The organism is Saccharothrix sp. ALI-22-I (assembly GCF_001984175.1).
In the GTDB taxonomy this organism is placed as follows: Bacteria; Actinomycetota; Actinomycetes; order Mycobacteriales; family Pseudonocardiaceae; genus Actinosynnema.
On the sequence record NZ_MTQP01000054.1, the window covers coordinates 113984 to 171654 of the forward strand.

General features: G+C 70.4%; 45 protein-coding genes and 2 pseudogenes (2 of these 47 running past the window's edge). 22 read left to right on the forward strand and 25 right to left on the reverse strand.

The annotated features are described in order from the left end of the window. A protein-coding gene (locus tag ALI22I_RS13980) for a diguanylate cyclase (protein WP_238598346.1) crosses the window boundary here: on the reverse strand, positions 1-1989 show its 5' portion. It extends 78 nt beyond the left edge of the window; only the first 1989 of its 2067 coding nucleotides appear in the window; its start codon is at positions 1987-1989; its stop codon lies off the left edge, out of view. A gap of 304 nt (positions 1990-2293) precedes the next feature. Here ALI22I_RS13980 and ALI22I_RS13985 point away from each other — a divergent pair, with 304 nt between their 5' ends. Continuing rightward, complete coding sequence (locus tag ALI22I_RS13985) at positions 2294-2950, forward strand: transcriptional regulator (protein ID WP_077005914.1); 657 nt, start codon at positions 2294-2296, stop codon at positions 2948-2950. Positions 2951-3173: 223 nt separating this feature from the next. Here ALI22I_RS13985 and ALI22I_RS13990 read toward each other — a convergent pair whose 3' ends face one another. From ALI22I_RS13990 to ALI22I_RS14000, 3 genes are all read right to left on the reverse strand, one after another. Next, a complete protein-coding gene (locus tag ALI22I_RS13990; protein WP_143532191.1) occupies positions 3174-5315 on the reverse strand; it encodes a putative bifunctional diguanylate cyclase/phosphodiesterase in 2142 nt (713 codons plus the stop codon). Positions 5316-5620: 305 nt separating this feature from the next. Continuing rightward, positions 5621-5839 (reverse strand): hypothetical protein, encoded by a 219-nt coding sequence (locus tag ALI22I_RS13995; RefSeq protein WP_077005916.1) that lies wholly within the window; start codon positions 5837-5839, stop codon positions 5621-5623. Positions 5840-6055: 216 nt separating this feature from the next. Beyond that, a complete protein-coding gene (locus ALI22I_RS14000; protein ID WP_077005917.1) occupies positions 6056-6289 on the reverse strand; it encodes a hypothetical protein in 234 nt (77 codons plus the stop codon). Positions 6290-6395: 106 nt separating this feature from the next. Between ALI22I_RS14000 and ALI22I_RS14005 the strand changes: the two genes are divergently transcribed. Together ALI22I_RS14005 and ALI22I_RS14010 are read left to right on the forward strand one after the other, a co-directional pair. Further along, the gene (locus ALI22I_RS14005; RefSeq protein WP_077005918.1) at positions 6396-7568 is read left to right on the forward strand and encodes a metallophosphoesterase; all 1173 of its coding nucleotides are present in this window, start codon (positions 6396-6398) and stop codon (positions 7566-7568) included. Positions 7569-7641: 73 nt separating this feature from the next. Then, entirely contained in the window at positions 7642-8553 is a 912-nt protein-coding gene (locus tag ALI22I_RS14010; protein ID WP_077005919.1) for an NAD-dependent epimerase/dehydratase family protein, read from the forward strand. A 6-nt stretch (positions 8554-8559) separates the two neighbouring features. On the opposite strand, the gene ALI22I_RS14015 is transcribed toward ALI22I_RS14010, so the two are convergent. Together ALI22I_RS14015 and ALI22I_RS14020 are read right to left on the reverse strand one after the other, a co-directional pair. After that, entirely contained in the window at positions 8560-8814 is a 255-nt protein-coding gene (locus tag ALI22I_RS14015) for a hypothetical protein (RefSeq protein WP_143532192.1), read from the reverse strand. Between the two features lie 72 nt (positions 8815-8886). Continuing rightward, positions 8887-9378, reverse strand: coding sequence for a DUF4383 domain-containing protein (locus ALI22I_RS14020; protein WP_077005921.1), 492 nt, complete (start codon positions 9376-9378; stop codon positions 8887-8889). A gap of 100 nt (positions 9379-9478) precedes the next feature. Between ALI22I_RS14020 and ALI22I_RS14025 the strand changes: the two genes are divergently transcribed. The 5 genes from ALI22I_RS14025 (at position 9479) to ALI22I_RS14045 (ending at position 13637) form a co-directional block, all read left to right on the forward strand. Further along, positions 9479-9877: a TOBE domain-containing protein gene (locus ALI22I_RS14025; protein WP_077005922.1), complete on the forward strand. Its 399-nt coding sequence runs from the start codon at positions 9479-9481 to the stop codon at positions 9875-9877. Then, the gene (modA, locus tag ALI22I_RS14030; RefSeq protein ID WP_077005923.1) at positions 9877-10632 is read left to right on the forward strand and encodes a molybdate ABC transporter substrate-binding protein; all 756 of its coding nucleotides are present in this window, start codon (positions 9877-9879) and stop codon (positions 10630-10632) included. The genes ALI22I_RS14025 and modA overlap by 1 nt, the downstream gene beginning before the upstream one ends. Positions 10633-10661: 29 nt before the next feature. After that, on the forward strand, positions 10662-11435 hold the full coding sequence (modB, locus tag ALI22I_RS14035) for a molybdate ABC transporter permease subunit (RefSeq protein WP_077005976.1): 774 nt from the start codon (positions 10662-10664) through the stop codon (positions 11433-11435). Next, on the forward strand, positions 11432-12481 hold the full coding sequence (locus ALI22I_RS14040) for an ABC transporter ATP-binding protein (protein WP_077005924.1): 1050 nt from the start codon (positions 11432-11434) through the stop codon (positions 12479-12481). Before modB ends, ALI22I_RS14040 begins: the two co-directional genes overlap by 4 nt. A gap of 118 nt (positions 12482-12599) precedes the next feature. Further along, complete coding sequence (locus ALI22I_RS14045; protein WP_083751714.1) at positions 12600-13637, forward strand: medium chain dehydrogenase/reductase family protein; 1038 nt, start codon at positions 12600-12602, stop codon at positions 13635-13637. 46 nt (positions 13638-13683) lie between these two features. Here ALI22I_RS14045 and argS read toward each other — a convergent pair whose 3' ends face one another. Beyond that, a complete protein-coding gene (gene argS, locus ALI22I_RS14050; RefSeq protein ID WP_077005926.1) occupies positions 13684-15420 on the reverse strand; it encodes an arginine--tRNA ligase in 1737 nt (578 codons plus the stop codon). Positions 15421-15662: 242 nt separating this feature from the next. Next, positions 15663-16793, reverse strand: coding sequence for a DUF418 domain-containing protein (locus tag ALI22I_RS14055; RefSeq protein WP_238598347.1), 1131 nt, complete (start codon positions 16791-16793; stop codon positions 15663-15665). Between the two features lie 123 nt (positions 16794-16916). Here ALI22I_RS14055 and ALI22I_RS14060 point away from each other — a divergent pair, with 123 nt between their 5' ends. Then, complete coding sequence (locus ALI22I_RS14060; protein WP_077005927.1) at positions 16917-17525, forward strand: TetR/AcrR family transcriptional regulator; 609 nt, start codon at positions 16917-16919, stop codon at positions 17523-17525. A gap of 766 nt (positions 17526-18291) precedes the next feature. Then, a pseudogene (locus tag ALI22I_RS55580) lies at positions 18292-18417 on the forward strand (dihydrofolate reductase family protein); the annotation flags it as partial. Between the two features lie 258 nt (positions 18418-18675). Here ALI22I_RS55580 and ALI22I_RS53630 read toward each other — a convergent pair. After that, positions 18676-19203, reverse strand: a pseudogene (locus ALI22I_RS53630) (cation:proton antiporter domain-containing protein); the annotation flags it as partial. A gap of 20 nt (positions 19204-19223) precedes the next feature. On the opposite strand from ALI22I_RS53630, the gene ALI22I_RS14070 reads away from it, so the two are divergent. After that, positions 19224-19409 (forward strand): hypothetical protein, encoded by a 186-nt coding sequence (locus ALI22I_RS14070; RefSeq protein ID WP_077005929.1) that lies wholly within the window; start codon positions 19224-19226, stop codon positions 19407-19409. A 24-nt stretch (positions 19410-19433) separates the two neighbouring features. On the opposite strand, the gene ALI22I_RS14075 is transcribed toward ALI22I_RS14070, so the two are convergent. Then, complete coding sequence (locus ALI22I_RS14075; protein WP_077005930.1) at positions 19434-19865, reverse strand: DUF2000 domain-containing protein; 432 nt, start codon at positions 19863-19865, stop codon at positions 19434-19436. Between the two features lie 49 nt (positions 19866-19914). Here ALI22I_RS14075 and ALI22I_RS14080 point away from each other — a divergent pair, with 49 nt between their 5' ends. After that, positions 19915-20712, forward strand: coding sequence for an AraC family transcriptional regulator (locus ALI22I_RS14080; protein WP_202970960.1), 798 nt, complete (start codon positions 19915-19917; stop codon positions 20710-20712). 240 nt (positions 20713-20952) lie between these two features. Here the strand turns inward: ALI22I_RS14080 and ALI22I_RS14085 are convergent, their stop codons facing one another. From ALI22I_RS14085 to ALI22I_RS14110, 6 genes are all read right to left on the reverse strand, one after another. Further along, positions 20953-21249 (reverse strand): DUF3303 domain-containing protein, encoded by a 297-nt coding sequence (locus ALI22I_RS14085; protein WP_077005932.1) that lies wholly within the window; start codon positions 21247-21249, stop codon positions 20953-20955. A gap of 130 nt (positions 21250-21379) precedes the next feature. Then, entirely contained in the window at positions 21380-23014 is a 1635-nt protein-coding gene (locus ALI22I_RS14090; RefSeq protein WP_077005933.1) for a LuxR C-terminal-related transcriptional regulator, read from the reverse strand. Positions 23015-23129: 115 nt separating this feature from the next. Beyond that, positions 23130-23927, reverse strand: a complete 798-nt coding sequence (locus ALI22I_RS14095) for a hypothetical protein (RefSeq protein WP_077005934.1) — start codon at positions 23925-23927, stop codon at positions 23130-23132. 66 nt (positions 23928-23993) lie between these two features. Then, positions 23994-25427, reverse strand: coding sequence for an RICIN domain-containing protein (locus tag ALI22I_RS14100; RefSeq protein ID WP_077005935.1), 1434 nt, complete (start codon positions 25425-25427; stop codon positions 23994-23996). A 95-nt stretch (positions 25428-25522) separates the two neighbouring features. Beyond that, positions 25523-27250, reverse strand: a complete 1728-nt coding sequence (locus ALI22I_RS14105; RefSeq protein WP_077005936.1) for an alpha-glucosidase — start codon at positions 27248-27250, stop codon at positions 25523-25525. A gap of 85 nt (positions 27251-27335) precedes the next feature. Further along, positions 27336-30860 (reverse strand): NACHT domain-containing protein, encoded by a 3525-nt coding sequence (locus tag ALI22I_RS14110; RefSeq protein ID WP_077005937.1) that lies wholly within the window; start codon positions 30858-30860, stop codon positions 27336-27338. 265 nt (positions 30861-31125) lie between these two features. On the opposite strand from ALI22I_RS14110, the gene ALI22I_RS14115 reads away from it, so the two are divergent. Next, positions 31126-33459, forward strand: coding sequence for an ATP-binding protein (locus ALI22I_RS14115; protein ID WP_077005938.1), 2334 nt, complete (start codon positions 31126-31128; stop codon positions 33457-33459). Positions 33460-33466: 7 nt separating this feature from the next. Here the strand turns inward: ALI22I_RS14115 and ALI22I_RS14120 are convergent, their stop codons facing one another. Then, the gene (locus ALI22I_RS14120; RefSeq protein ID WP_077005939.1) at positions 33467-33847 is read right to left on the reverse strand and encodes a GNAT family N-acetyltransferase; all 381 of its coding nucleotides are present in this window, start codon (positions 33845-33847) and stop codon (positions 33467-33469) included. 187 nt (positions 33848-34034) lie between these two features. Here ALI22I_RS14120 and ALI22I_RS14125 point away from each other — a divergent pair, with 187 nt between their 5' ends. After that, on the forward strand, positions 34035-35252 hold the full coding sequence (locus tag ALI22I_RS14125) for an MFS transporter (protein ID WP_077005940.1): 1218 nt from the start codon (positions 34035-34037) through the stop codon (positions 35250-35252). Here ALI22I_RS14125 and ALI22I_RS14130 read toward each other — a convergent pair whose 3' ends face one another. Next, the gene (locus ALI22I_RS14130; protein ID WP_202970961.1) at positions 35253-36899 is read right to left on the reverse strand and encodes a TlrC/CarA/OleB/SrmB family ABC-F type ribosomal protection protein; all 1647 of its coding nucleotides are present in this window, start codon (positions 36897-36899) and stop codon (positions 35253-35255) included. Positions 36900-37084: 185 nt separating this feature from the next. Here ALI22I_RS14130 and ALI22I_RS14135 point away from each other — a divergent pair, with 185 nt between their 5' ends. The 6 genes from ALI22I_RS14135 to ALI22I_RS14160 all read left to right on the forward strand — a co-directional run bounded on the left by ALI22I_RS14135 (position 37085) and on the right by ALI22I_RS14160 (position 42879). Then, a complete protein-coding gene (locus tag ALI22I_RS14135) occupies positions 37085-38083 on the forward strand; it encodes a protein kinase family protein (protein ID WP_077005942.1) in 999 nt (332 codons plus the stop codon). A 2-nt stretch (positions 38084-38085) separates the two neighbouring features. Further along, on the forward strand, positions 38086-39066 hold the full coding sequence (locus tag ALI22I_RS14140) for a hypothetical protein (protein ID WP_077005943.1): 981 nt from the start codon (positions 38086-38088) through the stop codon (positions 39064-39066). Next, positions 39066-40319, forward strand: coding sequence for an adenylosuccinate synthetase (locus tag ALI22I_RS14145; RefSeq protein ID WP_077005944.1), 1254 nt, complete (start codon positions 39066-39068; stop codon positions 40317-40319). The genes ALI22I_RS14140 and ALI22I_RS14145 overlap by 1 nt, the downstream gene beginning before the upstream one ends. Before the next feature lie 19 nt (positions 40320-40338). Beyond that, positions 40339-40974 (forward strand): NUDIX domain-containing protein, encoded by a 636-nt coding sequence (locus ALI22I_RS14150; protein ID WP_077005978.1) that lies wholly within the window; start codon positions 40339-40341, stop codon positions 40972-40974. A 186-nt stretch (positions 40975-41160) separates the two neighbouring features. After that, entirely contained in the window at positions 41161-42225 is a 1065-nt protein-coding gene (locus ALI22I_RS14155) for a cobalamin-independent methionine synthase II family protein (protein ID WP_077005945.1), read from the forward strand. A gap of 72 nt (positions 42226-42297) precedes the next feature. After that, positions 42298-42879: a DUF5655 domain-containing protein gene (locus ALI22I_RS14160; protein ID WP_077005946.1), complete on the forward strand. Its 582-nt coding sequence runs from the start codon at positions 42298-42300 to the stop codon at positions 42877-42879. Positions 42880-42892: 13 nt separating this feature from the next. On the opposite strand, the gene ALI22I_RS14165 is transcribed toward ALI22I_RS14160, so the two are convergent. The 5 genes from ALI22I_RS14165 to ALI22I_RS14185 form a co-directional block, all read right to left on the reverse strand. Continuing rightward, positions 42893-44317: a tetratricopeptide repeat protein gene (locus ALI22I_RS14165; protein WP_077005947.1), complete on the reverse strand. Its 1425-nt coding sequence runs from the start codon at positions 44315-44317 to the stop codon at positions 42893-42895. A gap of 144 nt (positions 44318-44461) precedes the next feature. Next, complete coding sequence (locus ALI22I_RS14170; protein ID WP_077005979.1) at positions 44462-45313, reverse strand: alpha/beta fold hydrolase; 852 nt, start codon at positions 45311-45313, stop codon at positions 44462-44464. Positions 45314-45397: 84 nt separating this feature from the next. Further along, entirely contained in the window at positions 45398-46138 is a 741-nt protein-coding gene (locus ALI22I_RS14175) for a hypothetical protein (RefSeq protein ID WP_143532193.1), read from the reverse strand. Between the two features lie 199 nt (positions 46139-46337). Continuing rightward, positions 46338-50096 carry a glycoside hydrolase family 2 gene (locus tag ALI22I_RS14180; RefSeq protein WP_077005949.1) on the reverse strand — a complete coding sequence of 1253 codons (3759 nt, stop codon included), beginning with the start codon at positions 50094-50096 and terminating at the stop codon, positions 46338-46340. A gap of 285 nt (positions 50097-50381) precedes the next feature. Further along, a complete protein-coding gene (locus ALI22I_RS14185; protein ID WP_077005950.1) occupies positions 50382-51113 on the reverse strand; it encodes a maleylpyruvate isomerase family mycothiol-dependent enzyme in 732 nt (243 codons plus the stop codon). A 411-nt stretch (positions 51114-51524) separates the two neighbouring features. On the opposite strand from ALI22I_RS14185, the gene ALI22I_RS14190 reads away from it, so the two are divergent. Together ALI22I_RS14190 and ALI22I_RS14195 are read left to right on the forward strand one after the other, a co-directional pair. Further along, positions 51525-54329 carry a glycoside hydrolase family 2 gene (locus ALI22I_RS14190; protein ID WP_077005951.1) on the forward strand — a complete coding sequence of 935 codons (2805 nt, stop codon included), beginning with the start codon at positions 51525-51527 and terminating at the stop codon, positions 54327-54329. Positions 54330-54358: 29 nt separating this feature from the next. After that, a complete protein-coding gene (locus ALI22I_RS14195; protein WP_083751705.1) occupies positions 54359-55444 on the forward strand; it encodes a rhamnogalacturonan acetylesterase in 1086 nt (361 codons plus the stop codon). Between the two features lie 9 nt (positions 55445-55453). On the opposite strand, the gene ALI22I_RS14200 is transcribed toward ALI22I_RS14195, so the two are convergent. Both ALI22I_RS14200 and ALI22I_RS14205 read right to left on the reverse strand, forming a co-directional pair. Further along, positions 55454-56134: a DsbA family oxidoreductase gene (locus ALI22I_RS14200; RefSeq protein WP_202970962.1), complete on the reverse strand. Its 681-nt coding sequence runs from the start codon at positions 56132-56134 to the stop codon at positions 55454-55456. Further along, positions 56131-57671: the 3' end of an AfsR/SARP family transcriptional regulator gene (locus ALI22I_RS14205; RefSeq protein ID WP_179118228.1), read on the reverse strand. Its footprint extends 1606 nt past the window's final position; the window shows 1541 of its 3147 coding nt (coding positions 1607-3147); its start codon lies beyond the right edge, outside the window; it ends in the stop codon at positions 56131-56133. Before ALI22I_RS14205 ends, ALI22I_RS14200 begins: the two co-directional genes overlap by 4 nt.

Genomic DNA, 57671 nt, shown 5'->3' on the forward strand with positions numbered 1-57671 from the left:
CAACGTCAGGAACACGTCCACCAGATCGGGGTCGAACCGGGCGCCCCGCCCGGACCGCAGTTCGCGCACCGCGTGCTCGTGCGTCAACGCCCGCCGGTGCGGTCGGTCGGCCCGCATCGCCGCCCACGCGTCGCACACGGACAGGATTCGCGCCTCGATCCGGATGTCGTCCCTCATCAGACCGGCCGGGTAGCCGGCGCCGTCCCACCGCTCGTGGTGCTGACGGATCACCTCCGCCACCTCACCGTGGTCGGGCAGCACGCCGACCATCCGGGCGCCGCTGTCCGGGTGCTCCTGCAGGAGGTGCCACTGCTGGTCGGTGAGCGGGCCGGATTCGGCGAGCAGGTCGTCCGGCAGCACGATCATGCCGACGTCCAGCAGGCGTCCCGCGCGGTGCGCGGTGCGGATCTCGCCCGGGTCGCGCTTCAGGTGTTCGGCGACGGTGCGCGCCCACTCGGCGATGGCCAGGCTGCGCCCGGGACTCGCCACGCGCAGGTCGACCAGGTCCGCGACCTGGTTCAGGTAGTCCACCGCGACGTCCTCCCGGTGTTCGGTGAGCGATGTGCCACCGGCGACCGCGCGGTCACGACCAAGGTCCTTGGCCAGGTACAGCGCACGGTCAGCCGCGGACACCAGCGCGGACGCCGTGCCGTAGTGCGGCGCGAACGCGGCGGTGCCGGCCGAGAGCGTAACCGTCACCGAACGCCGACCGCTCACGGCGATCGGGTGGTGCGAGACACCGTGCCGCAGCCGTTCGGCCAACCGTTTCAGGTTCTCGACGTCGGCACCGGTCGCGATCAGCGCGAACTCCTCCCCGCCGTACCGGGCGAGCACCCGGTCGGACCCGGCGACGGCACGCAGCCGGGTGGCCACCTCCACCAACACCCGGTCACCAGCCGGGTGCCCGAACCGGTCGTTGATCGACTTGAACCGGTCGACGTCGAGGATCAGCACGCCCAACGGGCTGCCGGTGCGCTTGGCCCGCGCCACCTCGTCGGCCAGCCGTGCCTCGAAGTACCGGCGGCTGCCCAGCCGGGTGAGGCTGTCGGTGATGGCGAGGCTGCGCTGGTCCACCGCGAGGCCGGCGAGCCGGGTGGCGGTCAACGCGAACAGCACCGCGCAGCCGGCCGCGATCACCGGCACGTCCCGGCGCACGCCCTGGTAGTGCTGCACGAGCAGCACCAACGGCCCGATCAACGCGCCCGTGGACAGGATCGCCAGTCTTGGCCAGCTCAACCGTAACGCGGGCACGTCGACGGCCTGCGCCATGCGTGCCATCGACGGGTGCAGCGCGCACGCGCCGAGCGCTACGTTGCCGGTCAGCCAGATCGCGTCCAGGAAGTTGCCCGCCTCGTAGCTGAGGTCGAGGCGTTGCAGCACGTACACGGTGTCGGCGGTGAGGATCGCGGCCAGCCACAGGGCGAGCAGCACGAACGACGCGCCGCGCCAGCCGCCGCCGAACAGCAGCCGCAGTGAGACCAGCAGCAGCACCAGGTCCATCAGCGGGTAGGCCAGCGACACCATCTCGACCAGCAGCGGTGTGCCGAGGCGGGTCTGGGGGCCGATCACGAACACCCACGACAGCAGGCCCGCGACCACGGTGAGCGAGACCGAGTCGAGCAGGCCGGGCAGGTCGCGGTCCGAGCGGCGTTGCCGGATCAGCATGAGCAGGCCGGCCACGACGAGCGGGTAGTGGCCGAGGTAGAAGGCGTCGGCGACGGACGGGTAGCCGGTCTCGTTCAGCACGTAGTGCGAGCTGTAGAAGGTGGTGTCGGCCAGGGCGTACACCAGTTGGCCGGCCCCGAGCACGATCCACGGCGCGCGGGGTTCCGGTTTGTTGCGCCGCACCCCCCACCACACGGCGAGGGCGGCGGACGTGCTGACCGCGCAGTAGACGATCACGCGGAGCGGGATCGTGCCGACGAAGATCGGCAGTGCATAGTAGACCCCGACCGATGACAGGCCGAAAAGCAGGTAACCTATCCACACGTGGTGCTGCTTTTCGATCGGGATTCCGCGGTTTTCGACCGACGTGACTCCGGCGACGCGCAATCCCGGCTCTCCCCACTGCGGCAACGTTGACGTCCGACAAGTCCGACAAGGCGGAGCCATGAGACCGGCCAAGGGGAGTCCGCGTCAATCGTTGTTGCCGAGTCTTCATCCACACAACCGCGGTGCACGTGCATATGCACGGTGTCGGACGCGCCGATCACGGTGTCGGCCGCATCGATAGAGTGCCTATTGACCATGCCGCGGTCGACGGTGACGTGTGGCGTTCGGACAAGGGGGATGGATGACGAAAGACGCGAAAGACCTGCTGGAGCGGGTGCGCGAGGAGTTGACCGGTGAGGGTGGGACGAACCGGTTGGTGCCGCTGATCGCCCGTGGCGAGGCGCCACCGGGCACGTTGGCGGCGTTGGCGGCCGAGGAGCACCGCATCGTGCGGAGCGACTGGCGGGCGTTCCTCACTTTGGCCGCGCAGTCTCCCGAACCGGCGCAACGCGAGTTCTTCGCGGCGGTCGCGGGAGGTGAAGGGCTGGCGTTGGCCAAGCTGGCCGATTTCGCCGCCGCGTGTGGTCTGAGCCCGGACGACGTGACTGCCTATCGGCCGTTGCCGGGATGTCAGGCGTACCCGTCGTACGTGGCCAGGCTGGCGTTGGACGGCAATCCGCACGACGCTCTCCTCGCGATTCTGGCGAACTTCGCGGAATGGGGTGGCTATTGCGCGACGATCGCCGCGGCACTGCGTGAGCACTACGGTTTCGACGACGCCGGGTGTGCGTTCTTCGACTTCTTCGCCGAACCCGCGCCGGAGTTGGACGCACTGGGACTTCGCGCACTGGACCAGGTGCTCGCGACCGGCTGGAACCCCTCCACCGCGATTCCCTCCGCCCACCTCCTGCACGCCTACGAACTGATGTTCTGGAACACACTCACCGACCTCCCCTGAGCCCGCGTGTCCAACGTCCAGAACGCGCGTGTCCAACCTCCAGAACGCGCGTGTCCTACCTTCAGGACCACTGAGTTCTACGTTCAGGCACCGCTGACCGTTCAACCCCGGCGACCTGAGCGTTCAACTCGGGTGTTCTGAACGTTGGACACGCGTGTTCTGAGTGTTGGACACGCGCGACCGGAACGTTGGACACGCGCGTTCTGGAGGTTGGACACGCGGGTTAGCGGGGGGCTGAGGGTTGGGTGGCCCAGTTTTCGGGGAGGTCGGGGCGGCCGAAGAGGTAGCCCTGGGCGTAGGCGCAGCCGGCGTTGCGGAGCCAGTCGGCTTGGGCTTGTGTTTCGATGCCCTCGGCTACGGTGTGCGCGCCCAGTACCTCGGCCAGGTCGATGATGCAGCGGACGACGCCGGCGGTGCGGCCGGTTTCGGAGAGGGCGCCGGTGAACGACTTGTCGATCTTCACCACGTCGAACGGGTACCGCTGCAGGTAGCTGAGGGACGAGTAGCCGGTGCCGAAGTCGTCCAACGCGACCCGCACCCCGGTCTCCCGCACCTCCATCAGCCCGCGCATCGCCGCGCCGTCGGCCCACACCGACTCGGTGACCTCGATCGTCAGCCGCTCCGGCGGCAGGCCCGTCGTCTTCAACACCCGGTCCAACGACGGTAGGAACGCGGGCGCGGACAGCTGCCGCGTCGACACGTTCACCGTCATCCCTAACGACCGCCCCTGCTCACGCCACCGCATCGCCTGCTCGCACGCGCCCGCCAGCACCTTGTTGCCCAGCGGCACGATCAGCCCGGTCTCCTCCGCCAACCCGATGAACTCACCAGGCCCGAGCAGCCCGTACCCCGGCCGCTGCCACCGCACCAACGCCTCCGCACCCGTCGCCGCCGACGTCGCCAAGTCCACGATCGGCTGGTAGTGCAGCACCAACTGCCCGTCGAACACGGCCGTGCGCAGGTCGGCCTTGTCGCGCTGCCGGGCCAGCACCCGCTCCCCCATCTCCGCCCGGAACAGCCTGATCCGACTGCCGCCCTCCCGCTTCGCCGCGTACATCGCGGTGTCCGCGTCACGCAGCAGGTCCGCCGTGCCGGCACCGGGCGACGACACCGCGATGCCCACGCTGGCCCGGATCACCGTCTCGTGCCCCAGCCCGGTCAACGGCCGCGCCAGCTCGGACAGGATGCGGGTGGCCAGCCGCGCCGAGTCGCGCACGTCGTGACCGGGCGCGAGGACGGCGAACTCGTCGCCACCGAGCCGCGCGGCGGTGGCCACGGGTCCGACCGCACGGCTGACCCGCTCGGCCGCCGACACCAGGTACCAGTCGCCCGCCTCGTGCCCTTCGGCGTCGTTGACCTCCTTGAACCCGTCGAGGTCGATCACCAGCAGGCCGACCGTCTCACCGGCTGACAGCGCCTGGTCCACCAGGTGCAGGAAGTGCGTGCGGCCGGCGAGCCCGGTCAGTTCGTCCCGTTCGGCGCGGGTGCGCAGCGCGTCCTCCCACTCCCGGCGCTTGCTCACGTCCAGCGCGGTGACGACGGTGTGCCGTTCGGAGACGTGCTCGACCGGTACCGCGTGCACCGCCAGCACGCCGGTGGAGCCGTCCGCGCGAGTGACGCCGACCTCCACCGGGTCCTCGGCCGAACGGCAGCCGTGCTCGCAGCGCGTGATGTCCGGCCCGTGCGGGCACGGCACCCGCCCCGGCTCGCCCGCCGCCCACTCCAGCAACTCGCGGGCCCGCTCGTTGTGCAGCTGCGGCACGCCTTCGGCGTCGAGCAGCACGAGCCCGATCGGGCTGGCCCGCACCACCGCATCGACGGTGCGGCGGGCGTCCTCGACGAGCCGCGCCGAGCGCACCGTCTCGTGCAACGCCATCGTGCCGACCGCCAGGCCCATCAACGGCATCGCCACGGACACGACCAGCGGGCCGGTCACGGCGACGGGCGTGATCGTGATCCACACCCCGAACCCGAGCAGGTACCCCAGCAGCGCGGGCACCGCCTTGAACGGGAACCGTTCGCTGTCACCGTGCAGCGCGCGCCGCACGGTCACCGCGAACAGGAAGCCGATGACGGGCTGCGGGTTCGGCAACACGAACACCGCGCCGTGGGCCACGAGCCCTTCCACCAATGCGACGAGCCAGCTGTCCCGGTTGGGCCGCAGCCACCACGACGCGAGCACGACGGGCACCAGGGCGGCGAGCAGCAGGCGGACGTGCCCGGTGCCCAAGAACAGCAGTTGCAGGGTGAACGCGACACCGCTGAGCCAGGCGTAGGCCTCGGTCAGCCGGCTGATCAGGCGCAGCCCGGCCTGACCGGGTGCCGACAGCGCATCGTCCACCACGACGCGTGTTGGACGAGCCACGCTCGGTTACCCCCAAGTCAAGCGGCGATCGACTGAACATCCGTTGCGGAAGATCGAAACTATCCATACCGGTGTTCACCGTCGGCAACCGCCATTCGGGTGAGTCCATTGTGGACCGCACCACTCCGGACCTCGTCACGAAACGGTCGAGCGCGGGTGCGCGGTGCGCGCGATCACCACCAGCTCGAACTCCACCCGAACGTCCGGGCCGGCATGCGGGCCGGGAGCGGCCTGACCGCGCGCCGGACGCGGGGTCCGCGCAGCTGGAACACCGGGCCCGGGGCGCCCCGGGCCCGGTCGTCGTCTCAGGACTCGTCGCCGAAGGACAGGCCCCTGGCAGCGAGCTCCTCGCGCAGGATCTGGATGCCCTTCTTCCCCATCCCGTGGATCTTGAGCAGTTCCTTCGGGGTGGTCTTCGTCAACTGCTCGTACCGCGTGTAGCCCTCCAGTGCCAGCACCCGCTTGGCGGTCTTGCCGATCCGGTGCGGGAATTCGGTTTCCGGTTCCGATTCCCCGGCGGCCATGCTCCTCCTCGTCCGCCGGAACGCGGGACGACCGGCGCGTTCTTCCACACGGTCGGTGCCGCACAACGAGACGACCGGGTGAAGATCATCCGATCGTCCGGGACGATATCACCGCCGGCGGCCGAACACCGCCGACGCGGGAGAGCGAACTCCCCACACCTGGGTTCCGACCGGACAATCGCCGTCCAGGTAAGTCCACTGTGGACCGCTGCGGGGTCAGGAGCCGGGGGTGGAACTCTCCGGCGGCTCGCTGTCGGGCAGCGGGTCGGGCGTGGTCCGGGCGAGGTCCGCCGCGATCACCTTGGCCTCGTCGATCGTGTGCTGCGACTCGGCCAGCCGCTCGTCCTCCTCCGGTGTCTCGACCCGGAACGCCTCGGCGTCGGGCGTGTCGGGCGCAGCGGTGTCGGGCGCAGCGGTGTCGATCTCGCGTTCGTCATCCTGGTCGGCCATGTGACCAGGGTTTCCGCGCACTCGACCGGCAAACTTGGACACCGGGTCCGGGGCGGGTTACCGTCGATAAGAGCCCACTGGTTCGTAAAGCCGCCGAGGAGATCCGATGTCGAGCACGACGACCGCGCCACCCCGCCCGTCCGCGCGGCGGCGCGTCAGCTTCACGGCGGTGCTGCTGACGGTGACCGCACTGCTGTTCTGGGTGCCGTGGACGGGGTTGCTCGCGCCGAGCGCGGACTGGCCGTGGCCGGTGCAGGTCATCGGCACGGCCTTCTTCGTGGTGACGTCCGTGGCGTTCCCGCTGCTGCTGGTCCGCGCGCACGGCCGCAGGCACTCCGACCGGGCCGCCCGGATCGCGCACCTGATGCTGGGCGTGGCGTGGGTGTTCTTCGCCTGGACGCTCATCACGCACGTGCTGCGGCTCGTGCTGACGGTCGCGGGCGTGGACAACCCGTTCCGGTCCCGGTTCGTCGCGGTGGTGTTGCTGGTCGTCGGCCTGGCCCTGGTCGGGTACGGCATCCGCGAGGCGCGCCGGGTGCCGAGGATCAGGCGGACCGACGTGGTACTCCCCCGGCTGGACCGGGCGTTCGACGGCCTCACCATCGCGGTGCTCGCGGACACCCACTACGGCGCGATCGACCGCACCCGGTGGAACGAGGGCACGGTGGCGGCGGTCAACGAGCTCAATGCCGACGTCGTGGTGCACGTCGGCGACATCGCGGACGGCACGGTGGAGCAACGCCGCGGTCAAGCCGCCGCACTGGGTGACGTCCGGGCGCGGCACCGGTTCTACGTGTCCGGCAACCACGAGTACCTGAGCAATGCCCAGGCGTGGCTGGAACACATGACCGAGCTGGGTTGGACGAGCCTGCACAACCAGCACCGGGTGTTGGATCGCGGTGACGCGCGGCTGGTGTTCGCGGGCATCGACGACATCACCGCCGCGCACTCCGGCGAACCGGGCCACCGCGCCGACCTCGACGCCGCGATGGCCGGGGCCGACCCCGACGCGCCGGTGGTGCTGCTGGCCCACCAGCCGAGCGAGATCCCGAAAGCCGTGGCGGCCGGCGTCGACCTCCAGCTGTCCGGCCACACGCACGGCGGCCAGATCTGGCCGTTCCACCTGCTGGTGCGCCTCCAGCAGCCGGTGCTGTCCGGGTTGAGCCGCCACAGCGACCGCACCCAGCTCTACACCAGCCGCGGCGCCGGTTTCTGGGGCCCGCCGCTGCGCGTCTTCGCGCCCAGCGAGATCTCCCTCCTCACCCTGCGCGCGGCCTGACTCCCAGGATCGGCAGGAACCCGGGAGCGGCCCGCCTCGGCGAACGTCGCGAGTCGGGAGGCATGATCGCCCCATGAAGGTTCTGGTGGTGGGTGCGAGCGGGTTGGTCGGGCAGCAGGTCGTCGGGCGGTTGCGGGAACGCGGGCACGAGGTGACGTCCGTCGCGCGGACCGCACGCGACGGCGTCGACCACGCCGTGGACGCGACCACGGCCACCGATGCGGAGTTCCGCAGTTTGCTGGCGGGCCACGACGGCGTGGTGTTCGCGGCCGGCGCGGACGGCCGGGAGGTGCCGCGCAAGCCCGCGTACCCGGTGTTCCACCACGGCAACGTCGCCCCGGTCGTCCGGCTCCTCACCGCCGCGCGCGAAGCGGGCCTGAGCCGGGCCGTGGTGCTCGGGTCGTACTACACGCACTTCCACCGCCTGCACCCCGAGTGGCGGCTCGCCGAACGGCACCCGTACATCCGCAGCCGGGTCGAGCAGGCGCGGGCGGGCCGCGCGGCGGCGGGTCCGGACCTGCCGGTGGCGGTGCTGGAACTGCCGTTCGTACTCGGCCGGTCCGGCGATCGGCTGCCGAACTGGTCCGGCGGGCTGGACAAGTGGGTCCGGTCGCGGTCGCCACTGGTCGCGCCGCCCGGCGGCAGCGCCGTCACGACGGCCGCGCACGTGGCCGAGGCGGCGGTCGACGCGCTGGAGCGGGCGTCCGGCGAGGACATCCCGATGGCGGACGAGAACCTGACGTGGCCGGACATGATCGGCCGCATCGCGACCGCCGCCGGTCACCCGCGCGCGGTGCGCCGACTGCCGGGCGCGGTGGTGCGGGTGGCGTTGCTGGCTACCGGTCTCGTGCAGCGGGTGCGGGGCCTGCAGTCCGGAGTGGACCCGATGCACCTCGACGACCTGCTGCTGCGCGAACTGTTCGTCACACCCGCCCGACCGATGTCGCTGGACGCCGCAGTCGCCGAGACGTTCCCCCGGAGCTAGCGGCGGCTAGTACGTGCGGCGGCCGGGAGACTGCGGCGGCTCGTAGTCGTCGTAGTCGTCGTCGGGCACGTCGAACGGCAGCGGCCGGTTGGTCCAGGAGTCGATGAGCACCACGATCCCGGCGACGACGATGACGAGAACGCCGACCCAGGCCAGGCCACCCCACACCAGGACACCCGCGATCAGCACCAGCGGCAGGACCATGAACAGGCAGAACGGGTCCACTCGCCCGAAATGCCGTCGTCCTCCGGAACTCGCCATCTACGCCCTCCCAGTCAAGCGCCTCCCTGGGTGAACTTACGCGACGGGTTCCGCACGCCGATCAACCGGGCGTCACACACCGCGCTGTTCGCGGCCCGGGTACTGGCCGTGGGCGCGTTCGAAGGCCGTGCTGAGCACGGCCAGCAGGACCATGCCCGCGCCCAGTCCGAGGTGCAGGAGGTTGTCGGCGGGGTTGAACGGTGCGAAATTCGCCGCACCGCCGTCGTAGTCGACCGAGTGCACGACCGACCCGTAGACCCAGAGCAGCAGGTAGAGGAACCCGCCGGCACCCAGGAACAGGCGGGACGCGCCTCGCGTCCGGGCCGCCGCGATCCCGGCCGCGCCGAACAGCAGGTGCAGCACGTTGTGCAGCACCGACACCTGGAACACCCCGAACAGCATGGCTTCGGAGTGCGGTCCGGCGATGCCGATGCGGTCCAGGCCGTCGGTCGCGCCCGGCACGAACCCCAGCACTCCGACCAGCAGGAACACCACCCCGACGAGCAGCGCGAGGACCTGGACGGGGCGGCGGCGGGTGCCGACGCCTTCCGCTGAGGTGGCCATGGCTCTCCTCCGATCGACCGGCTGGGGTTGGCGTACCCGGAGCGGGTGGGGGGAAACGAAGATCACTTCATGCCGCAGGTGCGGAGTTACACTCTCTGGCGTGCCGAATCTGCGGATCAGCGAAGCCGCCTCCCTGCTGGGGGTGAGTGACGACACCGTGCGCCGGTGGATCGAGCAGGGCCGCTTGACCGAGGTGCAGCTCGACAGCGGGCGCAAGGGCGTGGCCGGCCGGGAGCTGGCCGAGTTCGCGCAGCGGCTGACCGAGGCGCCCGAGCCGGGGGTGACGGTGGCCGCGTCGGCGCGCAATCGGATGCGCGGGATCGTCACCCGGGTCGTCAAGGACGGCGTGATGGCGCAGGTCGAGATGCAGGCCGGGCCGTTCCGGGTGGTGTCGCTGATGAGCCGCGAGTCGGCCGATGAGCTGGGCCTGGAGGTCGGCAGCGTGGCGGTCGCCTCGATCAAGTCCACGCACGTCGTCGTCGAGATACCGGAGGGTTGATGCGCGCGCTCGCGCTGGTGGTGCTGCTTGTCGTGGCCGGTTGTGGTGCGGATTCCAGTGGTGCGGAAGTCGGCGGGGCGGTGGACGGGAGGGTGACCGTGTTCGCGGCGGCGTCGCTGACCGAGACGTTCACCCGGCTCGGCGAGGACTTCGAGGCCGCGCACCCGGGTGTGGAGGTCGTGTTCAACTTCGGCGGCAGTTCCGCGTTGGCCCAGCAGATCAACCAGGGTGCGCCGGCGGACGTGTTCGCCTCCGCCGCGCCAGCCAACATGACGCAGGTCGGCGACGCGGGCGGGATCTCCGGCGCGGCGGTCACGTTCGCCCGCAACCGGTTGGAGATCGCGGTGCCCAAGGGCAACCCGGCGGGCATCACCGGGCTGGCGGACTTCGGTGACGCCGACGCCAAGATCGCGTTGTGCGCGGAGCAGGTGCCGTGCGGGGCGGCGGCGAAGCGGGCGTTCGAGGCGGCCGGGGTCACGGCGAGGCCGGACACGTTGGAGCAGGACGTGAAGGCCGTGCTGACCAAGGTGCGGCTCGGCGAGGTGGACGCCGCCTTGGTGTACCGGACGGATGTGCGGTCCACGGGCGAGGTCGAGGGCATCGAGTTCCCCGAGGCCGACCGGACGGTCAACGACTACCCGATCGCGCCGCTGGCCAAGGCGCGCAACGCGGCCGGTGCCCGGGCGTTCATCGACCACGTCCGGTCCGACCGGGGCCGGGCCGTGCTCGCCGAAGCCGGGTTCGACACGCCGTGACGTCCGCCCGCCGTCGGACCCGGGGTCGACTGCCGGTGGTCCTGGTGCTGCCGGCCGTCGTCGGACTCGCGTTCCTGCTCGTCCCGCTGGTCGGGCTGCTGGTGCGCGCACCGTGGGACACGCTGCCCGAGCAGCTGTTCAGCTCTTCGGTCGGCGAGGCGCTGCGGTTGTCGCTGGTGTGCGCGAGTCTGGCGACGGTGGTGTGCCTGGTGCTGGGCGTGCCGTTGGCGTGGCTGTTGGCGCGCGGTGACGTGCCGGGGCGTGGTGTGCTGCGGGCGTTGGTGACGGTGCCGCTCGTGCTGCCGCCCGTGGTGGGCGGGGTGGCGTTGCTGTTCGTGTTGGGCCGGCGCGGGTTGGTCGGGCAGTACCTCGACGCGTGGTTCGGGATCTCGTTGCCGTTCACCACGGCGGGGGTGGTGTTGGCGGAGGCGTTCGTGGCCATGCCGTTCCTGGTCATCTCGGTGGAGGGCGCGTTGCGGGCCGCCGACCCGCGGTACGAGGAGGCCGCCGCGACCCTCGGCGCCTCGCGGTGGTTGGCGTTCCGGCGGGTCACGTTGCCGTCGATCCTGCCGGGCGTGGTGGCGGGCACGGTGTTGTGCTGGGCGCGGGCGTTGGGCGAGTTCGGGGCGACCATCACGTTCGCGGGCAACTTCCCCGGTGAGACGACCACCATGCCGCTGGCCGTGTACCTGGCCCTGGAGACCGATCCGGACGCGGCGATCGTGCTCAGTGTCGTGCTGCTGCTGGTGTCGGTCGGTGTGCTGGCCGCGTTGCGCGACCGTTGGATCAGTGGTCCGTCATGACGTTGCACGCGGATCTGCGGGTCGGTCGTGCCGGGTTCGTCCTGGCCGCGGAGGTGACCGTCGAGCCGGGCGAGGTCGTCGCGCTGCTCGGCCCGAACGGCGCGGGCAAGACCACGGCGCTGCGCGCGCTCGCCGGGCTGTTGCCGTTGAGCGGCGGGCACATCCGGGTGGGCGGGCAGACGTGGGACGCGCCACCGGAGGTGTTCCGGCCCGCCGAGCGGCGCCCGATCGGGGTGGTGTTCCAGGACTACCTGCTCTTCGCGCACCTGTCCGCCTTGGAGAACGTGGCGTTCGGGCTGCGTGCGCGCGGTACCGGGCGGGCGGCGGCGCGGGAGGAGGCGGCCCGGTGGCTGGACCGGGTCGGGTTGGCGGCGCACGCCAAGGCCAAGCCGCGTACGTTGTCCGGTGGGCAAGCGCAGCGCGTCGCCCTGGCCCGCGCGCTCGCGACCAGCCCGGAACTCCTGCTGCTCGACGAGCCGCTGGCCGCCCTGGACGCGGCGACCCGGTTGCACGTGCGCGCCGAACTCGGCCACCACCTGCGCGACTACCCCGGCCACACGCTGCTGGTCACGCACGACCCGTTGGACGCGATGGTGCTGGCCGACCGGCTGGTGGTGCTGGAGCACGGCCGGGTCGTGCAGGAGGGCACGCCGACCGAGGTGGCACGTCGTCCGCGGACCTCCTACGTCGCCGACCTGGTCGGCCTCAACCTCTACCGCGGCACCGCGCACGGGACGGCCGTCTCGCTGGACGCCGGTGGCACGTTGACCATCGCCACTCCGGCGTCCGGGCCGGTGCACGTCGTCTTCCCGCCCACCGCCGTGAGCCTGCACCCGGAGCACCCGACCGGCAGCCCGCGCAACGCGTGGCGGGTCACGGTGGCCGGGATCGAGCGGCACGCCCACACCACCCGCGTGCGGCTGGACGGCGTGCCGCCCGTGCTGGCCGACATCACCACCGCGACCGTCGCCGACCTGCGGCTCCAACCGGGTGACGAGCTGTGGGCTGCGGTCAAGGCCACCGAGGTGCACGCCTATCCGTCCTAGCTGTGACTGTCCAACCACCCTTTTGACCTCTCTGAGCTGCGCTGCTTGACAGTGCAGCTCAGTGGGTGTTCACTTCGCCAAGTAATGAGTGACTAACCACTCACAGATGGAGGAAGAGATGAGCGAGTCGTCCACCGAGCAGGTGCTGGAGATCGTGCTACCGGGCGCGGTCGAGCCCGACGGTCTGGAACTGCGCCACCGTGAACGTCCCGTCCCCGGTTCGGGGCAGGCGCTGGTGCGGGTGGAGGCGACCGGGGTGTCGTTCGCCGAGCAGCAGATGCGCCGGGCCAAGTACTACGACCAGCCCGCGTTCCCGTTCGTGCCCGGCTACGACCTGGTCGGCACGGTCGCGGCGGTCGGTGCCGGCGTGGACCCGGCGCTGGTCGGCCGGCGGTTCGCGGCGCTGACCAAGATCGGCGGCTGGACGAGCCACGCGCTGGTCGAGGCGGCCGACCTGGTGCCGGTGCCCGACGGCGTCGACCCGGCCGAGGCGGAGACGGTCGTGGTCAACGGCATCACGGCGTGGCAGATGCTGCACGGTATCGCGAAGGTCACCGCGGGTCAGACCGTGCTGGTGCACGGCGCGAACGGCGGCGTCGGCTCCACCCTGGTGCAGCTTGCCCGCCTGGCCGGAGCACGTGTCATCGGCACCGCCTCGCCCCGCAACCACGACACGGTCCGCACCCTGGGCGCCACCCCGATCGACTACCGTGCCGCCGACCTGCCCACCAAGGTGCGCGAACTGGCGCCCGATGGCGTGGACGCGGTGTTCGACCACGTCGGCGGCCCCGGCATCGTCGACTCCTACCGGTTGCTCGCGCCGCGCGGCACGCTCGTCGCCTACGGCACCGCCTCCACCCGTGATCAGGCGGGCTCGTCGCAGCTGCCGGTGCTGAAGCTGTTCGGCCGCCTGCTGTGGTGGAACGCGCTGCCCAACGGCCACACCGCCCGGTTCTACAACATCTGGGCCGGCAGGCGCGGCGCGGCGAAGTTCCGCGCCCGCCTGGCCGACGACCTGGGCGCGGTGTTCGCGCTGCTGGCCGAGGGCCGGCTGCGCCCGCAGGTCGCCGCCCGCGTGCCGCTGGAGCAGGTCGCCGACGCCGTACGGCTGGCCGAGTCGGGCACGGTCACCGGCAAAGTCGTCCTGGTTCCGTGATCCGCTCGCCCGCCGACGACGACGTCATGTGCTCCGGGTTCGGCGGTCAGAGTCGGTTCGGGGCTTGGATGCCCAGCAGGGTCAGGCCGAGGACCAGTACGCGGGACGTGAGCTGGGCCAGCGCCAGGCGCGACGTGCGGGTGCGGTCGTCCGGGGCGTCCACGACCCGGCACTTCTCGTAGAAGGTGGAGAACACGACCGCCGTCTCGTACAGGTAGGTGCACAGCTTGTGCGGCGCGTACTCCTCGGTCGCGACGGCCAGGGCGGCGGGCAGTTGGAGGATCTTCACCGCCAGCGCGCGTTCGGCGGCGTCGCCCAACGCCACCGGCGTGCCGGGCTCCGCCTCCCGTCCGACGCGGCGGACCACCGACAGCGCGCGGGCGTTGGCGTACTGGAGGTACACGGAGGTGTTGCCTTCCATGGCCAGCATCCGGTCCCAGGCGAAGACGTAGTCCTTCTCCCGGTCACCGGACAGGTCCGCGTACTTGACCGCGCCGATGCCGACCGCGCGCGCCACCTCCTCCTGCCACGCGGAGTCCTGTTTGGACCGTTCGGTCACCGCCTTGGCGGCCCGGTCCACCGCCTCGTGCAGCAGGTCGACCAGCTTCACCGACCCGCCCGCCCGGGTGCGCAGGACCTTGCCGTCCTCGCCGAGGATCGAGCCGAACCCGATGTGCACGGCCCGGTGCCCGTCGTCGAGCCAGCCGGCGGCGCGGGCGGTGGCGAACACCATCCGGAAGTGCTCCGCCTGCGGCGTCCCGACCACGTACAGCAGGTCGGTGGCGCCGCGCTCACGGGTCCAGTACCGGGCGGTGGCCAGGTCGGTGCTGGCGTAGCCGTACCCGCCGTCGCTCTTGCGCACGATCAGCGGCAGCGGTTCGCCCTCGCGGTTGGTGAACCCCGGCGGGAACACGCACAGCGCGCCACCGCTGACAGACGTGAGGCCCTTGGCCTCCAGTTCCTCCACGACATCGGCCAGGAACGGGTTGTAGAAGCTCTCGCCGTAGTAGTCGTCGGCGGTCAGCTTCACGCCCAGCATGTCGTACACCGCGGCGAAGTGCCGTTCGGACTCCGCGACCAGTCCCCGCCACAGCGCCAACGTGGTCTCGTCGCCGCTCTGCAACGCCACCACGCGCAGCCGGGCCCGGTCGGCGAACGCCGGGTCGGCGTCGAACTTCTTGCGCGCTTCCTGGTAGAAGCCGTTGAGGTCGCTGATCGTGTGGTCGGCGGACGTCCAACCCTGGTCGATCAGGTGCTCGATGAGCATGCCGAAGGGCGTGCCCCAGTCGCCGAGGTGGTTGTGCCGGACGACCTCGTGGCCCGCGTACTCCAGCAGCCGGACCACCGCGTCGCCAATGATGGAGGACCGCAGGTGGCCGACGTGCATCTCCTTGGCCACGTTGGGGCTGCCGTAGTCGATGGCGTACCGCTTGGGCTCGGCCGTCGGCACGCCCAGCCGCTCGTCGCCGAGCAGTCCGGAGATCCGCTCCTGCAGCCACTCCCGGCGCAGGGTGAATTCGACGAATCCGGGGCCGGCCACCTCGGGCGGCTCGACCATGTCGGCGGCGTGCAGGTGCTCGACGATCGCGGTCGCGACGTCACGGGGCGGGCGACCGAGTTTCCTGGCCAGGCTCATGGCCACGTTGCACTGGTAGTCCGCCCTTCGGCCGGGGGCGGAGGGTCGGATCAGCGCCTCGACCGGGGTGATGTCCACGTCGAGCGCCACTTTCAGCGCGTTGGCCACCCGTGCGCCGAGCTCCAGCCCGACATCCCCATCCAGCACCGATCACCCTCCGTTGCACTCTGTGACGTTCGGGTGATTGTGGAGCAGGACGCACGTCGGCGCGAACGAGTTTCGGTGGGCACGGTGAGCTGCCCCCACCAGTGACGAGCCCGCCGAGCCGCCACCGACGCCAACATCAACACCACCGCGCACAACCGTGTTCGAACGCCAAGGCCGCCCAGCGACGCACCGCCGAATCCACGAACCCGTCGACGACCTTGAGCGAGCCGGGGACGGAGAGACTATTGGCGGGTGACAACGGGCCATGCACCTGTGGTCACCGTGCGGAGGAGCCATTCCAGCGGTCCGTAGCGGTGACTGCGGAGCCACAGCGCGCTGAGTGCGAGCTGGACTGCGTAAATGCCGACGACGAGCCCGGCGACTGCGCTGTAGGACAGCGTGCCCACCAGGCCGAGCCCGTACGCGGTGAAGACAACGCCCAAGATGGCCGATTGCAGGATGTAGTTCGACAGCGCGACGCGGCCTGCCGGGGCGAACACGGCTGCGGCGCGGGTGTCGAACAGGCGCAGTAGCGCGGCGATGTACCCACCGGCGAGTAGTGGAGCGGTGAGGATGCTGACTCCGATCGCGAGGGTCTCGGCACCGCTCCCGGTGTGATTCACCGCGATGTGGGCGTAGAAACCGGCCCCGACGAGCCCGACGGGCAAGCCGGCACGCAGCAGCCACGACCACAGTGCCCGGTAACGCCAAGGTTCGGCGAGCACCTGCCGCTTGCCTGCCGCGAACCCGAGCAGAAACATCGCCAGGGTACTGGGAGCCTGCACGAACACGACGAGTTCGAGCGTGCCGGGCAGCTGTCGCAGGTGCTCAGCGACGACCGTCTCGGGGGTTCCCTGATAGGCGGCCACCGTTTCGGCGACCCGTGCGGACACCATGGTGGCGTCGATCGGGGTGCGGGTGAGCATGTCGAGGACGCCCAGCAGAGTCCACAGCGCGCCGCTGGCGAGAAGCAGGCTCACCGCCAGCCAGACCGCGCGCCTCGGGGAGATGCCGCGCAGCGCCAGCAGGACGAGGCCGAGCACGGCATAGGTGGTGAGGATGTCGCCGTGGAACAGCAGTACGGCGTGTGCGGCGCCGATCACCGCGAGCCCGATGTGCCGCCGCAGCATCCGCGGCCAGAAAGCGGCGCCCCTGCGTGCGGCGGCATCCATCTGCAGCGTGAAGCTGTAGCCGAAGAGGAAGGAGAACAGCAGGTAGAACTTGGTCTCGAAGAACATCGAGACGATCCACTGGATCGCCGGATCGCGTGCCGGGTCGGCGATGCCGGAGACGTAGTAACCGGTCGCGAACGCCCACACGTTGACAGCGAGGATGCCGAACAGTGCGAACCCGCGCAGCGCGTCCAACCGCACGAGGCGGGACTGAGTAGACAGGCGGGGCTGAGTAGACACAGACATGCCTTTCATATACCGAGTAGTCGGTCTAATATTGGGGACCGTGACCTCCGCCGTCAACCCCCTGGTTGAATCGGGCCCATGCGCACCGTTGACCCAGCCAAGCGCGAGGCGAAGCGACTCCAGATCCTGGAGGCCGCGGCGCGATGCTTCGCGCGCAAGGGGTTCGGCCAGACCCGCACCGCCGACATCTGCGCCGAGGCGGGGATGAGCCCGGGCAACCTGTTCTACTACTTCGGCAGCAAGCAGGACATCTTCGCCGCGGTCGTCGAACAGGACGGCGCCGACACCGAGGCACTGTTCGCCGACCTGTCAGCCGCCGAGCCATGGGACGCGCTGACAAAATTCTTCGACCTGGTGATCGCCCTGGCCGCGGACGCGGAATACGCCCGGCTCACCCTTGAGATCTCCGCCCAAGCCCACCGCGACGAACGGATCGCGGCACTGGTCGCGACCAATGACCAGTTGGTGCGGTCCGGCCTGGCCGACTTGGTCGACCGGGCGACCGAGGCAGGCCGGATCGACCCCGGGCTGGACCCGACCACGACCGCCACCTGGCTCGCCGCCCTGGTGGACGGCTTGTTCAACCGCGTCGCGGTGGACGCGAGTTTCGTACCGAAGCGCGAACGCGAGACACTGCAACTGGTCCTCACCCGACTTCTGCGCCATGCGGTCCAAGTCGAATCCTGACGTTCCAGTGGCAGTGGCCGCGTCCAGTACAGGTTGCCGACCGCCGCACCACCGGCAACGGCGAACAGCAACGTCACCCCGCGAGGATGGCCGGGGTGTCTGCGGTCATCGGGTGAGCCGGGGGAACAGGCGCTGTGCGTTGTCCGTCGTCAGCGACCGCCAAGTGGCGCCGTCGGCCGGCGGTGCGGCGGCGTCGACGGCGGCGGCGGCGGCGACCGGAACGCTTCCCCCATTCGTGGTCGTGGACGGCGCGGGTGTCGAGGTCGAGCCTGTGACCCGCTACCTGCGCGACTTGGCGTTGAGCGACATGAGTCCGCTGACCAGCCGCAGTTACGGCTATGACCTGCCGCGCTGGTTCCCTCAGCGGAAGCGGAAGCGGACGCGGGCAGGTGGGACACCGCCCGGAGTGGCGAACCTCCGCACGGGTAAGCCGGCGCCGGCCACGGGCTACGCTCCCCGCACGATCAACCACTGCCTCAGCGCCGTGTACGGCTTCTATGCCTTCCACGAGCACTTCGGCCGGGGGTCGGTGGTCAACCCGGTGCCGTCCTCCCGTGCCCGCAGGCTCGCGTTGGCGCACCGCAGCCCGATCGAGACGCAGCGGCAGTTCAAGCGGGCGCGTCTGCGGCAGCGGGTGGCGGACGCGACGCCCAGGGCCATCCCCGACGCGATGTGGGACGAGTTGTACGCGGCGATGACCTGCGACCGGGACCGGGCGTTGCCCTCGCGCGACTCGCCGCCCAACACCACGAGATCACTGGAACACCGCCTGGTCACCGGCGACGCGGTCGCCGAGATCACCCGGCTCAAGGCCGAGGACGGCGGCCCGATGGGCATCGGCGGCGCAACGCTCGCCGGGGCGGCCATGCAGGCCGGGCTGATCGACGAGTACCAGCAGGGCTTCCTCGGCGGCGCGGGTCTCGGCGAGGTGACGTTCGGTCTCGACGGCGGTGTCGCGGGGCAGCCGGGCCCATCGCACGACGCCGGGTAGCAACAGGCCCTGGAGCAGGGTGAGCACGATGACTCCGCCGGTCACGGACACGATCATGTCCCGGTTCGGGAACGGCGCGCCGGAGGCGAGTTGGTGGGGCACGGCCAGTGCGGCGGCCAGCGACACCGCCCCGCGGAAGCCGGCGAACGCGCTGACCAGAAGGAACGCGGTGAACGGGATCAGCATCATGGTGACCTGCCCGGTCAGCGGGTCGGTCTGGCGGCGGCGCACCTGCGCCGCGACCCTGCCGGTCACCGCCCCGGCCACGGCCCCGCCGACGTAGGCGAGCAGGAACAGCCAGCCCACGTGCGCCGCGCCCAGCTGCTCCTCGCCGACCGTGACGCCGACCGCCAACCCGTAGATCACCAGCGCGGTGCCGTCGTTGACCAGGCTCTCCGCGCGCAGCACGGTGACCTGGCCTCGGGGCAACAACCGGGCGACCACACCGACCGCGGTGGCGTCGGTCGGGGCGAGAGCCGCGCCGAGCACCCAGGCCGGCCCCAAGGGCAGGCCCAGCGTGTGCGCCACGACCGCGACGGCCGAGGCCGTCGCGATGACCAGGACGGTGCTCAGCAGGACGATGCCGCGCAGGTTGGCGCGGATCTCACGCAGTGAGGTGGTCAGGCTCTCCCAGTACAGCAGTGCCGGCAGGAACAGCAGCAGCACCAACTCCGGCGGCAGGTGCACGCCGCCCCACGCCGTTCACCATGTCGGCGGAGGGCGTGGTCCAGGCCAGCCTGACCGGCCTGCGCCTCGGCGAGACGATCTGCGTTCCCGGCCTGGAGGACCAGTCCGCCGTCCTGGACCTACTGGTCACCGCCGAAGCCGCCCTGATGTTCGGCGGCAACCAATCGACACCCGCAACCCGCTACCAGCAATCCGCGGACAGCTGACAATCGGTTGGTCGGTCGACACGGTCACGGGTGCATCCGCGCGCCCTTGACCACCTTGTCCACGGCGTTGCGCGGCCCGTGCAGGCCGATGCCCACCAGGTCCAGCGCGGCGCGGGAAACTGCCTGGACCGCGGCGCGATTGTCGTGGTCGTTGCCGGTGGCGAACAGGTCGGAGGTGAACACGGCGATCATCATGCCGCGTCCGAGCGCCCGCTCGTGGGCGCTGGTGAGGGTCTCCTTGCCGCCTTGCAGCACGAGCACCGGCTGGCCGAACATCGCGAGGTACTCGGTGTCGTCGGCGTCGCGGTACGGCTCGCCGATCAGGTCGGGCAGGGCTGCGGCGAGGCCGCTGACCAGGAATGACGTCACGTTCAGGCATTGCCACGGCAGCAGGTCGTCCCGCAGCAGGACGGCGATCTTGGTGTCGAAGCGGACACGGGTGTTCTGGGGTTCCACGAGCGGAAGTCTCGCCGTCGGCGCGACAGGGGTCTTGTACGTTCTTAACGTGGAACCGCCCGAGATCCGCGCGTGGAGCCCGCCGGTCGGCGGCATCCGCGAGGTGCTCCACGCCCGCTTCACCGACCACGCCTACCCGGCGCACACTCACGACGCCTGGACGCTGCTGATCGTCGACACCGGCGCCGTCCGGTACATGCTGGACAAGCACGAACACGGCACGTGGACCTCGCAGGTGACGCTGCTGCCACCACACGTGCCGCACGACGGCCGCGCCACGTCACCGGACGGTTTCCGCAAGCGCGTCCTCTACCTGGACAGCGACCTGCTCGCCCCGGCCGCGATCGGGGCGGCGGTGGACGCCCCCGGACTGCCGGATGCCCTGCTTCGCCGGCGGATCGACCAGCTGCACCGGGCGCTGACCCCGTTCACCGAGCACCTGGAGGCGCAGAGCAGGCTGGCGCTCATCCGGGAACGCCTCAAGGACCGGCTCACCCGCCGTGCCGCGCCCGTCGCCCGTCGCGATCCCGGTGTCGCCGCCCGGCTGCGGGAGCTGCTGGACGAGCGGACGGTCGAGGGAGTGGCGCTCGACGAGGCGGCGACCACGCTGCAAGCCCACCCCGCACACCTGGTGCGGGCGTTCACCAAGGCGTACGGCATCCCTCCCCACCGGTACCTGACGGGCCGTCGCGTCGACCTCGCCAGACGCCTGCTGCTCGCCGGCCGCTCCCCGGCCGAGGTGGCCCCGGAAGTCGGCTTCTACGACCAGGCCCACCTCGGCAGACACTTCAAACGCATGCTCGGCGTCGGCCCGGCGAATTACGCGGGCAGGCGGGGTGGACGATGATCCGGTGGCCGGTGGTAGGCGCGGTGAGCCGCCCCCCAGCGACCCGCCGCGCCCACCGGTTCCGCCGCGACCCCACTGCTGTCGCGGGCGTCCCCCTTTTCCTACCCCCGGTCCACGGACCCGCCCCCACGGGTCGCAGCGCCGAGTACCACTGTGCACGGTCGTCCGTGCAAGCCGATTGCGGATTTCTGCAATGCGCTGGTCGAAGGCGTGTGAGCGGGCCCTGGTCCGACTCGGGCTTCACACGCTGAGCGCCGGCCTGGAGGGCAGGCCCAGGGGACGTTCGGCGAACGCCTGCTCGTTGGCCACCGGGTAGCAGAGGTTCTCGCTGGAGTCGCCGAGGGTCGTGTCTACCCAGCGCTGGACCGACTCGACGGAGTCGGACTCCCAGAGGCAGACGACGTGGGCCAGGTCCTGGCTCGGGTAGAACTGGAGGACCTTGATCGTCTCCGGAGCGCCGTCGCCGGAGATGAGACGCCGTCCGCGGGCGAACGCGGTTTCGGGGTTCCTGATCTGGTGGTGGACCGCGACGTACATGGCGCGTTACCTCGTTCTTCGGGGTCGTCGGTGCACACGACGCTAGGCGGCACGCGTGTGGCCCCGCGTCCCCGAGGTTCACCAACTGCGGGCGGGAGCGGAGTGGTTGGTATTCACCATTGGTGCGGTGTCAGACGAGGTGGTGTTCGTAGGCGAAGGCACTCGCGGCGGTTCGCGACGAGACGTCGAGCTTGGCGAAGATGTTCTGGAGGTGCCTGGCGACGGTGTGCTCGCTGAGGACCAGCGTGGCGGCGATCTGCCGGTTGCTCTGCCCGCTCGCGACGAGTCGGAGGACCTCCTGTTCGCGAGGGCTGAGGCCGTGGCGGCGTTCGGCGTCGACCGAAGGTTCCAGCAGTTCGAGCACCTCGGGCTGGGCGCCCAGTTCGGTGAAGACCTGCCGGGCGGCCCGGAGTTCGAGACCGGCCGAGTCCTCGTCGCCCAGCAGGCGACAGGCCCGGCCGAGCAGGACACGGCTGCGGGCGGCCTCGTACGGCGCGTCCAGTTGTCGCCACGCCTCGCAGGCGCGGCGGCACGCGGCCAGGGCGGCCTGTGCGTCACCTTCGGCGAGCGCGAGGGCGCTCCGGGCGTGCCAACGCATCGCGTCGATGGCCTCGCTGCGCTGCTGCGCGGCGATCTCGTCGAGTTCGCGGCAGGCGACGGCGGCGGCGTCGACGTCCCCGACGGCCAGCATGATCCGGACGTACGCGGGCAGCAGGTCGACCCGGGGCAGCCCGCGGGTGGATTCGGACACGGCCCGGCGGATCGTCGCGGCGGCCGAATCGGCACTGCCCTGGGCCAGGCGGGTGAGCGCCAGGCCTGGTTGCGGCTCGCGCCCGAGGGCACTGGCCCTGCGGTAGGCGTCCTCCGCGAGTTCGAACCGGCCTTGCAGGCGGCGCACCTCGCCGTAGCGGTAGGCGGCCTCGCCGCTCGCCAACCGGTTCAGGGCGCCCAGGGTGAACTCCTCGCCGACCCGGTGCAGTTCGTCGAGCGCGTCGTCCCAGGCGCCGCCGAGGGTCATGATCTCGGCCCGGTGCACCAGGCAGAGGCCGTTGTGGGTCACCATCTGGGGCTGGCGCGCGCACCACCGGGTCAGGGCCGCGGTCCACTCCCGGACGCGGCGCAGCTGGTAGACGCCGCGGCAGAACGAGATCGTGTTGCAGTACACGATCCCGGTGACGATCGGCGAGAGCTCACCGGACGTGACGGCCACCATCGTCTCGTCGATCAGCCGCAGGCCGTCGTCGGCGTGGCCCGTCCTGACCAGCGCGTGCCCCTGTTCCATCCTGCCGATCGCGACCAGGTCGGGGTCACCGAACCGCTCTCCGATCGCGGTGATCTCCGCGGCAACGGCCAGGGCGCCCGCGGCATCACCCCTGACGAGGTGGCCCAGCAGGGCCCCTACCAGCACGTATCCACGTTCGGCGACGTCGCCCCGTTCCTGGTCGAGCAACCGCTCCGCCCGCGCGAACCACCCGGAGGCCGGTGCCGTCTGGCCGCGGAACAGCCGGCTGTGGCCGATCCAGAAGGCGCAGCGGACGGCGGGCATCGGCGCTCCGTCGTCCAAGTGGGCGTGGTGGGCGCGTTCCAAGGCGTTCACGTAGTCGTCGTCGCGGCCGAGCATGTACGCCGCCCGTCCGAGCAGTTCCAAGTCGCTCGCCGGCAACCGCGTCACGACGTCGGCCAAGGTCAACGCGTCGTAGGCCTCCCGCCACCGCGCCTGCGCGTACAGCCGACGCCCACGTTCCAGATCAGGGACCGACCCCATGGCCTCCTCCCCCCTCCGCAGACGACTCAAGTGTCCGCGCAGGTCGCGCAACGCGCCTTCGGAGACGGTCGGTCCGAGGCGTGCGTCATCCGGGCCGGCGCAACGAGCGAGACGGCTACCCGCCCGCCGGGGTGCCGTCGAAGTCCGGGGCGTCGGCCATGACGCCGAGCGGGTCGCTGATCGGGAACGGATCGGGCCGCCGCCACCGCGCGATCATCAACGCCCCCGCCGCCACGCTTCCCACGGCGGTCGGCACGACGCCGACCACGTAACCCACGACCATCCACGCCGGGAACACTTCGTTCGCGAATGGGAGGAACGCGACCAGAGCCACTACGCCGAGCAGCAGCCACAGGACTTGCGCGACCACTCCACCCGTACGCCGGAACGGTTGCAGGCCCGTGTTGCGGGGCTGTCGCTGTTCGCCGATCACCCGTTCCCACCACCGCTCGCGGTGCACGGGGACGATCTCCGGGCCGGTGCGGTCGACCCAGTCGAGCAGCCGCGCCTCGGCCCCGTACCCGATCAGTTCGAGGAAGTGCCGCAACCGGTCCAGGCCGCGCCCCTGCGCGCGGGCGAGGGCGGCGCGCACGTCGTCGACACCGAGCACCGAGGCCAGGGCGCGGACCACGTCGTCGGGCATGGTGCCGCCGACCTCGGCCTCCTGGACCCGGCCGGCGGCACGTACCAGCAGCCGGGCGGTGTCGTCGCTCCACGCGAAGCCGATCGCAGGCCGGTCGCCGGTGGTGGCCGCCTTCATCCCGGCACGCAGCACGCGCAGGTCCTCCGGTGCGGGTCCGAGCAGCAGCGTGCCGTACGGGGTGGGCACCAGCCGTCGGGGGCGCGCGGCCCGGTCGAGCAACAGGTCGCGCACCACGTCCGGCCGCTCCAGCACCCACACCACGATCCGCACGCCCGGCTCCTGTCCTCACGAAGTCGAGCGAAGGCTAATCGCCTGCCGGTGCGCTGTCAGGCCTGATTACACGCCGCGACGGGTCCACTGCTGGTTGGTGCCGCTGTTGCAGGTGTACTGCTTGATCACCGCGCCGTCCGCGCTGGACCCGCTGGTCACGTCCAGGCACTTGCCGCTGTGGCGGGCGACGAGCCGGTAGTGGCTGCCGGTGGCCTGCGCCTGCCACTGCTGGTTCTGGCCACCGTTGCACGGGTACTGCGCCACGGCCGCGCCGTCGGCGGTGGACGAGTCAGCCACGTCGAGGCACTTGCCGCTGTGCCGGGCGATCAGGCGGTAGTAGCCGCCGCCGGCGTCCTCCAGCTGCCACTGCTGGTTCTGGCCGCCGTTGCACGGGTACTGCTTGAGCGCGGTCCCGTCGGCGCGCGACGAGCTGGGGATGTCGGCGCACTTGCCGCTGTGCCGCGCCACGAACGTCTCGTAGGGAGTGCCGCTGCCGACCGGGTTCACCACGCCGGTCGTGGTGTCGATGCCGACCTGCGGTGACCAGCTCATCGACATGCTGGTGTCCGAGGGGAACCGCAGCGGCAGCCACACGTACCGGGATTCGTTGACCCGGCCGCCCCACGCACCCGCCCACCGGTCGCCCAGGTACAGGTACGACGTGGTCTGGGTGCCCTGCACCGGCACGACGTGCGCGGTCTGCGTGCCGTAGCTGGTGCCGTCGCCGATGTTGCTCAGCGCGCTCCACGACCCGGCGACGCTGCTCGCGGTGGCGTACTTCTGCTGGTTGGGGTTCCAGCCGGTGGCGCCGGAGGTGAGCAGGAAGTACACGCCGTTGCGCTTGAACATCGCGGGCGCCTCGCGCCACGACCCGGGCCACAGCGTGTGCACCAGGCTGCTCACGCCCAGGTAGTCCGGGGTGAGCCGGTAGACGTGCAGGTCGGCGTTCTCGCGGGCCGCGGAGATCATGTACCCGGTGCCGTCGTCGTCGCGGAACAGCGTGATGTCGCGGGACATGTGGCCCAACGGCCGGAAGCTGCCCCGGTAGGTGTAGTTGCCGTCGACCGTGGCCGAGGTCGCCACCGCCGCCCGCGCCTCGCCGTAGTCGGTGCCGTTCTCCTTGTGCATCCACATGACGAACTGGCCGGTGGAGCTGTTGTAGACCACCTTGGGCCGTTCGATGTTGGCCGATCCCAGCTCGGCCGCGGACGACTGGGTCAGCACGTTGTTGCGGAACTCCCACGTGCGCAGATCGGTCGACCGGTACACCGACACCGCGCGGAAGGTGTTGTCGGTGTTGCGGTTCTCGCCGAACCAGTAGTAGTACGAGCCGACTTTGAGCATGCCGCCACCGTGGGCGTGCACGACGGCCCCGGTGGTGTCGGTGAACTGGATGCCGTTGGTCACGGTCACCGGCGCGGCCTGAGCGGCGGGCGAGGCGGCGACGAGACCGAGCAAGAGGGCGGACACGACTCCGAGCGCGAAGCGTCGACGCGACATTGCGGACGCTCTCCTTCCACTGAAAGAGATCGCCTCGGCGGAAGGCTCGCTGCCGACCGTACTTACTTGACCGGTTCCGGGGAAGCCCGTGGCGGCTACCGCTGGAGCACCAACGCCTCCCACGGTTCGAGGTCGACGCGACCAGTCGAGACGCGCGCGTCCTCGGTGTTCGCCAGGATCACGTCGGCGGCGGACCACTCGGGGGTCAGTTCAGCGCTCTGCGGGGTGCCGCTGAGGTTTGCGATCACGAGCAGGCGGGCGTCGTCCAGGGTGCGTTCGTAGGCGTAGATGTGCGGGTGGTCGGCGAGCAGCATGCGGAAGTCGCCCAGGGCCACCACAGGGAGGGTGTGGCGCAGCTCGATCAGCCGCCGGTAGTGGTGGAAGATCGAACGGGGGTCGTCGTACTGGGCCTGGGCGTTGAGCCAGGTGTGGTTGGGGTTCACCGCGAGCCACGGCTCACCGGAGGTGAACCCGGCGTTGGGGGTCGCGTCCCACTGCACGGGTGTGCGGGCGTTGTCGCGGCCCATCGCGCGCAGGCCGCGCAGGATCGTGTCCGGCTCACCGCCCGCCGCGACGGACTCGCGGTAGTGGTTGAGCGATTCGAGGTCGCGCATCTCGTCCACGCCGCCGAACGGCGCGTTGGTCATGCCGAGTTCCTCGCCCTGGTAGACGTACGGGGTGCCGCGGTGCAGGTGCAGCACGGTCGCCAGCGCGGTCGCCGACTCGCGCCAGTGCTCGCCGTCGTCACCGAAGCGGGACACCACCCGGGGCTGGTCGTGGTTGTTCCAGTACAGGCTGTTCCAGCCGACGTCACCCAACGCGGTCTGCCACCGGCCCAGCGACGCCTTGAGGTCACGCAGGTCCAGCGGCTTGGGGTCGAACTTGCCGCCCGGACCCTGGTCCAGCGAGACGTGCTCGAACTGGAACACCATGTCCAACTCGCGCCGCGCCGGGTCGGTGAACAGCCGGGCCTGCTCCCACGTCACGCCCGGCATCTCCCCCACGGTCAGGTAATCGCCTTGCCGTCCCTCGAACACCTCGCGGTTCATCTCGCGCAGGAACTCGTGCACGCGGGGGCGGGTGGCGAAGTGCGGGAACCCGTCGCCCAGTCCTCCGGCGCCGGTCGTCGCGCCGTCGGGCAGCTCGGGGTCCTTGGAGATGAGGTTGATGACGTCCATCCGGAACCCGTCCACGCCCCGGTCCAGCCACCAGCGCATCATCGCGTAGACCGCCTGCCGGACCTCGGGGTTCTCCCAGTTCAGGTCGGGCTGCTTGCGGTCGAACAGGCGCAGGTAGTACTCCCCCGTCGCCTCGTCCAACGTCCACGCAGGACCGGAGAAGAACGACCCCCAGTTGGTCGGCTCCGCACCCGGTTGCCCCGCCTCGAAACCCTCGCGCGGCGGACGCCACCAGTACCAGTCGCGCTTCGGGTTGTCCTTGGACGAACGGGATTCCACGAACCACGGGTGCTCGTCGGACGTGTGGTTGACCACCAGGTCCATCACCAGCTTCATGCCCCGCGCGTGCACGTCGGCGAGCAGCCGGTCGAAGTCGTCCAACGTGCCGAACACCGGGTCGATCGCCTGGTAGTCGGAGATGTCGTAGCCGTTGTCGGCGTGCGGCGACGCGTACACCGGCGACAGCCAGACCACGTCCACGCCCAGCCGTTCCAGGTGGTCCAGCCGCGCGGCCAACCCGGCCAGATCACCGACCCCGTCGCCGTTCGAGTCGGCGAAACTGCGCGGGTACACCTGGTACACGACGGCCGAGGACCACCACGGGGCCGTGGTGGTGACGGTCGGGCGGGGCTGGTCGAGAGTCATCGGCATCCTCCACCGGTTCGTCGGACATCACCCCCAGTTGACCATCCCACGCCCGGCGCTGCGAGTGCTGAAGCAACCGCGCTGATCACGCGTCCGACTGGTGCCGCTCGTCCTGCTCGCCAGCCAGGCGTCGGAGCACGTCCGGTGCCGACGAAGTACCGCCAGCAGCGATGTCCACGCCTCGGTCGGCCAGGTAGGCGGTGATGAAGCCCTCGATACTCGCGTCGTCGGGTCGCGACTCGGCGGAGGAGTTGGCGAACCTCTCCACCACGTCGAGAAAGGTCCGTGGTTCGACTGCTCCCGCGACGGCGTGGGAGACTTCGTACAGAACCCTCAGCAGCGTCTCGCCGAACGGGGGCTCGACTGCGCGCTGATGGGCGAGGTAGTCGAAAGCCTCGACCGGCAGGTAGGCGGAATCGCCTACTCCCAAGTAGGGACGTGCGGCCTCGCCCACCTGCGCCGCGAACTCGTGGAAGGCGCCATCCACGCGTTGGTCGCCTGACGTCACGGTGAGCCACGTCAGCACAACGGCAGGCAACGCCGTGAGTGAGTGTCCCCGGAACAGGTGCGGCAGCAGTTCTGCGGGAAGGACCCCGAGGCCGACCAGGTCAGGATGGGAGCAGACCGCGGAAATCAGTTCGAACGGACGTATCTCCCTGTCGCGGCACTCCTCCGGAGTCTTGGGAATCAGGTGCCTGAGACCGCGTTCGACCACATCGCGGGGAAGCCTCTGCGCCTCCCTGGACAAGGCCGACGACATGCAGGCGCGGGCGCCGCGGTTCATCGGCGTCCCGGCGTCGAGGCGGCTGATGATGCCGTTGAGAGCATCGACGTCATAAGGGATGCCGCGTCGGCCGGTGGTGCCCGACGTGAGGACGATCCACCGCGCCAACTTTCGGAGTAGGAACTGCTCATCCGGTGCCGACGTGATGTCATCACTGACGAAGATCCGTCCGGTGTGCATCATCCCCTCCAGCGTCGCGTCGCCCAGCAGTTGAGCCTCTTTACCCGCTGCCCCCTCAAGGTCGACCTCCCTGCGGGTGATGTGCCACGAGCCGTCGTGGACGAGGGTCAGCTCGTCGACCAGACTCTGCCAGCCCTCCTTGTCGAGCCCGGACTGCCAGAGCCGAACGGTTGAGCGCCACGGGTCGAGGCTGTCCTCCTCGTGCCGGAACAGGCTCTGCACAGGGGTCGGCACATCCTTGTCCAGCAGGACGCGCAGGCAGACGAGGTTCGCCGAGTAGGTGGCGATGCGGGAAACGAGTGTCGTCCTCGCCGGGGCGTAGTCGGGGTGGGGGTCGCTTCGCGCGCGGTCGTGGAACGACCTGATCAGGTCATCCAGCACCGCGAGAACACCGGTCCGGGTGCCCTGGTCGAGGGCGGCGAACAAACCGGCGGCGAGCTCCAGGATGGGCTTGCGTTTGACGAACGGCTGGTGCGAAATCAGGGTGTACAAGAGGGAGTCGTCCGGTGGCGCGGATCGCAGGTAGGGGTTGGCGGCCGGCAGAGCGCGTTGGACGACCATCTGCCTGAGCAGGGTCAGCGTCACCTCGGCGATCAGGTACTCGCCGAACGTGGCGTGCAGGAATTCGTAGGAGCGGCGGCCGGTCTCGGCTTTCTCGTTGAGTGCCGCCGCGTGGATGAAGAAGAAGTTCTCCACGGTGCGGTCGGCATCACTGACGGGGGTGTCGAGGGTGGTGGCCGGCGCGGTGGCCTCGGCCGGGGCGAACACGGCCAGGTCCTGGTTCAGCTCCCGGTCGGTCACGTACTGCCGTCCCCGGTTGAACATCGCCAGCGCGGCAATGCCCAGCTGCCACCCACTCTGCGCGGCGCGGGTGGTGACATGGTCCTCGGAGGGCCGCCTGGAGCTCTTGTCACGTACTTGGCGCAGGATGAAAGACCTGATCAGGCGTCCGTACAACTCGGCCTTCGACAGGTTGTGGTCGTCCAGTGGAGGGTTGTCAGGGTCTGCCGCGTAGATGACGAGCATGAGCAGGATCAACGGCTGCCGCGCCAGGTCGGAGTGGTGGACGAGTTGGGCCTGGCTGAGTGGGCGGAAGCCCGACGTGCTGGTGTTCGCGTCGTTCCACGCCTCCAGCCAACGGTCGACGCGCTCGTCGTCGAACTCCTCCAGTTTGACGATCGGCACTCCGACGGGGATGCGCGCGCGGTCCGCCACGAGCATCCGCGACGTGATCACCACAGCGACCGGCCGACCGAGGTCCGCCTCGCGCTCCTGGAAGTCCCGGACCTGTTGGATGTACGCGGACTGCTGCACGCCGCTGGCCTGGATCAGTTCGTCGAACCCGTCCAGCAGCACGACACGTGTGCTGTCCTCGCACTCGTCGGCGAGCCTGCCCCACCCGACCCGTTCCGCGAAGACCTCCGTCAACGCCGTCTCGATCTGCTCGTGCACCGGATCTTCCGCGCGCACCTTGCGGAGCTGCACCGTGACCACGGTGAACCGGTCGGCGGGCAGCCGCGCGGCGAGCACGTCCACCAACAGCGACTTGCCCGCGCCGGGGTTGCCCAGTACCAGCAGTGGGAGGGTCGTGCTGTCGGGTCCGGAGAGGTGGGCGGCGAGGAAGGTGTCGATGTCGTCCCGGACTTCGGTGTGCCTGTCCCACCATCCCTCGGACGAGGGTTGGGTTTTCTCGTGATACACGGTCAGCCGATAGCCGGGGGCCACGAACCCGCGTTCGACGGTGGGAAAGACGGCGTCGATCGTGGAGGTGTCGCTGCCGCCTCGCAGCAGCGGTTTGCCCAAGACGGCGGTCGCCGCGTGTTCGAGCTTCTTCCGGTACGTCCGGCTCGGGGGAAGCTGCCCTGACGAGAGCTGCGACAGCAGTGTGGAGAACACTTCCAGGGACTCGGTCCGGACGGCCTCCAACGCCTCCGCGAACTTGGCGTCGCTCCGCCGGATCGCGGCGCGCGTGGCGGCGTGCTCGCCGAGCAAAGCCCAGATCCGGAACTCGGGGATCGCCCCGGCCAGCCCCAGGTAGTGGTGCGTGTACTTTTCACGGCTCGTCGTGGCCATGGCATGACGGAATCGCGTGCCGTGGAACTGTGGAGGCCGGGCTCCCAGCCCGTCGAGGAACTCCGTCACGAGATCTGTGGCGATGGCGAAGAATCTGCTCAGCTCGATAGTCAGGTTCTCCTGGAACCCGCGCGTGGCGTTCGGGGCGGGGACGTTCAGCGCGGTCAGGCTGGGCAGGGCGGTGACCTCCTTCTTCCCGTCCGGTTCGGCGCCGAGGGCGCGGAACTTCTCGCGATCGGTGACCTGGAGCGTGTCGAAGACCGGGCCGATCTCGTCGCGGAACGCGTCGAAGACCGAGGTCACGGCGATGATCGTGTGTGCGGCGGCGATGAGTTCGTGCCGGTGCACGCCGTTCAGGCCGGTCAGCTTGTCCGTGATCCCGTCGAGGATCTTCCGCAGGGACGCCGTGGCTTCGTTCTTGGGGTCGACCAGGCTCAGGACGTCCGGCTCGACCGCACCGCCGACGAGGATGCCGACGCCGAGGAACACGTCGGCCTTGTCGAGCCACGGGCGGTCGTACCTGCCGAGCACGCGGAGTGCGCCTTCGTACGAGAACAGGGCTGGGCGGGGCATGGGAGCAATGATCACCCCAGGGGACGGCAGGCGGGCCGCAATTCACGGATCACCCAGGACCCTGCGGACCACCCATCCCCCGATCGGGTGGCGGAGTTGATCGACGCGCCGCCGTCTGAACCGATCGTGCCTGATCGGGCACCCTGGGCTAATATCCGTGCGCAGTCGGTTGAAACACCAGCCGCTCAGGTCGTTGGGCAAGTGCGAGGCCTGTCCGGTGTGCAGTGGACGTCGTCTCGCCCTTGACGCGGGGAGGCGTTCGGACGTGGTCGAGTGGTCGGTGCGGCAACTGTTCCCGGGTGAGGACCCGACGAGCGAGGCGCATCGCGCGCACGACTGGTCCACCACCCCGCTGGGCCCGGTGGGGTCCTGGCCGGTCGAACTGCGTGCCGCGATCCGCACGGTCATGCCGTCGCGGGTGCCGATGCTGCTGTGGTGGGGGCCGCGGCTGGTGCAGATCTTCAACCACGCCTACACCCCCGTACTGGGTGACAAGTACCCGCGCGCGATCGGCGAGCCGGGCGCCGAGTGCTGGGCCGAGGTGTGGGACCAGTTGGAACCGCTGGCCCACCAGGCGCTGGACGAGGGCGTGCCGACGTACTCGGAGAACCAGCTGCTGTTCCTGCACCGGCACGGCTACCGCGAGGAGACGTACTGGACGTTCTCCTACAGCCCGGTGCACGCCGAGGACGGCTCGGTGGCGGGGATCTTCGTGGCCACCACCGACGTGACGGCGCGGGTGCTGGGTGAACGCCGACTGGAAACGTTGCGCCAGCTCGGCACGCTGTCGGTGGCCGAGGCCGATACCGCGGCGGACGCTTGCCGGGCGGCGGTGAAGGTGCTGTCGGGCAGTTCGGCCGACCTGCCCCGGGTGGCCGCCTACCTGCGCACCGGTGACGGCGAGCCGGCGTTCGTGGCGTCCACGGGCACCGGCGCCGAGGTGCCGGCGGAGGTGGTGGGCCGGGTGGCCGGGACCGGGCAGGCGGAGATGATCGGGCGGGACGAGACCCTGGTGGTGCCGTTGACCGCGGGGGCGCGGGGCACGCACGGCGCGCTGGTGGTGGGGCTGAGCCCGTTCCGGAGGTTCGACCAGTCCTACGCGTCGTTCGTGGACCTGGTGACGGCGGGCGTGGCGACCGCGGTGGACGACACGGTGGCCTACGAGGCGCACCGGACGCGGGCCAGGGCGTTGGCCGAGTTGGACGCGGCCAAGACCCGGTTCTTCCAGAACATCAGCCACGAGTTCCGCACCCCGTTGACGCTGCTGCTGGCGCCGCTGAGCACGCTGCTGGAGGACCACGCCGACGCGTTGCCCGCCGACCAGCGGGAGGCGGTGTCGGCGGCGCACCGCGCCGCGCAACGGCTGCGCCGCCTGGTGGACACGCTGCTCGACGTGGCCAGAGCCGAGGCGGACCACCTGCACGTCCGGCCGGAGCCGACCGACGTGGCGGCGCTGACCGCGGACTGCGCGGCCATGTTCCGCGCCACGGCCGAGGAGCTGGGCCTGGAGTTGGTGGTCGAGACGCCGGGCTCGGGCGACACGGTGTGGCTGGACCAGGAGATGTGGGCGCGGATCGTGCTCAACCTGCTGTCCAACGCGGTCAAGTTCACCATCGAGGGCACGGTGGCGGTGACCGTGCGGACCACGCAGGACAGTTGCGTGCTCACCGTCGCCGACACCGGCGTGGGCATCCCGGAAGCCGAGCAGGACCGGGTGTTCCAGCGGTTCCACCAGGTCGACGGCGTCACCGGCCGCAGCCGTGAGGGCGCGGGCATCGGGTTGTCGCTGGTCTCGGACCTGGCGGCGGCGTTGGGCGGCACGGTGACGGTGCGCAGCACACCCGGCCGGGGCAGCACGTTCACCGTCACGGTCCCGCGCGTGGAGGCCGCCGAAGCCGTCCGCCGGATACCCCTGGAGGACCTCGGGGCGGGCTTCCTCGGCGAGACCCGGCAGTGGACGCCGCCCGCCGCCGCCGAACCGGTGGCCGGCGCCGTGGACCGGCGGGTCCTGTTGGTCGAGGACAACGCCGACATGCGCGACTACCTGGTCCGCCTGCTCACCGCGCAGCGCTGGCAGGTGGACGCCGCCGGCGACGCCGAGACCGCGCTCAAGCACGCCCGCACGTCCCGGCCCGACCTGGTGCTCAGCGACGTGATGCTGCCCGGCCGCGACGGTCTCGCGCTGCTCGCCGACCTGCGGTCCGACCCGGCGCTGGCCCGCGTGCCGGTGGTGCTGCTGACCGCCAGGGCCGGTACCGAGTCCGCGGTCGAGGGGCTGCGCAACGGGGCCGACGACTACGTGGTCAAACCGTTCCACCCGACCGAGCTGATCGCCCGCACCAGGGTCCACCTGGAACTGTCGAGCTTCCGCGAAGCCCTGCTGGCCGAAGGGGAACGCGAGGCGACCACCCTGCGCGAGGCCCTGTCCAGCCGCAGCACCACCAGCCAGGCGGTCGGCATCCTCATGGTCCTGCACCGCTGCGACGCCGACACCGCGTTCAAGAAGATCACCGCGTTGTCCCAGCGCCGCAACGTCAAGGCCCGCGACATCGCGGCCGAGCTGGTCACCCGCTTCGTCGACGGCCTGCCCGCCGGCTGACCGCCGATCAGGAACGCGCGCCCGCCGAGGCCCGGTCGGCGTCCACGTCGGCGGGCACGCGCAGCATGATGAACCGGGTCCGCCGGCGCAACCGGAAACCGAGTGACTCGTACAGCCGGATCGCGGAGGTGTTCGACGCGGCGGCGTGCATCAACGGGATCTCGCCGCGGGCCCGGATTCCCGCCGCGACGGCCCGCACCAGCCGGGTGGCCAGGCCCTGTCCCCGGTGCGCCGGGTCGGTGCACACCGCGTCGTCCGGCCGATCGGGCACCGCCAGGAACGGCGCCACGTCGAGCTGGTAGCGCACCGCCTGGCCGTGGCGTTCGGCGAACCGGGCGTGCGGGCCGGTCAGCGAGGCCCAGGTCGGGTTGTCCAACGGCGAAGCCATGTGCGGTCCCCCAGGTGGTTCGTGATCGGTCGAATCTTGCGTTCGGCGGCGACCGCCTGTCCACGCGCGTACCGCGCCTCTCACATGCTGAACCGATCGCTACCGATCGCTTGGAGCTGAGCCGCTCTGGACTGAACCAGGGCAAAATGCGGTGCCTCACGCGGGCACGATCACTAACGTCCGCCGGATGGCACCTCCACTCGGACCGGACTTCACCAAGCTGTGGCTCGCGTCGGCGGTGTCCAACGTCGGTGACGGCATGGCGATGGCCGCCGGTCCGCTGCTGCTGGCCTCGCTCACCGACGACCCGGCCCTGGTGGCGGGCGCGGTGTTCGCCCAGCAGCTGCCGTGGTTGCTGTTCTCGCTGCTCAGCGGCGTGATCGTGGACCGGTTCGACCGGCGCAAGCTGGCCGTCGCGGCGAACCTCGGCCGTGGCGCGATCGTCGCTGCGCTCGCCGTCGCGGTCTGGACCGGCCACGCGTCCGTGCCGGTGGTCTACGCGTGCCTGTTCCTGCTCGGCGTCGGTGAGACCGTGGCCGACAACGCCGCGTCGGCGCTGCTCCCGGCCGTGGTGTCCAAGGAACACCTGCCGCGCGCGAACTCACGCCTGATGGGCACGCACATCCTCGGCGGCAGCCTCGCCGCGCCACCCATCGGCGCGGCGCTGTTCGTGGTCGCTGCCGCGCTGCCGTTCGGCCTGGACGCGGCCAGCTTCGTCGTCGCCGCACTGCTGATCGCGACGCTGCGCGGCGTGCCGAAGCAGGCGCTCGCCGAGAAGCGCACCCTGCGCGCGGACATCGGCGCGGGGCTGACGTGGCTGTGGCGGCACGAGGTGCTGCGGACCCTGGCCCTCTGCCTGTGCCTGATGAACATCACGTTCACCGGTGCGATGTCCATCCTGGTGCTCTACTCGACTGAACGGCTCGGCCTGGACCCGAAGTGGTTCGGCCTGCTGCTCAGCACCATGGCGGTCGGCGGTGTCCTCGGCACGCTCGTCTCGACCCGGCTGATCGAACGGTTCGGGCCGACCGCCCTGTTGCGGATCGGCCTGGTGATCGAGGCCGGCACCCACGTGGCGCTGGCCTTGGCCCCGAACGTCTGGGTCGCGGGCGTCACGCTCGCGGTGTTCGGCGTGCACGCGGTGGTGTGGAACGTGATCACGCACTCCGTCCGGCAGCGCGAGGTGCCCGACGAGCTGCGCGGCCGGGTCGGCAGCGCCTTCTTCCTGCTCAGCACCGGCGGGTCCGCGCTGGGCGCGCTGGTCGGCGGCGTGCTGGCCCGCCAGTTCGGCATCACCGCGCCGTTCTGGCTGGGGGTCGTGGTGGTGGCGGGCGTGACCGTGGTGGCGTGGCGACCGTTCGCGGCGGCGACCCGGCTGCACCGCCAGGCCGCCGCCGCGACGTGATCACGCCATCTCGCCGTGCTCCAGGTGCAGGCGCGTGCCGCTGAACCCGGCCCGCGTGCGCCGGTCGTGCGTCACCACGACCAGCGCGCCCGGGTAGTCGGCCAACGCCCGGTCCAGGTCCTCCACCAGACCCGGCGACAGGTGGTTGGTCGGCTCGTCGAGCAGCAGCAGGTCCACCGGCCTGGTCACCAGCCGGGCCAGCTCGGTGCGCCGTCGTTGCCCGTAGGACAGCTCCCCGATCCTGGTCCGCAGGTCACGGCGGTCGAACAGGCCCAGGGACAGCAGCCGGTCCGCGTGCTCGTCGGGGTGACCGGGCAGCCCCTCGGCGAACGCCTGGAGCACGGTCAGCTCCGGACGCCACGCCACCTCCTCCTGACGCAGGTGGCCGACCCGCCCCGGCACGTCCACCGTCCCGGAGTCCGGCCGCAGCTCACCGCTGAGCACCCGCAGCAGCGTGGTCTTGCCCGCGCCGTTGGGCCCGGTCACCAGCAGCCATTCACCCGACCGCACGGCCAGGTGCGGCAACCGCAGCCGGTCACCGACCCGCACGTCCGACAGCTCGGCCGCCCACTGCCCCGCACCGCCGCCACCGTCGAGCCGCGCGGAGAACCGCAACGGCGCGGGCGGCGGCGCCACCGGGTTCTCGGTCAGCCGTGCCAGGCGTTCCTTGGCGTTGCGGATGCGGCTCATCGCGCCGTGGGCACGTCCCCTGGCGCGGAACGGACCGCCGCCGAACGCCGCCTTGTCCATCTTCCGGGGGATCTCGCCCAGCCGCTGCGCGGCCGAGGACAGCAACCGCTCCTGGCGACCCAACTCGGCCCGCCACTCCTCGTGCTCGCGCAGCCGACGCGCCCGCTCCGCCGCCTTGGCCACCAGGTAGCCGTCGTAGCCGTCGCCGAACCGTCCGACGCGGCCGCCCCCGACCTCCACGATAGTGGAGGTCACCCGTTCCAGGAACACCCGGTCGTGGGTGATCGCGACGACGGTTCCCTTGTGCCGCACCAGGTGCTGTTCCAGCCAGGCCACGGCCTGGTCGTCCAGGTCGTTGGTGGGCTCGTCGAGCAACAGCAGTTCGGGTGACGACGCCAGCGTGGCGGCCAGCGCCAGCCGGGACAACTCACCACCGGACAACGTGCCCAACTTCCGCCGGCGGTCCAGGCCGGGCAGCCCCAAGCCGTGCAGGGCTACGTCGACCCTCGTGTCCGCTTCATAACCTCCTCTTGCCTCGTACTGCTCGACCAGCGACGCGTAGTGCTCCGGATCGGCGTCCGGACCCGCCAGCTCGGCCTCGGCCCGCCGCATCCCGGCCTCCAAGTCGCGCAGGTCGGCCAACGCGAGGTCGACGGCATCGGCCACGGTGGCGTGCGGCGGCAGGTCCAGCGTCTGGGCCAGGTACCCGATCCCGCCGGGCGCGACCACAGTGACCTCGCCGTTGTCGGCCGTCACCCGGCCCGCGATCACCGCGAGGAGGGTGGACTTGCCGGAACCGTTGTCGCCGATCACGCCGACCTTCTCGCCGGGCTTGACGGTCAACGTGACCGAGTCGAGCACGACGTGGCCGTGGTAGCTCTTGGTGACGTTGTGCAGGGCTAATTGCGCGGTGCGCAAGGCAGACTCCTGTTCCCGGCGAGGCAAACGCCGAGTCATCGGTGCGATGGGTGCGGAGAAGTCGCGTTCGCGGAGCCGGGCTCTACGCGATCGCGGGACCGATGATCACAGGAAGTACAACATCGCCGCACAGCATAGCCGACTGATCGACTTCCGCAACACGTGATCGGCGACACACTCGTATTCCACCCCGCCCGAGGGTTTGAGTCGTATAGACTCAAACTATGTTCACCAGGGACGAAGCCCTCGATCGGGTCGAACGGGCGGGCTCGGCGACCGACCTGTTCGGCCCGTTCGACCCGGCCAGGCGGAAGGAGGCACAGCAGCTGTACCGACGATTGGCCGCCGTCCTGCACCCCGACCGGGTCGACGCGGGCGACACCAGGGCGCACGCGGCATCGGCGGAACTGACCCGGCTCCACCACGAGTGGCAGCACGCCGAACCGGTCGAACTGCACACCGCCGGCGCCGTCTACCGGCTCACCGACCGACACGCGGTCGGCAGCGTCGCCAACGTCTACCGCACCGACGGCCCGCGCGTGGTCAAGGTGGCACGCGACCCGGCGCTCAACCCGCTGCTGCACGCCGAGTGGGACGCCCTGCGCCGCCTCACCCGGTTCACCGCCCAACACCGATGGCTGCGCCCCTTCTACCCGCACCTGGTCGACACCTCCGGCGACGTGAGCCGCGGCGACCGCGCGTTCACCGTCCTCGAACCACTGGTCGACGGGTTCGTGACACTGGCCGACGTGCGCCGGGCGTTCCCCGACGGCTTGGACGGCCGCGACTACGCCTGGATGCACCGCAGGCTGCTCCGGGCGATCGCGGGCGCCCACCGGATCCGCCTGGTGCACGGCGCGATCGTCGCGGACAACGTGCTCGTACACCCCCAGAAGCACGGGATCGTGCTGGCCGGCTGGTCGTTCGCGGTCACCGCCGGAGAACGGCTCCTCGCCACCAGCAAAGCCATCACCTACCCACCCGAAGTCCACGACGGACACCCGGTCACCACAGCCACGGACGTCCACATGGCACACACGCTGATGCTGGACCTCCTGGCCCACGACGAAACCCGACAACGCAGGTTCGCCCGGTGGTGCACCCAGGACGCCCCGGACCGACGACCCGACGCCGTCGACCTGCTCAGCGAGTACGACGACCTGCTCGACGACCTCTACGGCGAACGGACCTTCCGCCCGTTCGCACTACCGACAGGAGCCTGACAATGGGACACGGCAAGTGGGACGACGACGCCTACACCGCGGCCAAGACATTCCGCGCCGCCAAGGGCATCAACGCCTTCGGCTACACCGACAAGATGAGATCACGCTCCCGGTCCGAGTGGACGGTGGACCCGTCGCTGGACCCGAAGGGTGTGGCCGCACGGGAGTGCCGCGACTCCGACGAGCACGCCGACTCCACGCCGATCGCGGTGCTGTTCGACGTCACCGGCTCCATGGGCCAGGTACCGCAGATCATGCAGGGCAAGCTCGGCAAGCTGCACGGCCTCTTGCAGCGCAAGGGCTACCTCGCCGACCCCCAGCTGATGTTCGGCGGCATCGGTGACGCCGACAGCGACCGCGTGCCGCTCCAGATCGGGCAGTTCGAATCGGACAACCGGATGGACGAACAACTGCGCACCATCTTCCTCGAAGGCAACGGCGGCGGGCAGAAGAGCGAGTCCTACGAACTGGCCGCCTACTTCGTGGCCCGACACGTGGTCACCGACGCGTGGCAGAAACGCGGCCGCAAGGGCTACCTCTTCCTGATCGGCGACGAGCTCAACAAGCCCCGACTGGAGGCACGGCACATCCGCCGGATCATCGGTGACGACGTGCGGGAGGACATCGACCCGGTGTCGGTCTACCGGGAGCTGAGCCGCAAGTGGCACGTCTACTTCGTGCTGCCCAAGCAGTCGTCCTACTACGACGACCCGCAGATCGCCGACCACTGGCGTGACATCCTCGGCCAGCGCTTCCTCAAACTGGACGACCCCGGCGCGGTGTGCGAACTGATCGCCGCCACCATCGGGATGGAGGAACAGGTGGTCGACCTGGACCAGGCGATGGTGGACCTGGCCGAGATCGGGTCGGTGGCGGAGCGCGAAGCAGTCGGCAAAGCACTCGTCCAAGTCGGCTCGAAGGCGCTCACCAAGTCCGCCACTCCCCCACTGCTCGACGGCCCCGACGACGTGACGCTGAACTGATGCGGGAGGAGACCGGCGTGGACGGGCACATCATCGTCGTCGGCCTGGGGTTCGGCGACGAAGGCAAGGGGGCAGTGGTCGACGCGCTGTGCCACGACGGTCCCGTCACGTCGGTCGTCCGGTTCAACGGCGGCGCCCAGGCCGCGCACAACGTCGTCGTCGACGACCGGCACCACACGTTCAGCCAGTTCGGGTCCGGCACGCTCGCGGGCGTGCCGACCCACCTCTCCCGGCACGTGCTGGTCGAACCGATCGCACTGGCCCGCGAGTCACGGGAACTGGAGGCCCTGGGCGTCCCCGACCCACTGCGGCTGATGTCGATCGACGCCGACGCCCTGCTCACCACCCCGATCCACGTCGCCGCCAACCGTGCCCGCGAGGACGCCCGCGGACACGGCCGGCACGGCTCCTGCGGCAAAGGCATCGGCGAAACCGCCTGGTACGCCCTGCTAGCGACCCGCGGCGCAGGCCCGGGTGACACGATCGAGAACCAACACGTCCTCGGCATCCCGGGCGCCGCACCGACAGTCGGCGACTGCGCCCACCCGGCCGTACTGCGCGCCAAACTCGACACCCTGGCCCGCTTCTACGAACCGCTGACCGGCACCGGCACGTCAGTGGACGACCTGGTGTCGCTGTACCGGGACTTCGCCGGCGCGGTCCGCATCACCTCCGGCGACGAGATCGACCGCCTCGCCGATCACGGACGCCTGGTGTTCGAAGGCGCCCAAGGCGTGCTGCTGGACCAGTCGCACGGCTTCCACCCACACACCACCTGGTCCACCGTCACCCCGCACAACGCCCGCAACCTGCTCGGACACCACCCCGCCACCGTGATCGGCGTGACCAGGACCTACCAAACCCGCCACGGCGCCGGACCACTCCCCACCGAGGACCACGCGGTACTCGCGCGGTTCCCCGAACGCCACAACGACACCGGCCACTACCAGGGGGCGTGGCGGGCCGGTCACCTCGACGCCGTGCTGCTGCGCTACGCGGTGACGGCGTGCGGCGGTGTGGACGCCCTCGCGGTGACACACCTGGACGCACACGACCTCAAAGTGGCCACCTCCTACGACGCTCCCCTGCCCACGACCGGCCTGACCGAATTCCTCACCCACCGCACACCAGTCCTGACCGACATGCCCGACCCGGTCACATGGCTGGAGAACCACCTGAACGTGCCCGTCCTCGTCACCGGCGCGGGCCCCGACCGGGCGGACTACACCGTCCGGACACAGGTCCACCGATGAGGTGCGGGAGAATCAGGCCATGATCGAGTCGACCCTGGTGTCGGTGGACGTGCTGGCCCTGCGCTTCGACCCGGCCACACGCGCCGTGCTCCTCGGCATCGCGCCCCGCGCCCTGGAACCGTTCGCGGGTGAACTCGCGCTGCCCGGCGTGCTGCTGGGCAAAGGCGAACGCCTCCGTGACGCCGCGCACCGGGCCGTCACCGCCAAACTCGGCGTCCCCGCGGCCGCGATCACCGCCACCGGCCAGCTCAGCACGTTCGACGAACCGTCCCGAGACCCCCGCGGCCCGACCCTCTCCATCGCCCTCTGGGCCACCATCGACCCCACCCGCCTGACCGACGGCGGCGCCACCTGGACCCCACTGGCGCAAGTCCCCCCGCTCGCGTTCGACCACAACCGCATCGTGGACGACTGCCGCCCCGTCCTGGCCGGCCACCTGTGGCGGGACGCCACCTTCACCGCCGGCCTCCTCGGCCGCGAGTTCACCACCGCCCAGGCCTTGGACGTCACCGAATCCCTCACCGGCGACCGCCCCTACCCGGCCAACCTCGGCCGCACCATGGAACGCGTCCCCGGCCTCGAACGCACCACCCACCATGCCGCTGCCCTCCCCAAGGGCGGCCGTCCCCCGTCCGTCTGGCGCTGGACGGCCTGACCGGATGATTAATTTCTGTTAACACTGAAGTCATCAAGGGTGTTGACCATAGGTCTCAGGCGCGGACCGGCGGGATTGGTGTCGGGCCACACCCCCGAAGGCCGACCGAACTCCACTTCCGGACCATTCGGGTGATGGCCCTTTTCAGGCATTGCCCGGGAAACGGCCGCTGTTAGCGTCGATCAAATGACTATTCCGACTGAGCCGATCGGCAGCATCCCCCGCCCACCGGCCCTGGTGCACGGTCTGGCCGAGCACGCGGCGGGCAGGATCGACCAGGAGGCGCTCGACGCGCTGACCGACGACGCGATCGCGGACACCATCGAGTGCTTCGCGCTGACCGACTCACCGGTGATCACCGACGGCGAGCAGGCCAAGCCCAGCTTCGTCACCTACCCGATCGCCGGGTCGGACCGCCTCGCCGCCGGCGGCGTCACCATCCCGTTCGAGGACGGGCACACCCGCCAGTTACCCAGCCTCGCCGACGGCCCGTTCACGTACGGCGTCTACGCCGACAGCTTCCTGCTGCGGGCGCGACAGCACACCGACCTGCCGGTCAAGCAGGCGGTGATCGCACCGTCGGCGCTGAGCCTGCTCTACCCGGCGAGCGGGCTGGACGGCTACCCGCGCGAGCGGTTCCTCACCGACCTGGCCGACGAGAGCGAGCGCGACATCAGGCGCAGCCTCGACGCGGGCGCGCACTCGGTGCAGCTCGACTTCACCGAGGGCAGGCTGTCGCTCAAGCTCGACCCGTCCAAGGGTGTGCTGCGCGATTTCATCGCCCTCAACAACGAGGTGCTGGGCAGGTTCTCCGACGAGGAGCGGAAGCGGATCGGAGTGCACTCCTGCCCCGGCGGCGACTTCGACTCCACGCACAGCCTGGACGTGGACTACGCCGAGCTGCTGCCGGAGCTGTTCCAGCTGGCGGCGGGCAACTTCTACGTCCAGCTGGCCAGTGAGGCCGACCGGCCCCGCACCCTGGAGATCATCGCCCGGCACCTCAAGTCGGACCAGCGGGTGTTCATCGGGGTGATCGACCCGATCAACCCCGAGGTGGAGACGCCCGAGCAGGTCCGCGACCGGGTGCTGGAGGCGGCCGAGCACCTGCCCGTCGATCAGCTGGGCACGTGCGACGACTGCGGCTTCTCCCCCTTCTCCGACGACACGTCGACCTCGCGGGACACCGCGTTCCGCAAGATCGCCGCACGCGTGGCCGGCACCCGCATGGCCGAAGACGTGCTGGCTGGTTGACGTGCTCACACGCTGACATGCCGCCCGTGCCCGGCGCCGTTACCGTTATCGCCGGGCACGGGAGGTGAACCCATGGCGGAACGCGGTAAGCGGGAGATCCGCGGCTGGAAAGCCATGATGGACAAGGCGGCCGAGCGGCTGGAGTCGAAGACCGGCGCGACGGTGGCGGAGTGGAACCAGCGGGTGCGCGAGGCGAACCCGTCCGGTGAGCCCGCGTTGCGCAAGTGGTTGACCGAGCAGGGCGTCGGCGGGTACGCGCAGGACCTCCTGGTGTGGGAACGCCACGGCTACCCGGACTTCATGCTCACCGAGCCCACCGAGCTGATCAACGCCCAGTACGCCGATCGGCAACACCTGCGCCCCATCTGCGACGCCGTGCTGGACGCGGCGTACTCGCTCGGCGATGTCGTGGTGCAGGCCCGCAAGACCTACATCTCGCTCGTCTCGCCGAAACGCACCTTCGCCATCGTCAAGGCGACGACGAAGAACCGGGTGGACGTCGGTCTGAACCTGCCGGGCCGCGAACCGGGCGGTCGGCTGCTGCCGGCGAAGAGCCTCGACAAGGGCACCGTGCGGATCGCCCTGGAGTCACCGGAGGAAGTGGACGACGAATTCCTCCGGCTGTTCGAGGAGTGCTACCAGGCCAACATCTGACCGGGCCGTCCGGTCACCGGTTGATCAGCGAGCCGAACGCGGCGCGCACGTCGTCGTCGGACGCGGTGACGTGGACCTCCCCCGGCGGGCCGAGGTCGGTGGGGCCGTAGTAGGTGTAGGAGAGGACCTCCGGGCAGCTCGCGCCGCCGATCTCGATCTTGGTGTCGGCCACCGGCTGCCCGGTCCGCAGTTCGAAGACCTTCACCGGGATCGCGATCTTGCGGAACGTCACGTCCTGGGGGAACTCGGGGAAGATCTTGTTCTCGTAGGGGCAGGTCTGGACGGGCGTGCCCATCTCCGCCTCGCCCGCGCAGACCACCAGCACGGCTTCGGCGGCGTCAGAGGCCCGCCACTCGGCGGGGAGCTTGCTCGCGTAGTGGTAGTTGCCGTAGAGCAGGGCGCGGTTGGTTCCCGGCCCGTAGGGCGCGGCGCCGCTGTACTGCGCCGGATTGGCGCAGTACGCCGGTTGCGTGGTGGGCGAGCCCTGGAGGAGGCCGCGGACGTTCGCCAGCTCGATCGCCAGCGTGGCCTGCCGGACCCCTTCCTGTGCCTTGGCGGTGAGTTCCTGTCCGGGGTACTGGTCGAGCAGCTGCTGATAACGCGTCCGTGCCTGCTCCCACTCCTCGGCGGCCATGTGGGCGTCGCCGCAGCCGACCAGCGCGGCGGGCGCGGTCCGGGCAGCGACGTCAGCGGACCGGTCCAGTGCGTTGTCCGTCGCCGGCCGTTGGCGGAGCCAGTCGGTGACCTCGGCGGTGCGGCAGGGGTCCTTGACGGGCAGGCCGGAGAGGAACCCGTCCAGCACGACGTCGACCATCTTCTCGTGGCCGGGCAGCTCCGCGAGGACCGAGCCGAGACCGTCGAAGCCGCCGGACAGCGCATCGGTGTCACCGGTCAACCCAGCGGTGAGTTCGAACCTGGCCACCGATAACCGTTGGCACGCCTGGACGGTCTTCTCGCCGCGGGCCGTCAGCGGGGCGTCGACCACGCGGTGGCCGAGCCACACCCGGTCCAGGGCGGTCGACGCCTGCCCGCAATCGCCGCTGCCGCGCGCTTCGGTGACGGTCCCCTCGATGCCGGCGGCGTCGAACCGCAGGAGCGCCACGGCCAGCAGCACCGGAACCGTGACGCCGAGCGCGACCAGCCGCTGCCCGCGCACCGCGACCCGCCGAGTGCGCCCACCCGCAAGGAACCACCCGTGCACGATGAGCGCTGCCCACCAGAGGACCACGACGATCTCGAACCACACCGACCGGGTGACCGACGCGAGGAGGATCACCAGCACGACGGTGACCAGCCCCGTGACGACGGCGAGCGCACGTCGTCGCAGCATCAGGTAGCCGACGCCGAGCAGGGAGGCGTTGGCGAGGGCGACGGCCAGCGGATCGTGGGACCGGGCCACGTGAACGGGTTCCGCCACGTCGTGCGTCAGGTGGTCCATCGTGGTCCCTTCGTCGCGGGACGGTCGGAGGCCGTCACCCCTGTGTCGCCGACGACGGGACAGGTCCGCGGACGATCACATCCGCGGAACCGGAAAGGCCGCCGGCCGAATACGAGCAGCAGGCCGGCCAATCCGGTCAACGGGCTAGGCGGCCAACTCCATGATGCGGGCCGCGACCTCGGCCGGGGCCTCCAATGGCAGCATGTGGCCGGCGTCCTCCACCACCACCGACTCGCCGCCGACCGCCGAGGCCAGCGCCTTGGCGTTGGACTCGGGCACCAGCCGGTCCTCGTCGCCCACGACCGCTATCACCGGCCGTTCGCCCGCGACGGTGAGCGCGGCCTCCCGGTCGTAACGGTCCACCGCCGGCCGGAACAGCGCGACCGTGTCCGGCCAGTGCGACCACACCATGTCCGCGGTCAGGTCCACGTCCTCCTTGCGCGGCTCGTCGCCGAACAGCCACCAGCGCAACCCGGCCGTCTTGGTCGGCTCGATCTTCTCCCGCACCGCCCGCACCAGCGGCCCGAACGCCCGTTCCAACTCGCGGACCAGCTTGCCCAACGCCTTGGGCCAGGCCAGCGACGTCTCCGCCAGCCCGGTCGCGGCGGTCGAGACGAACACCACGCCCGCCACCCGCTGCCGGTACAGCCGGGGCCGGCGTTCGGCCATCGCCATCGCGGCCATACCGCCCATCGAGTGACCGGCGACGACCACCCGCCCCTCGGGCACCAGCCGTTCGATCAACTCGCCCAGGTCGTCGCCCAACTGCTCGATCGACGCGGTCCGCTTGTCCGCCGGCGAGGACGTGCCGTGCCCGCGGTGGTCGTAGGCGATCACCTGCACGGACGCCGGCAGCGCCGCCACCACCCGGTGCCAGCTGCGGTGGTCCAGCGCGTAGCCGTGGGCGAGCACCACGGTCAACTCGGCGTCGGGCGGGCCGCTGCGCACCACGTTCAGCTCCGTGCCGTCCTCCAGCCGCAACCGATCGGTCGCCATGCCGCTGTCCCTTCCGTCGTCGGACGTGTACTTGACCAACGAGTAACAAGGGCGGACGTCACGCGGCTACGGCCAGCCGGGCGACTACGTCCAGCCCGACTGGCTGAGCAGCCGCAACCGCCGGTCCAGGATGGTGGCGAAGTCGTGCGGGTGGCCGACGACCAGTTCGACGTCACGTTCGGCCGTGCGGACCACGACCACCTGCCCTCCGGGCGCACCACGCGTTTCGGCCACCCACACTCCGGTGATCTCCCGCAGCGGCACCTCACCGCCGAAGCTGTCCGGGTTGGACGGTCCGGTGCTCACGTGCCAGCGCAGCAGGTCACCATCGAAGCTCGCGTGGGCGAGCAGCAGATGTCCGGCGGCGCTGCGCACCTGCCGCGACGCACTCCGCACACCCAGCGTCGTGCCGGCGATCGCACCGCCGGCCACGTCCAGCAGCACGCCCTTCGCCTTGACCACGAGCCGCACCGCGCCCGCGGCGGCGGCCACCGTGGGCAGCACGAACAGGGGGTTCAGGGTGAGCAACCAGATGCCGAGGGCCTGCGCCGTCCCGCTGTAGGCGACCAGCCCGATCCACCACCCGGTCCGGTGCAGGTAGACCCGGCGGAACACGAACCACACCGGCACCGCGACGCCGATCACCAGGATGATCAACCCGAGCACGACCACGCCCGACCACCCGGTGACGAGGGCGACGAGGGCGACGGCCAGGCTCACCGGCGGTGGCCCGAGAAAGCCGAGCAGTATCAACCGCCGCACCCGCGACCAGCGGTTTTCGAATTCCGCACGCACGGTCGAGTGCACGCCGAACGGCAACCGCACCGCGGACCACCTCCCGACACCGTCACCGGTGTCCACCCATTCAGGCACACACAGTAACGGTTGCGGCGGTTGTCGGCTCGCGATCAAACGATCTTGGTAGCGGGACCCGCGGAGCACGCGGCGGCACATGACGGACAAAGGCCGGGTCGGCGGGACGGTGAAGTCCCGCGAACCCGGCCTCTGCCGTGTCAGCCGGGGATCATCCGCCCGCGGGCATGCCCGAGCGGGCTTCCTGGGCGGTCAACGGGCGCAGGGACAGCGTGTACTCGTAGGTGGTGTCCGGTCGGACCTGGCTGCGTTGCCGCACCGGGTTGGGGGTGTCGCCGACACCGGTGACGGCGTGGCTGGCGTGCAGGGTGATCCAGCCGTTGTTGCGCTGGAGTTGGAACGGGTACGCGGCCCGGTCGAGGTCGTCGTACGGCGTCACGCTGACGTCCTTCGCACCCGCCACCAGCAGGCCACCGGTGCGGCCGTCGGTGAGCAGTGCCCACCGGCTGTCGGTGTGGTTGCCGTAGTCCTGCGGCCGGTAGTAGTCCACGTACTGCTCGTCCACTGTGGACGAGTGGACGCCGATCGGCGTGCCGTCCTTGCGGTCCACGTAGCTCTCCGCCTCGCGGCCGTACCAGGCGAACCGGTCGTAGCTGTCCGGCAGGGCCAGCGAGACGCCGATGCGCGGCAGGTACGGCAACGTCCGCATGGCGCCCTGCGGGGTGACCTTGTGCCCGAGCCGCAGCACGCCGCCGCGTTCGACCGTGTAGGTCATCGTCTGGTCGAACCACGCGGTCGTGACGTCCGGCGCGGCCACCCGGCTGTCCACGACGACGCGCACGCCGGCGTCGGCCGGTTCGACGCGGACGTCGGTGACGGTGGTGGCGAGCCGGTCCAACCCGACGCGACGCCAGTCCTCACCTTCCGCGCGGCCCCACTTGAAGGTCTCGTTGCTGATCGGCGCACGCCACGCGTCGAGCTTCGGCCCGCTGCTCAGCAACTCCCGGTCGCGGACCTTGACCGACGACAGCGTGCCGGTCTTCTTGTCCACCGTGTAGCTGACGCCCTCGGCCTCCGCGGTGACGGCGGCATCGGTGTCCGATGAGATGGCGGCGCTGCCGCCCTTGGGAGCCCGGTCCAGACCGGGCACCTTCGTGCCGCCCAGGGAGAACTGGTCGTGCGCCAGCACGTGCCACGCGGGCAGCATCGGCTGACCCCACGTGGTGACCGCCTCGACGGTGAGGAACCGCTCGCGGTCGGCCGGGTTCGCGGGCACCGGCACCGGGATCGTGCCGGTCGAGTTCGCCGCCACCCGCAACGGCTGCTCCCCACGCGTCACGACCCGAGAGCCTTCGGTGATCTTCCACCGCAGCCTGAGCCCGTCGGTGCCGCTGAACTGCCGTTCGTTGAGCACCGACAGCACGCCATCGGCGTAGGTGAACCGCAGCGGCTGGTGCGCCCAAGCCATCTGGGCGGTCTCCGGCTGGGCGTCGCGGTCGGGGCTGATCAGACCGTCCAAGCCGGACAGGCTGGAGCCGTAGGACAGGTGCGTGCCTCGTTCCTCGACGCGGTCGAAGTCCAGCGCCAGCACCGCGCCGCCCACCGGCTCGGCCGCGTTCAGCTCGGCCGGGGTGAGGGTGCGGTCGTAGATGCGGACATCGTCCACCGCGCCGTGCGCCATCCGGCCGACCCGGCTCGGGTCGCTCCACGACGTCTCGAAGTCGCGCCCGATGTTCACCTCGGCCGAGGACGAGTCGATCGCGCCGGTGAACGGCTTGCTCGCGACCTCGCGGCCGTCGATGTAGAGCCGCAGCGCGGTGCCGTCGTAGGTGCCGCTGACCCGGTGCCAGTTGCCGTAGAAATCGCTGGGCACGGTGGCCTGCACCGCTTGCCAGGTGCCGCTGTGGATGAAGAACTCCAGCTGCGTCTCGGTCTTCATCTTCATCGCGTACTGGTGGTCGCCCTTGCCGACGATGCGGAAGTCACCGCTCCACTTCGCGGGCTTGACCCACGCGTCCAGCGTCAACGTCTTGCCGGTGATGTCGAGCTTCCGATCCCGGTAGACCTCGACGAAGTCGTCCAGGCCGGACATGAACAGCGCCTTGCCTCGGTGGCCGTCGACCAGCTCCGGCGCGCCCGACAGGTGCGCGGAGATGTTGTTGCCGGACGAGTCGGGCAGGATGCGCACCTTCTGCCGGATGCTCGCCTCGGCCCAGTCCCAGATGAAACCGCCCTGGGTGGCCGGGTTCGCCCGGATGGTGTCCCAGAACTCGCGGAAGTTGCCCAGGCTGTTGCCCATCGCGTGCGCGTACTCGCCGAAGATCAACGGTTTCGTGGTGTTCTTCGCCTGCTGCTCGAACTTCTCCGGCGACGGGTACCGCGGGCCCCACACGTCGGCGAACGGCGCGTCGCCGTCGGGGTTGTTGGACTGGTGGTACTTCGGCCGGGTCGGCTCGTTCGCGACCAGCCAGTCCGCCATCGCGTAGTGGTGCGCGCCGAGGCCGGCCTCGTTGCCGGTGTCCCACATGAACACGCTCGGGTGGTTCTTGTCCCGCTCGACCATGCCGATGAGGCGGTCCATGAACGCGGGCTTCCACTCCGGCTGGTTGGCCTGGCACCAGTTGTTGCAGTTCTCGTGGTTGTGGGTCTCGATGTCGACCTCGTCGGCGATCCACAGGCCGTGCCGGTCGGCCAGCTCGTAGAAGTACGGGTCGGACGGGTAGTGCGAGGTGCGTACGGCGTTGACGTTGAGCTGCTCCATCAGCGCCACGTCGCGTTCCTGCGCCTCCCGCGGCACGTGCCGGCCGTGGTCGGGGTCGGTCTCCGCGCGGTTGACGCCCTTGAACAGGGTGCGCTTGCCGTTGATCAGCAGCTGCTTGTCGCGGATCTCGATCTCGCGGAAACCGGTGGTCTCGCTGGTGATGTGGGTGGTGCGGCCGTCGGGTCCGGTCAGGGTGAACACGACCGTGTGCAGGTTCGGGGTCTCGTCGGTCCACTTCGCCGGGTTGCGCACCGGCAGGGTCAGCTGGACCTGGCCGCCCTGGTCGGTCACCTCGACGTCCTGGGTGACCGTCCCGATCTGCGTGCCGCGCGCGTTGCGCAGGCTGGCGGTGACGCGGTGCGTGCCGGTCGTGCCGCCGCTCTTGTGGCCCACCTCGACGGCGGCGGAGAGCGTCGCGTCGGTGTAGGTGGCGTCGAGGTCGGTCCGCAGCGTCACGTCGCTGACGTAGGTCGCGGGCGTCGAGTGCAGGCGGACCGAGCGGAAGATGCCCGAGTACCGGTACTGGTCGACGTCCTCCAGGTACGCGCCCGCGCTCCAGCGGTGCACCTGCACGGCGACGCGGTTCCTGCCGGGCCGCAGGGCCGCCGAGATGTCGAACTCGGCCGGGGTGTAGCCGCCCTGGTCGTAGCCGATGTACTCACCGTTGACCCAGACGAAGTAGCCGGAGGTGACGCCTTCGAAGCGGAGGAACGTGCTGCGCTTCGTCCAGTCGGCGGGCAGGTCGAAGTCCCGCGTGTAGGCGCCGGTCGGGTTGACGTCGCGCGGCACGCGGGGCGGGTCGTCCGGCTGGATCTCGGTGGCGATGTTGCGGAAGATCGGGTGGTCCAGGCCGTCGGTCTGCCAGGTGTGCGGCACCGAGACCTCACGCCACGACGACGTGTCGTAGCCGTCGGCGTGGAAGTCCGCGGGGACCTCCTCCGGCCGCTTGGCCATCGCGATCCGCCACTTGCCGTCCAACGACTGCGTGTACGGGGAGCGCTCGTCGCGGCGGACCGCCGAGTCGACGTCGGCGTACGGGCGGAGGTAGGCGTGCGCCGGCTCTTGGCCTTCGGCGACTTTGCCCGGATCTTCGAGGTAGGAGTAGAGATCGCCTGGTGGTGCGGCGGCCGAAGCCGCGCCGGTACCGACACTGACGACCGAAGCACTCAGAACGAACAACACCGTCGCTAGAGCGCGCAGGGGCGGCATGCTGAACCTCCATGTTCAACCAGAACCACACAAGATTGATCAGAAGTCAGCGGCCCGTCAAGGTGCATTCGGGTTTCCGGACCGGTCACAGATCGTCGCCAAGCAGACGATGAGCAGGCAGAACATGCCACGACGGACACCGCGAAGCGCCCGTCGACCGGAAGCGTCGAACGGGCGCGCGATGTTTAATTTTGTTGAATCGGGAAAGCGCTTTCCGTCAACTTACGAGCCCGATCGCCGTGCTGTCAATTCCGGCGATCGGAGCTCGGCGACAGGGCGGGTGGTTCACGAACCGCCGGCGGCCGACCGCGACCGGCGGTCCGGCGGCGGCGGGTCCACCAGCACGTTGATCACCGTCTTGAGGCGTTGCGCCGGGCCGCGCGGCGGCGGTGCGGCGACACGTTGCCGCAGCACGGACAGGCCGTCGCCGTCCAACTCGGCGAACCCCGCGGCTCGACCGCTCATCGCCAACACCAGCGGCTCGGCGGCGCCGCGCACCACCGGTCCGGTGCCGTGCGACCAGCCCGTGTCGACCGCCTCCAGCCGCAGGTTCGCCAGCCGCCCACCCATCGCGTAGCCGGGTGACGGCTTGGCGGCGAGGTGCTGGAACGCGACCCACAGCCGGTCCTCCGGCATGGCCCGCTCGATCCCGAGCGGCACGCGCACGTCGTAGTCGTGCAGCAGGATGTCGGCCAACACCGGGTCGTAGCCGGACCGCGGGATGCTGACCTTCGACTTCGCCCACCGCCGCATCCGGTCGGTGACGTCCGAAGTGGGCATCCGGGCGGCGTGTGCGGTCAGCACCCGGTTCAACCGGTCGAAGTCGGCCGCCATGGTGCCGATGCCCCAGTACAGCTTCAACCGGCCGAACCTGAGGTAGGTGATCAGGTGGGCGCCGACGTCGTGCACGGTCCACCCCTCGGACAGGCTGGGTGTGGCCAGTTGCCGCGCGTCCAAGCCGTCGAGGAGGTCCGCCATCCGCAGCCGTTCGCCGACGATCATGTCGTGGACCTTCATCCGCCCACGCTAGGCACCGCCGGCCACCTCGGACTTCTCGCCGCGTGCGGACTTCGGCGACGCGGCGGGGTGGGCGGCCTCTTGGCGACTGGCGATGTGGTGGTCATCGCTTCTCGCTTTCGACGATGGCCATCGCCTCGTGCGGGTCACGGCGTGACCGGCACCGACCATCGTTCCCGCGGACTGGGGGAAGTCTTCTCGGAGGATGCTCGACCGAGAATCGAACCCGGACATCGGATGACAGGCGTTCCGCCGTTCACACCGCCATCCATCTGAGACGTGAAGTCGTGTCACACCAACCTGTTCTCTTGACCACTGCGTTACGTTCCAATAAGGGCGCAGCCCAGACATCGGATGACCCGGGCGTGCGGAGGCCTCACCACCGAGCCGCCCACCGGCTAGGAGGTCCACTTGGAGCTCAACCGGCGCAACTTCCTGGAGTTGGGCGCGGCAGGATTGGGGGTGGCCGGGTTGTCGACGATCGGCGTCACGGCGGCGAACGCGGCGCCGGCGGGTCCCGGCACCGAAGTGGTGGTGCTGACCGGCACCGACGCGGACCACACGGTGGACTGGGACTTCCAGGTCACCGAAGGGCGCAACAGCGGCGTGTGGAGCACGATTCCGACGCCGTCGAACTGGGAGTGCCACGGTTTCGGCACCTACCAGTGGGGATGGAACCTCCGGCCCGCGGAGAAGGGCCTGTACCGGCGCGGCTTCACCGCACCGGCGACGTGGACCGGCAAGCGCGTCTTCGTGGTCTTCGAAGGCTCGATGACCGACACCGAGGTGCGCGTCAACGGCACCCTCGCCGGTCCGATCCACCAGGGCGGGTTCTACCGCTTCCGGTACGACATCACGTCGTTGCTGCGGCTGGGGCAGGAGAACCTGCTGGAGGTCACCGTCAGCCGGGACTCCACCGACGACTCGGTCAACAACGCCGAGCGCCGGGGCGACTACTGGAACTTCAGCGGCATCTACCGACCCGTGTCGATCCAGGCGTTCCCCGCCGCCCGGATCGACCGGATCGCGATCGATGCCGAGGCCGACGGCTCGTTCCGGGCGGACGTGCACCTCGACGGCGTCACGGCGGCAGGCCGGGTGGTCGGGCAGCTCAAGCGTCTCGACGGCACCAATGTGGGGGCCCCGTTCTCATCACCGGTCGCGCCCGGCACGTCGGTGGCGACGCTGTCCACGTCCGTGGCCTCCCCGCGGACGTGGACAGCGGAGACGCCACACCTGTACCGGGTGGACGTTCAGCTCACCGACGCCTCCGGCACACCGCTGCACGCCGTCACCGAACGGTTCGGCTTTCGCACGATCGAGGTACGCGCGGGTGACGGTGTCTACGTCAATGGTGTGAAGGTGATCCTCAAAGGGACGAACCGACACACGTTCTGGCCCACTCTCGGGCGAGCGTCGAGCCCGCGTCTGGCCCGGATGGACATCCTCCTGATGAAGGAGATGAACAACAACGCCGTCCGGATGTCCCATTACCCGCCGGACACGTTCTTCCTCGACCTGTGCGACGAACTCGGCCTCTACGTCATCGACGAGCTGGGCGGCTGGCAGAAGAAGTACGATGAGGGCGTCGGGGCGCCGCTGCTGGCGTCGATGGTGACGCGCGACGTCAACCACCCGTCGATCCTGATGTGGGCCAACGGCAACGAAGGCGGCTGGAACACCGCCCTGGACGACGACTACGCCCGCTACGACGTCCAACGACGTCCGGTGATCCACCCGTGGGACACCTTCGGCGGCATCAACACCGACCACTACGAGAACTACGACAGCACTCGGGCCATCCTCGAAGCGTCGAACATCTTCATGTCCACCGAGTTCCTGCACGCCCTCTACGACGGCGGCGGGGGCGCGGGCCTGAACGACTACTGGAACCTGATGGGCTCCGGACCGCGTCGGGCGGGCGGGTTCATCTGGGCGTTCGTGGACGAAGGGCTCGTCCGGGACGACCGGGGCGGCGCCATCGACACCACCGGCAACAACGCGCCGGACGGCGTCCTCGGCCCGTTCCGGGAGAAGGAAGCCAGCTTCTACACGATCCGGGACATCTGGTCACCGGTCCAGCTGGCCGACCCCGACTACTACGCCACCGCGTTCCCGACGGACTTCGACGGCACGGTCGGCGTGGTCAACCGGTACGACTTCACCAACCTGCGCGGCTGCCGCTTCACGTGGCAACTGGTCAAGCACCCCTCCCCCGGCGCCACGAGCACCGATCCGACGGTGATCAAGCACGGTGACGTGGCCGGTCCGGACCTCGCGCCCGGCGGCACGGGCAAGGTCGCGCTCGGACTGCCGAGCGGCTGGCGCAACGCCGACGCGCTGCGGGTCACCGCGAACGACCCCGACGGCAAGGCGCTCTGGACCTGGGTCTGGCGGATCAAGAAGGCGGCCGACTTCGCCAAACGCCTGGTGACGCCCACGTCCGGCGCCGTCCAGGTCGCGGAGGACGCGGGCAGCGTGACCATGTCCGCGCGCGGCACCGCGATCACCATCGACAAGACCACCGGCAGGCTGGCCCGCGTCACTGTGCATGGGACCGCCATGTCGCTCACCAACGGTCCGGCTCCGGCTGCGGGCGAGGCCCGGTTGACCGGCCTCACCCACGCCCGTGACGGCCGGTCGCACGTCGTGCAGGCCACGTACAGCGGCGATCTCGACTCGGTCCGGTGGCGTCTGGACCCGAACGGGTGGCTGCGCCTCGACTACCGCTACCACCGCACGGGTGAACACGACTTCCTCGGCGTCAGCCTGGACTACCCGGAGGACAAGGCGCTCGGCCTGACCTGGCTGGGCGACGGGCCGTACCGGGTCTGGAAGAACCGGCTGCGGGGCGTGCGGCACGGCGTGTGGTCCAAGGAGCGCAACACCACCGCCACCGGTGCGACCGGCTGGGAGTACCCCGAGTTCAAGGGCTACCACGCCAACACCTACTGGGCGGCGCTGCGCACGACCGAGGGCACGATCACCCTGGTCTCAGAACAGGAGAACCTCTTCCTGCGCCTGTTCACCCCGGACGTCGGCGAGGACCCGCGATTCGCCACGGCCCCGTTCCCGACGGGCGGCATCTCGCTGCTGGACGGGATTCCGGCCATGGGCAACAAGTTCCACGCCGCCGAGACGTTGGGACCGGAGGGCCGGAAGAACGTGGCCACCGGCGAGTACGGCCGCACTGTGCACTTCCGGTTCAGCGGATGAATGCCCGTCAGCGCCTGACAGGAGACACCATGCGTCGGCTAGTGCGAACCTGCGCCGCGATCGCCGTGGCGGCAGGGGTGATGGCTTCCCCAGCGTGGATCGGCACAGCTTGGGCAGGGGCGGGCGCGGCGGCGGTACCCGATCCGGCGTTGCGTGCCAAGTGCACGGGCACCGCGCCCATCACCTGCCACTACGACCTCGCGCCCGGCCACTACGAGGTCACCGTGGTGCTCGGTGACGCCACCACGGCCGGTGTCACCGAGGTGCAGGGTGAGGCCCGGCGCGTGCTGCTGGCCCCGGTCACCACGGCCGCCGGTCAGCTCACGCGGCGCAGTTTCACCGTGAACGTCCGCGAGCCGGAGGGTCAGCCCACCGGCCAGGGCGGCACCGGCACGCCCGGCCTCGACCTGGTGTTCACCGGCTCCGCACCTCGGCTCAACGGGATCGGCATCGCACGGGCCGCCGCACCGGCCGTGCTGTACCTGGCGGGTGACTCCACGGTGTGCGACCAGCCCGTCGCCCCGTACTCGGGCTGGGGTCAGGCGCTGCCCCGGTACTTCCGGGAAGGGCTGTCGGTCGCGAACTACGGCGACTCCGGTGAGAGCGCGGGCAGCTTCCTGTCCCACAGCGCCCTGTTCCCGACCATGCGCCCGCTGATCAAGCGCGGTGACGTGGTGCTGATCCAGTTCGGGCACAACGACAAGACCACCACCGCCGAGACGTTCACCGCCAACCTCACCACCCTGGTGGACGGTGTGCGGGCACGCGGCGGCACACCGGTCCTGGTCACCCCGCCGGTCCGCAGGCTGTTCGACGGCAACGGCCTGCTGACACCCACCGCCCTGCACGTCAACAGCGTCGGCGTGGACCTGCCCGCGCGGATGCGGAGCCTGGCGACGAGCCGCCGCGTGCCGTTGATCGACCTCACGGCCAAGAGCAAGGCCCTGGTCGAGAACCTCGGCCCGACCGCGTCGCAACGCCTCTTCCTGACCGCGGCGAACGACGGCGTCACCGACAACACGCACTTCTCGATGGCCGGCGCGTTCGAGATGTCCGCGCTGGTGCTCCAGGGCATGCGCGAACGGAACCTGCCGGTGCTCGGCTACCTGCGCTGACCAGGCCGGTCAGGCGTTGGACGGCAGGGGTGGGTGCGTCTTGGCCCACACCTGCCGCAGCACGTCCAGCAGGGTTTCGGTCTCCTGGGCGCCCGAGACGGCGTACTGGCCGTCGACCACGATGAACGGCACCCCGCGGGCGCCGAGGCGCTGAGCCTGGCGCGTCTCGTCCTCGACCTGCTCCCGGAACCGGCGGTCTTCGAGCGCCTGCCGGGTCTCGTCGCGGTCCAAGCCCAGTTCGGCGGCCAGGTCGAGCAGCCCGTCGATCTCGAAGATCGGGTGGGCCGCGCCGAAGTACGCGCGGAACATCCGGTGCCACGCCTCCGTGTGCTTGCCCTGCTCGGTGGCGTAGGCCAGGAACTCGTGCGCCAACGCGGTGTTCCCGACCGTGTTGTCCGCCACGATGTACGGCGTCAGCCCGTCGATCTCGGCCAACTGCCGCACCCGACCCGTCGCCGCGTCGACCTGGGCGTCGTCCATGCCGTGCTTGGTCTTCAACATCTGCCGCGCGGTCATCGCGGGCCCGCTGGGCAGCGTGGGGTCCAGCGGGAACGAGCGGTGGACCACCTCGACGTCGTCGCCGTGCTCGAACTGCTCCACGGCCCGGTCGAGGCGGTGGTTGCCCAGGCCGCACCAGGGGCAGAGGATGTCGGACCAGATCTCCACCCGCACGGTGAACCTCCACTTCATCCGGTCCGCCTGGACCGCGCCGGCGACTGTATTTGATGGCCGCTGCTCCGCAGACGGCGGGGCTCGGTCGCCTGGAAGTCGACCTCGCAGGCATCCCTCTTTTCCGACGGGTCAGCGGATGTCGACCCTGCCGGAGTCCGTGTCGAGTTGTCCGGTGCCGGTGAACACCTCGGTGCCCGGCGTTCCAGCCGGTCGAGCCTGGCCGCCACGGCGTCGACCTGTGGCATGCCGAGCCGGCGGTAGAGCACCAGAGCCCGCTGCCAGTGCTCACCGGCCGGTTCGCGTTCGCCGAGTGCGGCGTGGACGTCGCCGATGCCCGCGTGCGCGTGCGCGCGCTCATCGACGTTCCCGCGCCCGTTCTCAGTGGTCAGCGCCTCGTGATAGAGGTGGAGCGCTTCGGCCCGGTTTCCCGCGGACGCGTGCGCGGCGGCCAGTGCGTTCAGCGCCGCCACGAGCTGCTCGGTGTCGCCGACGGCGCGCGCGATTTGCAACGCCGTGTCGAGATGGCGGACTGCCGACTCGTGCTCCCCGGACTGGCGGTACGCGACACCGAGCATGCGGATGGCGGTGCCCTCAAGCGTGCGGTGACCGGTCTGCCGCGCGATGGTCAGGGCAAGACGTGCGTAGTCCAGTGCCTGTTCCTGCCGCAGGTGCTCGGCGCTGACCTCCGCCAAACCGCACAACGCGTTCGCCTCGCTGGTGCGGTTCTCGTTGTCCCGCGCGATGACCAGGGCCTGCTCGAACAGTTCGAACGCTTCGGCGTACCGGCCCAGGATGTACAGGACCCGGGCGAGGTTGTTGGTGGCCGGCGCACGCATGCGTTGGTCGCCGAACTCCTGGTACAGGGCCAGCGCGTGGCGGAAGCAGTCCGCCGCTGCGGCCAGGTCCCCTCGCCGCCAGTTCACCACGCCGATGTTGTTCAACGTGGCGGCCTGCAGCGACCGGTCGCCGACCTGCCGGTACAGGGCCAGCGCCCGCTCCAGGTGGTCGATGGCCTGCGCGACGAAACCCACCCGGAGCGCCGCGGCGCCGAGCACCCTTCGCGCGTTGGCCTCCGCGGCGACATCGCCGAGAGCCTGGGCGGCGTGCAGTGCGTGAGTGTGCAGCGCGACGGCGTCGTCGTGGTACCCGCCGATGACGAGGTAGCGCCACACCGTGTCCGACATCTTGACGACGTACTCGGGACCGCCGTGCTGAGTGGTGGCGAGGAGGTTGACGTGCTCGCCGTCCAACCAGCCGAACGCCGAGTCGTAGCTGTCGAACACCGGTGACTCGGCGTCCGGCGCGGCGACCTTCGGTCGGCGATCGGCCTCGTGCGGGGCGATGACGTCCATCGCGGCGGACGCGGTGGCGAGGTAGTAGTCGCACAGCCGGGCCAGCGGCGCGGCTGTGTCGTCGGTGGTGCCGGCCAGCTCGGCGGCGTAGGCGCGCAGCAGGTCGTGCGGCTGGTACCGCCCGCCTGAGGTGCCGTCGACGAGGTGGGCGCGCACCAGCACGTCGAGCGCCCGGCGGGTCTCCCGCAGCCCGGTCCCGGCCA

Coding starts and splice junctions, on each gene's coding strand:
- ALI22I_RS13985 (WP_077005914.1), top strand. CDS start 2,294: ATGACGAAAGACGCGAAAGACCTGCTGGAGCGGGTGCGCGAGGAGTTG.
- ALI22I_RS13995 (WP_077005916.1), bottom strand. CDS start 5,839: ATGGCCGCCGGGGAATCGGAACCGGAAACCGAATTCCCGCACCGGATC.
- ALI22I_RS14000 (WP_077005917.1), bottom strand. CDS start 6,289: ATGGCCGACCAGGATGACGAACGCGAGATCGACACCGCTGCGCCCGAC.
- ALI22I_RS14005 (WP_077005918.1), top strand. CDS start 6,396: ATGTCGAGCACGACGACCGCGCCACCCCGCCCGTCCGCGCGGCGGCGC.
- ALI22I_RS14010 (WP_077005919.1), top strand. CDS start 7,642: ATGAAGGTTCTGGTGGTGGGTGCGAGCGGGTTGGTCGGGCAGCAGGTC.
- ALI22I_RS14015 (WP_143532192.1), bottom strand. CDS start 8,814: ATGGCGAGTTCCGGAGGACGACGGCATTTCGGGCGAGTGGACCCGTTC.
- ALI22I_RS14020 (WP_077005921.1), bottom strand. CDS start 9,378: ATGGCCACCTCAGCGGAAGGCGTCGGCACCCGCCGCCGCCCCGTCCAG.
- modA (WP_077005923.1), top strand. CDS start 9,877: ATGCGCGCGCTCGCGCTGGTGGTGCTGCTTGTCGTGGCCGGTTGTGGT.
- ALI22I_RS14040 (WP_077005924.1), top strand. CDS start 11,432: ATGACGTTGCACGCGGATCTGCGGGTCGGTCGTGCCGGGTTCGTCCTG.
- ALI22I_RS14045 (WP_083751714.1), top strand. CDS start 12,600: ATGAGCGAGTCGTCCACCGAGCAGGTGCTGGAGATCGTGCTACCGGGC.
- ALI22I_RS14060 (WP_077005927.1), top strand. CDS start 16,917: ATGCGCACCGTTGACCCAGCCAAGCGCGAGGCGAAGCGACTCCAGATC.
- ALI22I_RS14070 (WP_077005929.1), top strand. CDS start 19,224: ATGTCGGCGGAGGGCGTGGTCCAGGCCAGCCTGACCGGCCTGCGCCTC.
- ALI22I_RS14085 (WP_077005932.1), bottom strand. CDS start 21,249: ATGTACGTCGCGGTCCACCACCAGATCAGGAACCCCGAAACCGCGTTC.
- ALI22I_RS14090 (WP_077005933.1), bottom strand. CDS start 23,014: ATGGGGTCGGTCCCTGATCTGGAACGTGGGCGTCGGCTGTACGCGCAG.
- ALI22I_RS14100 (WP_077005935.1), bottom strand. CDS start 25,427: ATGTCGCGTCGACGCTTCGCGCTCGGAGTCGTGTCCGCCCTCTTGCTC.
- ALI22I_RS14105 (WP_077005936.1), bottom strand. CDS start 27,250: ATGACTCTCGACCAGCCCCGCCCGACCGTCACCACCACGGCCCCGTGG.
- ALI22I_RS14110 (WP_077005937.1), bottom strand. CDS start 30,860: ATGCCCCGCCCAGCCCTGTTCTCGTACGAAGGCGCACTCCGCGTGCTC.
- ALI22I_RS14120 (WP_077005939.1), bottom strand. CDS start 33,847: ATGGCTTCGCCGTTGGACAACCCGACCTGGGCCTCGCTGACCGGCCCG.
- ALI22I_RS14125 (WP_077005940.1), top strand. CDS start 34,035: ATGGCACCTCCACTCGGACCGGACTTCACCAAGCTGTGGCTCGCGTCG.
- ALI22I_RS14130 (WP_202970961.1), bottom strand. CDS start 36,899: ATGACTCGGCGTTTGCCTCGCCGGGAACAGGAGTCTGCCTTGCGCACC.
- ALI22I_RS14135 (WP_077005942.1), top strand. CDS start 37,085: ATGTTCACCAGGGACGAAGCCCTCGATCGGGTCGAACGGGCGGGCTCG.
- ALI22I_RS14140 (WP_077005943.1), top strand. CDS start 38,086: ATGGGACACGGCAAGTGGGACGACGACGCCTACACCGCGGCCAAGACA.
- ALI22I_RS14145 (WP_077005944.1), top strand. CDS start 39,066: ATGCGGGAGGAGACCGGCGTGGACGGGCACATCATCGTCGTCGGCCTG.
- ALI22I_RS14150 (WP_077005978.1), top strand. CDS start 40,339: ATGATCGAGTCGACCCTGGTGTCGGTGGACGTGCTGGCCCTGCGCTTC.
- ALI22I_RS14155 (WP_077005945.1), top strand. CDS start 41,161: ATGACTATTCCGACTGAGCCGATCGGCAGCATCCCCCGCCCACCGGCC.
- ALI22I_RS14160 (WP_077005946.1), top strand. CDS start 42,298: ATGGCGGAACGCGGTAAGCGGGAGATCCGCGGCTGGAAAGCCATGATG.
- ALI22I_RS14165 (WP_077005947.1), bottom strand. CDS start 44,317: ATGGACCACCTGACGCACGACGTGGCGGAACCCGTTCACGTGGCCCGG.
- ALI22I_RS14170 (WP_077005979.1), bottom strand. CDS start 45,313: ATGGCGACCGATCGGTTGCGGCTGGAGGACGGCACGGAGCTGAACGTG.
- ALI22I_RS14180 (WP_077005949.1), bottom strand. CDS start 50,096: ATGCCGCCCCTGCGCGCTCTAGCGACGGTGTTGTTCGTTCTGAGTGCT.
- ALI22I_RS14185 (WP_077005950.1), bottom strand. CDS start 51,113: ATGAAGGTCCACGACATGATCGTCGGCGAACGGCTGCGGATGGCGGAC.
- ALI22I_RS14195 (WP_083751705.1), top strand. CDS start 54,359: ATGCGTCGGCTAGTGCGAACCTGCGCCGCGATCGCCGTGGCGGCAGGG.
- ALI22I_RS14200 (WP_202970962.1), bottom strand. CDS start 56,134: ATGAAGTGGAGGTTCACCGTGCGGGTGGAGATCTGGTCCGACATCCTC.